This is a genomic window from Pseudoalteromonas sp. PS1M3 (assembly GCF_016865405.1).
In the GTDB taxonomy this organism is placed as follows: Bacteria; Pseudomonadota; Gammaproteobacteria; order Enterobacterales; family Alteromonadaceae; genus Pseudoalteromonas; species Pseudoalteromonas marina.
Genome location: NZ_AP022624.1, coordinates 1960828 through 2018498, shown reverse-complemented (window position 1 = coordinate 2018498; position 57671 = coordinate 1960828). Strand labels below are relative to the sequence as shown.

At 40.2% G+C, this 57671-nt stretch carries 49 protein-coding genes and 3 tRNA genes (2 of these 52 only partly in view); 33 read left to right on the top strand and 19 right to left on the bottom strand.

Annotated elements, in window-relative coordinates; translation table 11 throughout:
* From PS1M3_RS09260 to PS1M3_RS09250, 3 genes are all read right to left on the bottom strand, one after another.
* Positions 1-661 carry the 5' portion of an NYN domain-containing protein gene (locus PS1M3_RS09260; protein ID WP_203983721.1) on the bottom strand. Its footprint begins 14 nt before the window's first position, so only the first 661 of its 675 coding nucleotides appear in the window; it begins with the start codon at positions 659-661; its stop codon lies beyond the left edge, outside the window.
* A gap of 86 nt (positions 662-747) precedes the next feature.
* A complete protein-coding gene (locus PS1M3_RS09255) occupies positions 748-1734 on the bottom strand; it encodes a 2-hydroxyacid dehydrogenase (RefSeq protein ID WP_203983719.1) in 987 nt (328 codons plus the stop codon).
* A 95-nt stretch (positions 1735-1829) separates the two neighbouring features.
* The gene (locus tag PS1M3_RS09250; protein WP_203983717.1) at positions 1830-2381 is read right to left on the bottom strand and encodes a glutathione peroxidase; all 552 of its coding nucleotides are present in this window, start codon (positions 2379-2381) and stop codon (positions 1830-1832) included.
* Between the two features lie 121 nt (positions 2382-2502).
* On the opposite strand from PS1M3_RS09250, the gene PS1M3_RS09245 reads away from it, so the two are divergent.
* Both PS1M3_RS09245 and PS1M3_RS09240 read left to right on the top strand, forming a co-directional pair.
* Positions 2503-3384, top strand: a complete 882-nt coding sequence (locus PS1M3_RS09245; RefSeq protein ID WP_203983715.1) for an NAD(P)-dependent oxidoreductase — start codon at positions 2503-2505, stop codon at positions 3382-3384.
* A 298-nt stretch (positions 3385-3682) separates the two neighbouring features.
* A protein-coding gene (locus tag PS1M3_RS09240) for an IS3 family transposase (protein ID WP_086007399.1) occupies positions 3683-5229 on the top strand; the annotation gives its coding sequence in 2 pieces (ribosomal slippage) (positions 3683-4163 and positions 4163-5229; 1548 coding nt in all).
* A gap of 623 nt (positions 5230-5852) precedes the next feature.
* On the opposite strand, the gene rsmF is transcribed toward PS1M3_RS09240, so the two are convergent.
* On the bottom strand, positions 5853-7292 hold the full coding sequence (gene rsmF, locus PS1M3_RS09235; protein ID WP_203983713.1) for a 16S rRNA (cytosine(1407)-C(5))-methyltransferase RsmF: 1440 nt from the start codon (positions 7290-7292) through the stop codon (positions 5853-5855).
* Positions 7293-7557: 265 nt separating this feature from the next.
* Here rsmF and PS1M3_RS09230 point away from each other — a divergent pair, with 265 nt between their 5' ends.
* From PS1M3_RS09230 to PS1M3_RS09195, 8 genes are all read left to right on the top strand, one after another.
* Positions 7558-8244, top strand: coding sequence for a GntR family transcriptional regulator (locus PS1M3_RS09230; RefSeq protein WP_010556308.1), 687 nt, complete (start codon positions 7558-7560; stop codon positions 8242-8244).
* A gap of 129 nt (positions 8245-8373) precedes the next feature.
* Positions 8374-9252, top strand: coding sequence for a methylisocitrate lyase (gene prpB / locus PS1M3_RS09225; protein WP_006794390.1), 879 nt, complete (start codon positions 8374-8376; stop codon positions 9250-9252).
* A 46-nt stretch (positions 9253-9298) separates the two neighbouring features.
* Positions 9299-10426, top strand: coding sequence for a 2-methylcitrate synthase (prpC, locus tag PS1M3_RS09220; protein WP_138739739.1), 1128 nt, complete (start codon positions 9299-9301; stop codon positions 10424-10426).
* 76 nt (positions 10427-10502) lie between these two features.
* Positions 10503-13109, top strand: coding sequence for a Fe/S-dependent 2-methylisocitrate dehydratase AcnD (gene acnD / locus PS1M3_RS09215; RefSeq protein WP_203983711.1), 2607 nt, complete (start codon positions 10503-10505; stop codon positions 13107-13109).
* 14 nt (positions 13110-13123) lie between these two features.
* Positions 13124-14290, top strand: coding sequence for a 2-methylaconitate cis-trans isomerase PrpF (prpF, locus tag PS1M3_RS09210; RefSeq protein ID WP_203983709.1), 1167 nt, complete (start codon positions 13124-13126; stop codon positions 14288-14290).
* 568 nt (positions 14291-14858) lie between these two features.
* Positions 14859-17903, top strand: a complete 3045-nt coding sequence (locus PS1M3_RS09205; RefSeq protein WP_203983707.1) for a hypothetical protein — start codon at positions 14859-14861, stop codon at positions 17901-17903.
* Between the two features lie 64 nt (positions 17904-17967).
* A complete protein-coding gene (locus PS1M3_RS09200) occupies positions 17968-19059 on the top strand; it encodes a hypothetical protein (protein WP_203983705.1) in 1092 nt (363 codons plus the stop codon).
* A 9-nt stretch (positions 19060-19068) separates the two neighbouring features.
* Complete coding sequence (locus PS1M3_RS09195) at positions 19069-20952, top strand: hypothetical protein (protein WP_203983703.1); 1884 nt, start codon at positions 19069-19071, stop codon at positions 20950-20952.
* Between the two features lie 83 nt (positions 20953-21035).
* Here PS1M3_RS09195 and glp read toward each other — a convergent pair whose 3' ends face one another.
* Positions 21036-22250, bottom strand: coding sequence for a gephyrin-like molybdotransferase Glp (gene glp / locus PS1M3_RS09190; protein ID WP_203983701.1), 1215 nt, complete (start codon positions 22248-22250; stop codon positions 21036-21038).
* Between the two features lie 42 nt (positions 22251-22292).
* On the opposite strand from glp, the gene modA reads away from it, so the two are divergent.
* From modA to PS1M3_RS09175, 3 genes are read left to right on the top strand one after another with little or no spacing between them, the layout of a single operon-like run.
* Positions 22293-23045: a molybdate ABC transporter substrate-binding protein gene (modA, locus tag PS1M3_RS09185; protein WP_203983699.1), complete on the top strand. Its 753-nt coding sequence runs from the start codon at positions 22293-22295 to the stop codon at positions 23043-23045.
* Positions 23032-23709 carry a molybdate ABC transporter permease subunit gene (gene modB, locus PS1M3_RS09180; RefSeq protein WP_006794381.1) on the top strand — a complete coding sequence of 226 codons (678 nt, stop codon included), beginning with the start codon at positions 23032-23034 and terminating at the stop codon, positions 23707-23709. The genes modA and modB overlap by 14 nt, the downstream gene beginning before the upstream one ends.
* A 1-nt stretch (position 23710) precedes the next feature.
* Entirely contained in the window at positions 23711-24739 is a 1029-nt protein-coding gene (locus PS1M3_RS09175; protein ID WP_203983697.1) for an ATP-binding cassette domain-containing protein, read from the top strand.
* Between the two features lie 13 nt (positions 24740-24752).
* On the opposite strand, the gene PS1M3_RS09170 is transcribed toward PS1M3_RS09175, so the two are convergent.
* A complete protein-coding gene (locus tag PS1M3_RS09170; protein ID WP_203983689.1) occupies positions 24753-25508 on the bottom strand; it encodes a molybdopterin-synthase adenylyltransferase MoeB in 756 nt (251 codons plus the stop codon).
* 288 nt (positions 25509-25796) lie between these two features.
* Between PS1M3_RS09170 and PS1M3_RS09165 the strand changes: the two genes are divergently transcribed.
* From PS1M3_RS09165 to PS1M3_RS09110, 12 genes are all read left to right on the top strand, one after another.
* Positions 25797-27266 (top strand): NarK family nitrate/nitrite MFS transporter, encoded by a 1470-nt coding sequence (locus PS1M3_RS09165; RefSeq protein ID WP_008131258.1) that lies wholly within the window; start codon positions 25797-25799, stop codon positions 27264-27266.
* Between the two features lie 9 nt (positions 27267-27275).
* Positions 27276-29015 carry a bifunctional protein-serine/threonine kinase/phosphatase gene (locus tag PS1M3_RS09160; RefSeq protein ID WP_008131259.1) on the top strand — a complete coding sequence of 580 codons (1740 nt, stop codon included), beginning with the start codon at positions 27276-27278 and terminating at the stop codon, positions 29013-29015.
* A gap of 9 nt (positions 29016-29024) precedes the next feature.
* Entirely contained in the window at positions 29025-30218 is a 1194-nt protein-coding gene (locus tag PS1M3_RS09155; RefSeq protein ID WP_203983687.1) for an alginate export family protein, read from the top strand.
* 227 nt (positions 30219-30445) lie between these two features.
* Positions 30446-31972 (top strand): FAD-dependent oxidoreductase, encoded by a 1527-nt coding sequence (locus tag PS1M3_RS09150; RefSeq protein ID WP_083830916.1) that lies wholly within the window; start codon positions 30446-30448, stop codon positions 31970-31972.
* Between the two features lie 21 nt (positions 31973-31993).
* Positions 31994-34684, top strand: coding sequence for a nitrate reductase (locus tag PS1M3_RS09145; protein WP_203983685.1), 2691 nt, complete (start codon positions 31994-31996; stop codon positions 34682-34684).
* 40 nt (positions 34685-34724) lie between these two features.
* Positions 34725-35696 (top strand): GTP 3',8-cyclase MoaA, encoded by a 972-nt coding sequence (gene moaA / locus PS1M3_RS09140; protein ID WP_203983683.1) that lies wholly within the window; start codon positions 34725-34727, stop codon positions 35694-35696.
* Between the two features lies 1 nt (position 35697).
* Entirely contained in the window at positions 35698-36324 is a 627-nt protein-coding gene (locus tag PS1M3_RS09135) for a molybdenum cofactor guanylyltransferase (RefSeq protein ID WP_203983681.1), read from the top strand.
* Positions 36321-36860, top strand: coding sequence for a molybdenum cofactor biosynthesis protein B (gene moaB / locus PS1M3_RS09130; protein WP_004587753.1), 540 nt, complete (start codon positions 36321-36323; stop codon positions 36858-36860). The genes PS1M3_RS09135 and moaB overlap by 4 nt, the downstream gene beginning before the upstream one ends.
* A gap of 1 nt (position 36861) precedes the next feature.
* The gene (gene moaC / locus PS1M3_RS09125; RefSeq protein WP_006794371.1) at positions 36862-37332 is read left to right on the top strand and encodes a cyclic pyranopterin monophosphate synthase MoaC; all 471 of its coding nucleotides are present in this window, start codon (positions 36862-36864) and stop codon (positions 37330-37332) included.
* Entirely contained in the window at positions 37310-37609 is a 300-nt protein-coding gene (locus PS1M3_RS09120) for a MoaD/ThiS family protein (RefSeq protein WP_006794370.1), read from the top strand. Before moaC ends, PS1M3_RS09120 begins: the two co-directional genes overlap by 23 nt.
* Positions 37609-38088, top strand: coding sequence for a molybdopterin synthase catalytic subunit MoaE (gene moaE, locus PS1M3_RS09115; protein ID WP_008131271.1), 480 nt, complete (start codon positions 37609-37611; stop codon positions 38086-38088). Before PS1M3_RS09120 ends, moaE begins: the two co-directional genes overlap by 1 nt.
* Entirely contained in the window at positions 38089-38745 is a 657-nt protein-coding gene (locus PS1M3_RS09110) for an MOSC domain-containing protein (RefSeq protein WP_203983673.1), read from the top strand.
* A 55-nt stretch (positions 38746-38800) separates the two neighbouring features.
* Here PS1M3_RS09110 and PS1M3_RS09105 read toward each other — a convergent pair whose 3' ends face one another.
* From PS1M3_RS09105 to PS1M3_RS09085, 5 genes are all read right to left on the bottom strand, one after another.
* Positions 38801-40060: a nitrate- and nitrite sensing domain-containing protein gene (locus PS1M3_RS09105; protein WP_008131277.1), complete on the bottom strand. Its 1260-nt coding sequence runs from the start codon at positions 40058-40060 to the stop codon at positions 38801-38803.
* A gap of 252 nt (positions 40061-40312) precedes the next feature.
* Positions 40313-41182, bottom strand: coding sequence for a uroporphyrinogen-III C-methyltransferase (gene cobA, locus PS1M3_RS09100; RefSeq protein WP_008131279.1), 870 nt, complete (start codon positions 41180-41182; stop codon positions 40313-40315).
* 10 nt (positions 41183-41192) lie between these two features.
* Positions 41193-41546 (bottom strand): nitrite reductase small subunit NirD, encoded by a 354-nt coding sequence (gene nirD / locus PS1M3_RS09095; RefSeq protein ID WP_008131280.1) that lies wholly within the window; start codon positions 41544-41546, stop codon positions 41193-41195.
* Positions 41533-44106, bottom strand: a complete 2574-nt coding sequence (nirB, locus tag PS1M3_RS09090) for a nitrite reductase large subunit NirB (protein ID WP_008131281.1) — start codon at positions 44104-44106, stop codon at positions 41533-41535. Before nirB ends, nirD begins: the two co-directional genes overlap by 14 nt.
* A gap of 410 nt (positions 44107-44516) precedes the next feature.
* Entirely contained in the window at positions 44517-44753 is a 237-nt protein-coding gene (locus PS1M3_RS09085) for a hypothetical protein (RefSeq protein WP_008131282.1), read from the bottom strand.
* Positions 44754-45010: 257 nt separating this feature from the next.
* Here PS1M3_RS09085 and PS1M3_RS09080 point away from each other — a divergent pair, with 257 nt between their 5' ends.
* Genes PS1M3_RS09080 through PS1M3_RS09065 form a run of 4 tightly spaced genes read left to right on the top strand, consistent with a single transcriptional unit; the run spans position 45011 to position 49496 of the window.
* The gene (locus tag PS1M3_RS09080) at positions 45011-47206 is read left to right on the top strand and encodes an LruC domain-containing protein (protein WP_203983671.1); all 2196 of its coding nucleotides are present in this window, start codon (positions 45011-45013) and stop codon (positions 47204-47206) included.
* Positions 47206-47661, top strand: coding sequence for a hypothetical protein (locus PS1M3_RS09075; RefSeq protein ID WP_008131284.1), 456 nt, complete (start codon positions 47206-47208; stop codon positions 47659-47661). The genes PS1M3_RS09080 and PS1M3_RS09075 overlap by 1 nt, the downstream gene beginning before the upstream one ends.
* 31 nt (positions 47662-47692) lie before the next feature.
* Positions 47693-48640: an endonuclease/exonuclease/phosphatase family protein gene (locus tag PS1M3_RS09070; RefSeq protein WP_203983669.1), complete on the top strand. Its 948-nt coding sequence runs from the start codon at positions 47693-47695 to the stop codon at positions 48638-48640.
* A gap of 31 nt (positions 48641-48671) precedes the next feature.
* Positions 48672-49496: a glycoside hydrolase family 9 protein gene (locus PS1M3_RS09065; RefSeq protein WP_239104444.1), complete on the top strand. Its 825-nt coding sequence runs from the start codon at positions 48672-48674 to the stop codon at positions 49494-49496.
* 287 nt (positions 49497-49783) lie between these two features.
* Here the strand turns inward: PS1M3_RS09065 and PS1M3_RS09060 are convergent.
* From PS1M3_RS09060 to PS1M3_RS09040, 5 genes are all read right to left on the bottom strand, one after another.
* Positions 49784-49860, bottom strand: a tRNA-Val gene (locus PS1M3_RS09060).
* 229 nt (positions 49861-50089) lie between these two features.
* Positions 50090-50166 (bottom strand) — tRNA-Val (locus tag PS1M3_RS09055).
* A gap of 237 nt (positions 50167-50403) precedes the next feature.
* A tRNA-Val gene (locus tag PS1M3_RS09050) sits at positions 50404-50480 on the bottom strand.
* Between the two features lie 113 nt (positions 50481-50593).
* Complete coding sequence (locus PS1M3_RS09045; protein ID WP_203983667.1) at positions 50594-51655, bottom strand: DUF3080 family protein; 1062 nt, start codon at positions 51653-51655, stop codon at positions 50594-50596.
* Positions 51627-52988: an MATE family efflux transporter gene (locus PS1M3_RS09040; protein ID WP_203983666.1), complete on the bottom strand. Its 1362-nt coding sequence runs from the start codon at positions 52986-52988 to the stop codon at positions 51627-51629. The genes PS1M3_RS09045 and PS1M3_RS09040 overlap by 29 nt, the downstream gene beginning before the upstream one ends.
* Positions 52989-53116: 128 nt before the next feature.
* Here PS1M3_RS09040 and PS1M3_RS09035 point away from each other — a divergent pair, with 128 nt between their 5' ends.
* On the top strand, positions 53117-53743 hold the full coding sequence (locus PS1M3_RS09035) for a riboflavin synthase subunit alpha (protein WP_203983664.1): 627 nt from the start codon (positions 53117-53119) through the stop codon (positions 53741-53743).
* Here the strand turns inward: PS1M3_RS09035 and PS1M3_RS09030 are convergent.
* Positions 53740-53943 carry a CPXCG motif-containing cysteine-rich protein gene (locus PS1M3_RS09030; protein WP_203983663.1) on the bottom strand — a complete coding sequence of 68 codons (204 nt, stop codon included), beginning with the start codon at positions 53941-53943 and terminating at the stop codon, positions 53740-53742. The genes PS1M3_RS09035 and PS1M3_RS09030 overlap by 4 nt on opposite strands.
* A gap of 137 nt (positions 53944-54080) precedes the next feature.
* Positions 54081-54941, bottom strand: coding sequence for a fructosamine kinase family protein (locus PS1M3_RS09025; RefSeq protein ID WP_203983661.1), 861 nt, complete (start codon positions 54939-54941; stop codon positions 54081-54083).
* 124 nt (positions 54942-55065) lie between these two features.
* Here PS1M3_RS09025 and PS1M3_RS09020 point away from each other — a divergent pair, with 124 nt between their 5' ends.
* Entirely contained in the window at positions 55066-55758 is a 693-nt protein-coding gene (locus PS1M3_RS09020; RefSeq protein ID WP_008128428.1) for a hypothetical protein, read from the top strand.
* Between the two features lie 68 nt (positions 55759-55826).
* Here the strand turns inward: PS1M3_RS09020 and PS1M3_RS09015 are convergent, their stop codons facing one another.
* Positions 55827-56189, bottom strand: coding sequence for a DUF3718 domain-containing protein (locus PS1M3_RS09015; protein WP_203983659.1), 363 nt, complete (start codon positions 56187-56189; stop codon positions 55827-55829).
* Positions 56190-56441: 252 nt separating this feature from the next.
* On the opposite strand from PS1M3_RS09015, the gene PS1M3_RS09010 reads away from it, so the two are divergent.
* Together PS1M3_RS09010 and PS1M3_RS09005 are read left to right on the top strand one after the other, a co-directional pair.
* Entirely contained in the window at positions 56442-57227 is a 786-nt protein-coding gene (locus tag PS1M3_RS09010; protein ID WP_008128423.1) for a hypothetical protein, read from the top strand.
* A gap of 100 nt (positions 57228-57327) precedes the next feature.
* Positions 57328-57671: the start of an amidohydrolase gene (locus PS1M3_RS09005; protein ID WP_203983657.1), read on the top strand. The gene runs 1039 nt beyond the window's last position; 344 of the gene's 1383 nt are visible here — the first part of the coding sequence; it begins with the start codon at positions 57328-57330; its stop codon lies beyond the right edge, outside the window.

The following is a 57671-nucleotide window of genomic DNA, read 5'->3' as shown; positions in this document are numbered from 1 at the left end:
CTAAAAAGCCTCCGTCGGGGGCTTTTTGCATTTTAAAATGCTGATCGTGATATTTAAAATATTGATATAGCTTACTTACGCCTAGCTGCTTTTTTGTAATGTTGAATATTCGATGAAGATAGGTACCAACATCCACTGTTTCAGAGAGTCCAGTTTTTGCATGTTGTGTGTTCTCAACGGCTTCTTTCACCAGTGCTAAATGGTAGGTATCAACAGAGGCAATACTTTTACTTTTTACTTTAGGTATTGTATTTTTTTTACCTAAAATATAAAAGTCATCAAAATAGTGTTTAGCACTGGCTGTATTATTACCAAACCCGATTACCTTTTTACCATTGCGTCTTAAAAAGTGTACTAAAGCCGCAAAGTCAGAATCAGAAGAGGCTATTGCAAAAGTGTCAATCGGGGAGACATACAAAGACTCCATAACCCCAACAGTTAAGGCAATATCGGCCGCATTACTTTTAGCTTTTACGAGTTTTTCTTGATATACCATTTCGATTGCATGGCGCGAACAAATATTTACCCAAGGTTTTAGTTGTACTGCTCCAAAGTTGCCGTACGCTTTTTTAACCTCAATATGTTCAAATTTAGCCATTATTTGATCTATAAATTTATGGCTTATATTTTCTGCATCTATGAATAACGCTGTTTTTTCCATTTAAACACCTGCTAAAAAAGCCATTAAATATAACTAATTGATACCACTGCAATGCATATTTTGGCAAGTGTAAATGGCTATAAATGTTAATTTTTAAAAATGGAGTTAGTAAGCGGTTTACTCTGTTCAACCTCAAGGGCATTTGTAATGGTGGTGTTTGCTATTTCGGTAAGCGCTTCTTGAGTAAAAAAGCCTTGATGCCCGGTGATCAGGACATTTTTAAAACCAACTAAACGAGAAAATATATCGTCTTGGTTTATTTCGTCGCTGTGGTTTTTAAAAAACAGTTCGGATTCTTGCTCATATACATCTAGTCCTAAGTAACCTAGTTTTTGTGTTTTAAGTGCTTGTATGCAGGCTTTGCTGTCGAGTAATGCACCACGTGAGGTGTTGATAAGCATAACGCCGGGCTTCATTTTAGCGAAAGCATGTTCATCGATTAAATGATGGGTTTGCTCGTTTAGTGGGCAATGCAGTGAAATAATATCGCTTTGGGTAAGTAACGTGTTTAAGTCGGTAATGGAGTAGTTACCCGGTATTGCATTTGGGTCGCACACTAAAACGTTTGCGCCAAATCCATTGAGTATATTACACAGTGCTAAGCCAATTTTTCCGCACCCAATAATGCCCACTGTTTTGTTATGCAAGTTAAAGCCAAGTAACCCGTTTAGATCAAAGTTATCTTCGCGCACGCGGTTGTAGGCTTTATGTGTTTTTCGGCTCAGTGTAAGCATAAGCGCAATACAATGCTCAGCTACGGCTTCTGGGCTGTATGCGGGTACGCGCAAAACATGAATGTTATGTGCTTTTGCCGCATCTAAATCAACATTATTAAAACCGGCACAGCGCAGTAATATAGTATTTACACCTTGGGCTGCTAATAGCTTTATAACTTGAGCATTAACTGTATCGTTTACAAATACACACACTGCATTGTAATTGCTTGCTAACACCGCAGTTTGCTCGTTAAGCGATTGCTCAAAATAGGTCATTGCTAAGCTATTATGAGGTGTAATGCTGTGTTCAAAAAAAGGTTTTTCGTACTTTTGCGCGCTAAAAAAAGCAATGTTCATGGTATGGCTCCAACAATTTGGTGCGTTTAAAATAGTAAACCTGTTTAAATTAAACTACGTTACTGCCATGTGCTCAAGTAGCGATTACTTTTTATTTACAGCGCTGTGCGTCTATTTAAAGCAGACATAATGGGTGTTGCTTTTATGTCACTTGGTTCAACGGCTTTTTGTAGGTGTGTTTCGATAACCTGTTTAAGTGTTTCAGGTTTAGTACGCGGTGCATAGCGTGCGACTAATTGACCCTGTGAGTTAATTAAAAACTTTGTGAAATTCCATTTCACTGCACGGTTTTGTGAAATACCGCGGGTATGGCATTTTAAATAGCTAAATAAAGGGTGAGCGTCTGGGCCATTTACCATAACTTTACCAAATACTTTAAACGAAACACCAAACTGCATTTGGTAAAAATCTCTGATAGCTAAATTATCAAGTGGCTCGTTTTGCCCAAACTGGTTACATGGGAATGCAAGTACCGTTAAGCCACGATCCTTGTACTCTTGGTATAGCTTTTCTAGAGCATTTAATTGCATTGAAAAACTACATTTACTGGCTGTATTGACAATGAGTACGGTTTTGCCTTTTAACTCGCTTAAAGAAAAATTCTCACTGTTATAAAGTGGTGCATTAAACTGATAAATACTATCCATTGGTTACCTACTTAATTTCCAATTGGTGGAAATTTTACAAAGACTTTCATTCGCTTTTTTGTTGGCCGGTTGACATAATCGGGACCTAGTTTCTAAGTTAGCAGTTAAATAGGTCATTTTTATGTCAATGAAAGTCGCATTTATAGGTTTAGGCGTAATGGGTTACCCAATGGCAGGGCATTTAGCCAATAAAGGGCATAGCGTATGTGTATTTAATCGTACGCAATCAAAGGCGCAAAGTTGGGCTGAACAATACAAAGGAAGCATTGCAGATACCCCACGCGAAGCTGCTCAAGGCGCTGATATTGTGTTTATGTGTGTGGGTAACGACGACGATTTACGTTCTGTAGTTTATGGTGACAATGGCGTTTTGGCGGGTATGTTACCGCACACCATATTAGTTGATCACACAACAACCTCTGCAGAAGTTGCCCGCGAAGTAGCTGCAAAAGCGGCGCTGCAAAATATTGACTTTATCGATGCGCCAGTGTCCGGCGGACAAGCCGGTGCAGAAAATGGCGTTTTAACAGTAATGGCTGGTGGCAATGAAGCCGTATTTGCAAAAGTACAGCCTGTAATGGCGGCGTTTAGCCGTTTTAGCCAATTGTTAGGTGGCGTAGGCTCGGGCCAGCTTTGTAAAATGGTTAATCAAATTTGTATTGCCGGTGTTGTGCAGGGTTTAGCCGAAGGCTTACATTTTGCTAAGCAAGCAGGGCTTGATGGTGAAAAAGTAATTGAAACCATTTCTAAAGGTGCTGCAGGGTCGTGGCAAATGGAAAACCGTTACAAAACAATGTGGGCAGGTGAATACGATTTTGGTTTTGCGGTAGATTGGATGCGCAAAGATTTAGGCATTGCGCTTGATGAAGCTAAAAACAATGGTGCAACGTTGCCAATGACTGCAACGGTCGACCAATACTACGCAGATGTACAAGCACTTGGTGGCGGCCGATACGATACTTCAAGCCTACTTGCACGAATAGAGGCGCTGCATAAAAAATAACTATGTATGTGTTTTAAATTAAATAGGTTTCGCGTTTAACTTGTAGACGCGAAGCTTGCCTGCGTGATGTGCAAAGCCCATAAGGTGACTTATTCACAAAGAGGGAAAGATTAATTTTAAGCTGTTTTTGGCTTATGTTTGCTCATTTACTCCTCTTTGTGAAAAATTTACTAAACGTGATTGCACAAAGAGAACAAAATGAGGAGTAAATGATAAGACATTAAAACACTAATAATGGTTTCCTACCCCCCTGTGTCAGGATAGTTGTCGCCTCTAACATTTAGCAGAGGCAAATAAAATGAAACGTCAATTTACACAAGAGTTTAAAGTTCAAGCTGTTGAAAAAGCATTATCTCAATGTGATGATGTTCGCTTAGAAGATATTGCAGATGACTTAGGTGTCGGTTATTCAACGTTACAACGTTGGATAGCACTGGCAAAAAAGCATCAACTTGAAATACACCAGACGGGTAGCCAAATGACAGCAGAAAAACGACCACAAGACTGGAGTTTAGAAGAAAGACTCAACGCAGTAATTGAGTGTGGAAGTTTAGATGAAGCCGCCATAAATGAATACTGCCGTAATATAGGGCTTTATCCGCATCATATTCAGCAATGGAAGAAAGACTTAGTAACACCACCTTCAAATAAAACAGTAAAGTCAGACAGTAAACAGCTTAAGCAAGAAATAAAGCAACTGCAAAAAGAACTGAATCGCAAAGATAAGGCCTTAGCTGAAACTGCCGCTCTACTTGTACTCAAAAAAAAAGCGGATGCACTTTGGGGTTTCAACGAGGACGATTAACAACAGCGACTGAGCGACATGAATTAATAACGCTTATCACAAACGCACAGGCTTCAGGGGCAAGGAAAGAAAAGGCATGTGAGTTACTTGGACTGACACTAAGAACCGTTCAGCGGTGGATTGAAGCAGACGATATGACTGACAAACGGACGAGTACGAAAAAACAGCCGCCTAACCGTCTCACAGAGTTAGAGCGGCAGCGCATTATTAATACGGCTAATTCAGCCGAATATGGGCATTTACCGGCCAGTAAAATAGTCCCTAAGCTGCTTGATAAGGGCATATGGATAGCGTCTGAAAGTTCGTTTTATCGTGTCATGAAGGCACATAACTTATTAACGCATAGAGAAAAAGTAAAGCCAGCTAAGCCGATAAAAAAGCCAAGAGTATTGAAAGCAGTGCGTGCAAATGAAGTCTACACTTGGGATATCACCTATTTACCAACGAGCGTAAAAGGGCAATTTTTATACTTATATTTAGTGATGGACATTTTTAGTCGAAAGGTTGTTGGCTGGCAAGTTTACGACTCACAGTTAAGTGAATTAGCCGCAGATTTAATGAAGGATATTTGCAGTCGGGAGCAAATAAAGCGCGAGCAAGTTACGTTACACTCAGATAATGGCAGCCCAATGAAAGGCGCGACATTACTGGCAACATTACAGGAGTTAGGGATTGTGCCATCATTTAGTCGACCGTCAGTAAGTAATGACAATCCATACTCTGAGTCGTTATTTAAAACGTTAAAGTATCGCCCAGAATACCCAGAAAAGCCATTTGAAGATATAAGCGCAGCAAGAGAATGGGTAAGTGGGTTCGTTGATTGGTACAATAATGAGCACCTACACAGTGGTATAAAATTTGTGACGCCAAACCAACGTCATTCAGGTTTAGATAAAGAAATATTAGCTAAGCGTCAGCAGGTAAACGACGCAGCTAAATTGAATAACCCAAGCCGTTGGTCAGGGAAGTCACGAGACTGGTCAATGATAAATGAAGTAAATTTAAACCCTGAGAAAAAAGAAGAAATGCGGGCGGCATAAAATTTAACTTGAGGCGACAACTAACTTGAAAAACTCCGCTACCTTTATCACTAGATCACTTCTCTAAAGCGCATCGTCTCTCAGCCTCTTTGTGAAAAATTTACTAAACGTGATTGCACAAAGAGAAGTAAATGAGGAATAAATGAGAAGACATTAAAACACTTAATATGGTTTCCTACCTTTATTACTAGATCACTTATCTAAAGCGCAGCGTCTCTTAACCTCTTTGTGAAAAACTTACTAAACGTGATTGCACAAAGAGAAGTAAATGAGGAGTAAATGAGAAGTCATAAAAACACTAATAATGTTTTCCTACCTTAATCATTAGATCAGTTCTCTAAATCGGAGCATCTCTTATCCTCTTTGTGAATTTCTATTTCATTTCACTGGCGAATTACATTAGACAAAAAAATGCCCAGAGTGATTTAGGGAAACTCTGGGCTATAACGGGCTCTTTTGAGCCTTGCGCTAACAAAAACTTTCTAATTCATAGGGAGAAGTTGAAAGTGTTTTAAGTATAGTCAAAGCTCTTAAAATTACATATTTTTAGTGCATTTTTTATACTGCAGTTAATACAAACACTTAACTGTGTTGTACACATTTTATACGTGATTTAAGTATGTTTACTCCCAGTTTATTAACTGGGTATTTTGCACTAAATCGCGCGGTAGTGAGTTTTTGATCTTATTTTTTTGCCATTTACCTAGCCCAATGGGGCAGCCGCATAAAGTTAATACCACTTCGCCTAGCTCTTTTGTGGACTCGGCTAATCGAACATCTTTACCATTAAAGTAGTCGTTTGCTTGTTCGCTATTTAGCGCATACGTGTTGGTTTTACACGCACTGCCTAAAACTGTAGCAAACTCGTGGGTTAGCCTTACGCCGTTTTTATGAATAATGCCTATTTGAATACCTAAGCGGGCGTATTTAATTTTGTTTTGAATTGCATCAAACCCCTGCGGGAATAACCACAGTTCTTTGTCGCGCTGCATTAATGTGCCGGGTAAATTTGTTAAACCAAAATGTTTTTTAAGCTCGCTCTTAAATGCAGTTGTTGGTTTTTTATCAAACTCAACAAACGGAAATGCGCCTTTTTTAACTGTTTGGTTTGGGTTGTTACAACTTGCGTGCTTTTTAAACTTGGCAATAAAAAAGCCTTCGCTGTCGTAGGTTTGCGGCCAAACGTGCAAATAGCCCTCGGTCGTTGTTGCTTTATCGGCGCCCGGAAATAAATCGCTAAGCGACTCGGGCGTTATAAACTCGCCAAATTCTGCAAGCAAATATTCGCATACTTGCTGGTTTTCGAGCGGGGTGAGCGTACAGGTTGAATAAACAAGCGTGCCGCCGGGTTTTAACGCGTAAAATGCGCTTTTTATTAAGTCTTTTTGTACTTGGGCTATTTGAATGTTTGATTCGATTGACCAATTTTTTAATGCGTCTGCATCTTTACGCACGGTGCCTTCGCCAGAGCAGGGCGCGTCTAGCAATATGCTATCGAAACATTCATACATGTAGTTACCAAATATAACGCCATCAAAGTGAGAAAGCGCACAGTTACCCACACCCATACGTTTTAAAGTGGCACTCAATACTTTTAAACGCGACGACGAAAGCTCGTTTGCTACCAACACGCCTTGGTTGTTCATTAGTGCTGCTAGCTGCGATGTTTTAGACCCCGGCGCCGACGCCATATCAAGCACGGTGTTGCTTGTTTGTATGCTTTGCTTAAGCGCAATAGGCGGCAGCATTGAGCTTGCCTCTTGTACGTACATGGCGCCGCTTAAATGTAGGTCGGTATTACCCAGGGCTAGGTTTTGTTCTTCATTGGTTGGGCGTTCTAGCCAAAAGCCTTCGCTACACCAAGGGATTGGCGTAAGTTGCCAATTTTTTTGCTCCGCTTTTTTAATAAAGTCTTCAACGGTTATTTTTAATGTATTAACGCGGATAGATTTTCTGAGTGGGCGACGACACGCATTTATAAAGTCATCTAACTTTAAATGATTTGGCAGGTAGGTTTTTACGTCGTCTATAAAGTGCTCAGGAATAAAAGTATTGGCGTTCACGCGCTAGCTCGTACATTAAAAATAAAGCGCGATTTTAGCACTTAAATAACTAAATTTCAGTGATAAAAACGAGCCACCTAATTAAGTTTCGCTGTCGACATTTTGTGGTTTTTAGGTATTCATAAACAATCTTGTTCATACTTTAGACTAATAGTGTCGACAATAAGGCTGTTTTTTAGCCTTTATGTTAGGTTTTAGGGTTGACATATTTTTTTAATGCGCCCATTATGGCGATACAAATTGTCGACAATCTAAAAAATAACTTATGACAGACTCATTTTCAAACGAAGCGCCCGTTACCACAGCATCTGATCAGGTATTTGTAAATATGCGCCGTGAGATTGTTGAGGGCACTATTGCCCAAGGTAGTAAAATTTCGGAGCCTGAGCTTGCAAAGCGTTACGGCGTAAGCCGCGCAACATTGCGTGAGGCGCTAAACCGCCTTGAAAGCTGTTATTTAGTTGAGCGCAAAGCCAATGTAGGTTGCCGTGTTGTAGCGCTAACAGCTGAGCGTTTAATTGAGGTTTACCAAGTGCGTAGCTCGCTTGAAGGCTTAGCGTGCCGCTTAGCTGCCGACAATATGGAGCCAGATGAAATTAAAGGCTTAAAGCAATTACTTAATCAACATTTACAAACGCAGCGCGTTAAAGAAGGCGAGTCGTATTACCAAGAAGCAGGCGATTTAGATTTTCATTATCGCATTATTAAAGGCAGTAAAAACGCGCATTTGATTCATTTGCTTTGTAACGACCTGTATCAATTAATACGCATGTACCGCGTGCAAATGGGTATGGTGGGGCCGCGTGTATCAAAAGCGTTTGACGAACACCTAGCCATTATTAACGCGATTGAAAACCACGACGGCGAACTGGCCGAAATGCTAATGAAGCGCCATATAAGTGCGTCGCAAGCGAATATTCAAACCAAATTTGATTTATACCAATCTGAATAACTGTTTACTCATACAGATTGGTATGAGCCGCTAAAAGCTAAAAGTTAAGCAAAATAGTTAAAGCGTCATATACAAAGATTAAAAATATAAGTTACTCCATGTAGCCACCGTTCAAAGAGAGGAAATGACATGTCAGCAGGATATAAATTTAAACAAGCTATTGCTAATAATCGCCCTTTACAAGTAGTGGGCACTATTAATGCCTACACAGCAATGATGGCTGAAAAAATGGGCCACCAAGCTATTTACCTTTCGGGTGCGGGTGTTGCTAATGCCTCTTTCGGTATGCCTGATTTAGGTATGACTAGCCTAGACAACGTGCTTGAAGATATTCGCCGTATTACCGGTGCAAGCGATTTACCTTTACTTGTTGATGCCGACACCGGTTGGGGCGGGGCGTTTAATATTGCACGCACTGTTAAAGAAATGACCAAAGCAGGCGCGGCGGGTTTTCATATAGAAGACCAAGTGGCTCAAAAGCGTTGTGGCCATCGCCCAAATAAAGAAATTGTTAGCCAAGGCGAAATGGTTGACCGTATTAAAGCCGCGGTAGATGCAAAAACCGATAGCGATTTTTACATTATGGCGCGCACCGATGCGTTTCAAAAAGAAGGCTTAAATGCGGCCATTGACCGCGCAGCAGCCTGTGTTGAAGCTGGCGCCGATGCTATTTTTGCTGAAGCCGTGCACGACCTTGCCGATTACCAAGCGTTTGCGAATGCGTTAAATGTGCCTATTTTGGCTAACATTACTGAGTTTGGCCAAACGCCAATTTATACCAAAGAGCAATTAAGTGATGTGGGCGTTGAAATGGTGCTTTACCCGCTCAGTGCGTTTAGAGCTATGAATAAAGCGGCACTTAACGTTTACTCGGCTATTTTAAATGAAGGCTCGCAACAAAGCGAAATTGAAAACATGCAAACCCGAGCTGAGCTTTATGACTTTTTAGATTACCACACATACGAAAACACACTCGATAACCTTTTTTCATCAAAATCTGACAAATAATAATTATTAAATTAGACAACACACAAATTTAAGATAGGAGAAGATCATGGTAGATAAAGCATTAGGCGGCGCAGGCTTACGCGGACAAGTAGCAGGCCAAACGGCATTATGTACAGTTGGCCAAAGTGGCTCGGGCTTAACGTATTGTGGTTACGACATCAGCGAGCTGGCTGAAAAAGCGCAGTTTGAAGAAGTGTCGTTTTTACTTTCACGCGGTGAGTTACCTACATCTAACGAGTTGGTTGAGTACAAAGCAAAATTAAAAAGCTTACGTGGCTTGCCAGATGCACTTAAAACGGTGCTTGAAAATATTCCTAAAGACGCGCACCCAATGGACGTAATGCGTACGGGTTGCTCTATGTTGGGTAACCTTGAAATGGAACTTGATTTTAGCCAAGCAAACGATGCGATTGACCGCATGGTTGCAGTGTTCCCAAGTATTATTTGTTACTGGTACCGCTTTTCACACGATGGTGTTCGCATTGAAACACAAACAGACGACGATTCAGTAGGCGCACACTTTTTAACGTTATTACACGACAAAGCACCAAGCGAGTTGTTTGCGCAAGTAATGAATGTGTCGCTTATTTTATACGCAGAGCACGAATTTAATGCCTCTACATTTACAGGGCGCGTATGTGCTTCTACCTTGTCTGATATTCATTCGTGTGTAACGGGTGCGATTGGTACGTTACGCGGGCCATTACATGGTGGTGCAAACGAAGCTGCAATGGATATGATTGAAGGCTTTACTAGCGCAGAGCATGCTGAGCAAGAAGTAATGGGTATGCTTGAGCGTAAAGATAAAATTATGGGCTTTGGCCATGCTATTTATCGTGAATCGGACCCGCGTAATGTAATTATTAAAAAGTGGTCTGAAAAATTAGCAGCAGAGGTGGGCGATGATGTACTTTACCCGGTTTCTGTTCGTTGTGAAGAAGTAATGTGGCGCGAGAAAAAGTTATTTTGTAATGCTGATTTTTTCCATGCATCGGCTTATCACTTTATGGATATTCCCACTAAGTTGTTTACGCCAATATTTGTGATGAGCCGCGTTACTGGTTGGACAGCTCACGTAAAAGAACAACGTGCTAATAACCGTATTATTCGCCCAAGTGCAGATTACACAGGGCCAGACGCACGCAGCTATACGCCAATTGAATCAAGAGGCTAATTAGTTAGCATTTAAGGTGAGCCTAGCTCACCTTTTTGCCTTTTTATTTCCCGTCACTTATTAGCGAACTTTTATTATGACCATAATTAATAACACTCAGTACCGCAAACCGCTTGCGGGCTCAAATGTAGATTACTACGATACCCAAGCCGCTGTTGATGCCATTAAACCAGGCGCTTATGCGACTCTCCCTTACAGCTCTCGTGTATTTGCAGAAAACTTAGTACGTCGCTGCGACCCTGCCATGCTTACCGATGCACTCAGCCAAATAATTGAGCGTAAACAAGATTTAGATTTTCCGTGGTATCCGGCGCGTGTGGTGTGCCACGATATTTTAGGCCAAACGGCCCTTGTTGATTTAGCAGGCTTGCGCGATGCAATTGCCGCTAAAGGTGGCGATCCGTCTAAAGTTAATCCTGTGGTACCAACGCAGTTAATTGTTGACCATTCGTTAGCGGTTGAACATGCAGGCTTTGATCCTGAGGCGTTTGAAAAAAACCGTGCCATTGAAGACCGCCGAAACGATGACCGTTTTCATTTTATAAACTGGACTAAAACCGCGTTTAAAAATATTGATGTGATCCCGCCTGGTAACGGCATTATGCATCAAATTAACCTTGAAAAAATGTCGCCTGTTATTCAAAACCGCGATGGCATTGCATTCCCAGATACGCTTGTAGGGACCGACAGCCATACCCCGCATGTTGATGCATTAGGTGTTATTGCAGTGGGTGTAGGCGGGCTTGAAGCTGAAAGCGTTATGCTTGGCCGCGCGTCGTACATTCGTTTACCCGATATTGTAGGCGTAGAGCTTACGGGTACTCGCCAGCCTGGTATTACCGCTACCGATATTGTGTTGGCGATTACTGAGTTTTTACGCGAGCAGCGTGTTGTATCGACCTATTTAGAGTTTTACGGCGAAGGCGCCGATGCGCTAACCCTGGGCGATAGAGCAACTATTTCTAACATGACGCCAGAATTTGGTGCGACTGCGGCGATGTTTTATATCGACGATAAAACAATAGACTATTTACGTTTAACAGGGCGCGATGAAGAGCAAATAGCCCTTGTAGAAAACTACGCTAAAACGGCTGGCCTTTGGAGCGATAGCTTAAAAACCGCAAAATACGAGCGTGTTTTGACTTTTGATTTATCGAGCGTTGGCCGCAATATTGCGGGGCCTTCTAATCCACATCGTCGTGTTTCAACCAGCGATTTAGCGAAAGAAGGTATTTCGGGCGTTGTTGAAAACGAAGAAGGCTTAATGCCAGACGGTGCGTGTATTATTGCGGCAATTACCAGCTGTACTAATACTAGCAACCCGCGCAATGTAATAGCTGCAGGTTTGTTAGCGCGTAATGCGAATGCAAAAGGGTTAATGCGCAAACCTTGGGTTAAAACGTCGTTAGCGCCGGGCTCTAAAGCCGTGCAATCGTACCTTGAAGACGCAAACCTATTGCCAGAGCTTGAGCAGCTTGGTTTTGGTATTGTTGGCTTTGCGTGTACTACCTGTAACGGTATGAGTGGGGCGCTTGACCCTGTGATTCAAAAAGAAGTGATAGATCGCGATTTATACACAACGGCTGTGCTTTCGGGTAATCGTAACTTTGACGGGCGTATTCACCCTTATGCTAAACAAGCCTTTTTGGCATCACCGCCTTTGGTTGTAGCTTATGCTATTGCGGGTACGATTCGTTTTGATATTGAAAAAGATATTTTAGGACAAGATCAACAAGGTAATGATGTAACGCTTAAAGATTTATGGCCAACCGATGAAGAAATAGATGCGGTAATTCAGCAAAGCGTTAAACCTGAGCAATTTAAAAAAGTGTACGAGCCTATGTTTGACTTAACCGTAGATTACGGTGAAGACAACGACCCACTTTACGATTGGCGAGCGCAAAGTACGTATATCCGCCGCCCGCCTTATTGGGAAGGAGCACTTGCTGGTGAGCGTACCATGAGTGGTATGCGTGCTTTGGCGTTATTGGGTGACAACATTACAACGGATCATTTATCACCTTCTAACGCAATTATGGCAAGCAGTGCTGCGGGCGAGTACCTCACTAAAATGAATGTGCCAGAAGAAGACTTTAATTCTTATGCAACGCATCGCGGCGATCATTTAACGGCGCAGCGTGCCACGTTTGCAAACCCTAAATTACTTAACGAAATGGTACTTGATGAAAACGGTGACGTTAAGCAAGGGTCTTACGCACGTTTAGAGCCCGAGGGTGAAAACACGCGCATGTGGGAAGCAATCGAAACCTACATGCAACGTAAACAACCACTTATTATTGTGGCCGGTGCTGATTACGGGCAAGGATCGTCGCGCGATTGGGCGGCAAAAGGGGTAAGGCTTGCAGGTGTTGAAGTTATAGCTGCTGAAGGCTTTGAGCGTATTCACCGCACAAATTTAATTGGCATGGGCGTTTTACCGCTTGAGTTTGCACCAGGCACGACACGTAAAACACTAAACCTTGATGGTAGTGAAAGTTACGATGTAAAAGGCGCACCAGCACCGGGCGCCACATTAGAGCTTGTGATCACCCGTAAAAATGGTGAAGTGCTAACTGCAGCGATGAAATGCCGATTAGATACGCAAGAAGAGCTTTCTATTTACGCTGCTGGTGGTGTATTACAGCGTTTTGCTCAAGACTTTTTAGAAGCGACAAACGCGTAATAAGGATTTAAAAAATGTTTAAACCACAAATAAAAGTGCCCGCGACCTACATGCGTGGCGGCACGAGTAAAGGTGTGTTTTTTAATTTAACCGATTTGCCAAAGCCTGCCCAAGTGGCAGGTGAGGCGCGCGATAATTTATTGCTTCGTGTTATTGGTAGCCCCGATCCTTATGGTAAACAAACCGACGGCATGGGCGGTGCAACATCAAGCACCAGCAAAACGGTTATTTTAAGTAAAAGTGAGCAAGCCGATCACGATGTTGATTACTTGTTTGGGCAAGTAGCTATTGATAAAGCGTTTGTTGATTGGAGCGGTAACTGCGGTAATTTAACCTCTGCCGTGGGGGCTTTTGCTATTAGTAATGGCTTAGTTGATAAAAACCGCGTGCCCGATAATGGCATAGCTATTGTGCGTGTTTGGCAGGCTAATATAAAAAAAAGCATTTTAGTGCATGTGCCTATGACTAATGGCGAAGTGCAAGAAACCGGTGACTTTGAGCTTGACGGTGTGACGTTCCCTGCAGCAGAAGTAAAGCTTGAGTTTGTAGACCCTGCTGATGGGGATGGGGCTTTATTTCCAACGGGTAATGTTGTTGACGATTTAGAGGTGCCAGATGTTGGTACGCTAAAGGCGACGATGATTAATGCGGGTATTCCAACTATTTTTATTAATGCTGAAGATATTGGTTATACCGGCACTGAGCTGCAAGACGACATTAATAACGATGATGCTGCGCTTGAAAAGCTTGAAACAATACGTGCTTATGGCGCTGTTAAAATGGGCTTAATTAATAATATAAATGAAGCACAAGCACGCCAGCATACACCTAAAGTTGCGTTTGTTGCTAAGCCTGTGGCGTATAATGCATCAAGCGGTAAACACATAGATGCTGGCAGTATTAATTTATTAGTACGTGCTATGTCGATGGGGAAATTACATCATGCCATGATGGGAACAGCCGCGGTTGCAATTGGTACCGCAGCAGCAATTGACGGTACGTTAGTAAATATGGCTGCTGGTGGTGGCGCATTGAGTGAAGTGAATTTTGGTCACCCCTCGGGCACGTTAAAAGTAGGCGCTGAAGCTAAAAAGATTAATGGAGACTGGCAAGTTACCAAAGCGAGTATGAGCCGAAGCGCCAGAGTATTGATGGAAGGGGTTGTAAGAGTTCCCTTTTAAAAATTTTGTACTGCATTATTAACTTTGTGAAATTAAAAGACCCTTTTAGTCAGTTAGGGTTAACGTAACAATATTAATAATGCAGTAACAATTAAGCAGGATTTTAAAATAAATAAAAAACAAGGGATTGGCTTTCCTGGTTCTAAAGGTTTACTTTCAATTAAGAGCTCAGTTCTTTTGGGTTGCTTTATCTCCGTTCTGCATTTATTTTTAATGTTCTGTCGCAAATACTTGAAGAAAAAATTTAACAAACTAAATTTAATGTAATAATCAATCAATAAACACGATATATTATAAACCAGCATGTTGGTTTTTTGTGGCTGTAACCTAGGTTATTGAATTTAATTAAGGCCTATAAAAATTAAAACATGGCGTTAAACTAAAATTACATCATTTTATATGTATAAATATGTAGCAACAACTCATAGCTTAATGGTACTTTTAAAGTTCTAGTAACAAAGGTTAGATTATTGTGCTTGTTTACATTTTTTGTAAACGACTAATAAAATTTCCCAAGTTTAACCAAACTTTTTCAGATACTTATTTCATGGCTATCAAGGAGAAATAAATGGCGAAGCGTATGATCAAATTTACACCAATAGCGGCATCAGTTGCACTCACACTCGGCTTAACGGCGTGTGGTTCTGATAATGACAGAAATGTTTATGTTCCACCTGTTGAGTCTTTTGATTCATCAGATAGCGTCCAGTTTAACGTTGAAGTAACAGGTAAAGCAGTTAAAGGTGCAATGATGAACGCGGTGGTTAGCGTTTCAACATTGGATTCAACAGGCCAGACGGTAGCAGTACCATTTCGTTTAGCGGCATCTGCGGAAGCTGAAACTTTCTCTGCTGAAGGTTTATCTCAAGAAGCTGCTGATGAAGCAGTAGCGGCAAGTATTTTAGCAGCAAACCCAGACGCTGTTTTAACAGATGAAAGCGGTCGTTACAGTGTATTCCTAGAAGACGACTTTACAGGTCCAGTATACATTACTGTTAAAACATCAGCTGAAGGCGACGACAGCTACCTACGTTGTGATGCATACCTAGGTTGTGGTACTTACGACGAAGCACCAGCAGAAGACGACGTTAACGATGGCGATACAGCAATTGAGTTTGGCGAATGGTACAAAACAGACCTAGAGCTTTCTGTTGTTAAATTTGTGCCAGCGGTTGAAGCTGATGCATCTGGCGCAAGTGGCGTTTTAGGCGACGCAAACGTAGCGCGTTCACTTAGAGCAAACGCGACTTTCTTAACAACGCTTGTTTCACAACTATTAATTGATGCCGGCGAAGGTGTTGATGCTGCAGGTATTGCAAATTCAAGTGTTGACGTGCTAGTTCAAGTTTTAGGCCCAGATACAGCGCTTTTACTTGCTTCTTTACTAGGTGATGTTTCAAACGGCGGTGCAGTCGATTTAGCTGACGTTGATGGCGAAGAAATGCTAGACGATGGTATTTTATCGTTAACTCAAGTTGCTTCATCTATCCAAGGTCTTGCTGATATTAACGGCAATATGACGAAGTTAATCTCAGGTATTAAAGCTGGCAGTGTAGCTGGTAGTGAAGATGCTGATATTGCTGCATTAGCTACTGCATTACAACAAGCTGCTACAAATACAGCTAATATTTTCTTTGCAATTGCTACTGGTGAAGAAAGTGATATTGAAGCTGCTCTTGCGGCTGCGTTTGCTGTAAACAACCCAGATGCGACTGACGCTGAAAAAGCTGCATTTGCCGCACAATCAACTGGCATAGCTAAAAAAGCAAAAGCTGCTAAAGATAAAGCTGTTAAAAATGGCGCAGCAAGTGATGCTGGTTTAGCTAATGCTGCTGAAAAATCTAAAAAAGCACTTGAGAAAATTGGTTGTACTGACGATTGTACAGTAGGCGATGGTTTCTACATGCAACTTGCAGCTAAAGTAACTGCTGCGGTAACTGTTGCAGAAGCTGAGCTAGTGTCAATTCAGGCATCAGTTACTGCTGCGCAAGCTGATTTAGTTGCAGTACAAGCACTAGGTGGTGACACTGTAGTTGACGCAGACACAGCAGTAGCGTTAGCAAATGCGGTTGAGTTACTTGTAAATGAAGCTGCAGTTGCTGATTTAGCCGGTGAATCGAATGCATTGTTTGTACAGTCTCAAGGTTTAGTATCTGTAGCTACATTACTTGTGGCAAATAGTTCTGATTACCAACAGATTTTAGATGATGCAGACGCGTTAGTAACAGGTTCTTCAGCTGAAATTGAAAAAGTTGCAGCGTTTAACACAGAACTTGCATTACTTGTTACTGAAGCTGAAGCAGCGCTTGCTGAGTTTGATGCAGCAGTTGCAGCAGCAGCTGCCCTTGCTACAGAAACTAACGAACTAGCGCTAGCAGCTGAAACGGCTGCAATGACTGCTGAAACAGCATCAACAACCGCGCTTACAGATGCTGAAAATGCAATGGTAAACAACGCTGATAATGCAGCTGAGGCGCTAGCTAAGGCAGATGCTGCGATTGTTGCGGCTTCTGACTTTGCTGCAAGTGTTGACGCATTCGAAGTTGCTATTGCACAAGCATTAGCTGCTGCAGAAGCTTACTTAGCTTTAGATGCTGACAGTGCCGATGCACAAGATTTAATTGATGCTGCAGAGGCAATGGCTGTTACAGCTGCTGCTAAAGCTGAACTTGCATCAGAGCAGTTTGCTACAGCGTATGCTCTACAATTAACGGCGCAAGAAGCGGTTGCTAAGTTTGAAGTTCTTGTATCTGTTAAAGCAACATCAGAGTCACTAAGCACAATGACTGTACTTACAAGCACTGGTGGAGAAGCGGTTCTTGATGCAGCTGATGTTTTAGCAGACGTTATTGATGAGCTAGCTGGTATGGGTAACTCAGGTGAAGGTACGTCTACTCGTCAACCTAACTGGACTTATGCTTACAGCTTAGACGACCTAACGCTTATGCTTAACAATGCAACCACAGGTGAAATGATCAGCGCTGCTGCATCTTACCAAGGCGAGCAGTTAGTTGTTGCTTGGGGTGCTACGTTAGTTGGCGGTGATGATGCTACGGTTGAGTTAATGACTGCAGACACGCAAGCAAACGCACTTACAGATTGTGTTGATTTTGCAGCCGGTACTATTGACGAGACTCAAATTGATTCTTGTTTAATATTTACTTTTGACGGCGAAGTTGATGCTGACACAGTAGATGATGCTGAAATCGTTAATACTGAAACTTGGAACCACGTGACAATTATGGACGGTGATTCTGGGTTTACTGGTATGTTAAACGTAATGGCTAATGACGCGACTGACAAGGGTACTGTTACTCTTGAAGGTATGTCTGGCGACCTAGACTTTAAAGTTATGGGTACGGTTGACGCAAGCGGTGATGAAGATCAAAGCATGCTAGATGTAATGGTTAAAGGTGACGCAGCAATGGGTTACACATTATCTCTTATGGGTGCTGAGTCTACAGGTTACACTGGCGACGTTAAAGCTATGTACAACGGCATGATGATGTCGTTTGGTACTGCTACTAAAGTTACTAATGGGCTTTCAATCTCTTACATTGATGGTGTAACAATGGATTACACTGATGTTGATTTAATTGACTCAAGCAAGTAATTTTTAAACTATTAAAGGGAAAAGCTGCGTGCTTTTCCCTTTTTTTATTGAAAGCGATTAAATTATGAAAAAAAAAATTCTTTTGCTAGGATTTTCATCAGCTCTACTTTCTCCACTTGCATCCGCTAATAATCAGTTTCAAGTTTTTACTCATTTTGACGCAGAAATCTATACCGAAGCGCAACCAGTTCAGGCATTTGTTGATGACTTTGATGCGCCGCTAACCTCGGGTGACAGTGCATTTACGTACAATATTTTTGAAGTTGGTGTTGGGTACGGTAATTTTAAAGTTGGTTTACAAAGTCGCTTTGACTACGTACTAAATTTTGATCCAGATACGGCAAAATACACACACATTGAAAAAAATGATTTGGCTTTTGAAGATAGATACTACACCTATTATTTAGACGCTAAACAAGCAACCTCTAATGGTATATTTGCGTCTTACGATTTTAAATTTTTAGATAAAAACGCATTAACTATTACACCAAAAATTTCTATTTTTGCTAGTACGCACTTTCAAGACGGGATTGTTGACGGGCGCATTTACAGTGATGAAGTAGAAGGCGATATTTCTGTAGATTATAACTATTCAAAAGATATTTTATTTAAAAAATTTACGCCATCTGAAAACCCAGAAGGGTTAGGTTATAGCCTAGATATATTTGCTAATTGGCAAGTAAATGCCGAGTTGCATGTAGGCTTTAGCGTTAAAGACTTGCTGTATAAAACTGATTATGAAGACAGTGGGTTTGTTAACGGGCAAACAACCGAGATCCCATTTAGCCAAAACGATAATGGCGATATAATTACGCAGCCAACTGTATCGTTAAAAACATCGTCGTTTGGAAATACGCAATCTCATGACTTTGATATGAAAATGCGCATGCAAGCGTTTGCTGATTATAGAATAAATGATCGATTTTCGACTCAATTAACTCTTAAACGTTATGATCAAGATACATTTAGCCAGTTAAAAGGGCGAGTTCATTTTTGGGATCATTGGAAAGTACAGGCTGGCTATGAAACTAAAAGCAAGGCTTATTTAGTGGGTATTGAAAGCGAGTATTTTGGTCTTAATCTGCAAACCGATAGTTTAGATTTGGATAAAGCGTATTATGCAAATATAAATTGGTACATGAACATTAAGTTTTAAGGAATGAAGATGTTAAAACAAATTATACCTTTAGGGGTTGCAGTAGCATTAGCGGGTTGTGGTGGATCATCTTCTAGTTCTGATAACAACGAAAGTGTGGCTGTAACTCAAATTACAACTAATTCAACAGCCCGTTTTTATGTCGCCAACTGGCAGTCGCCGAAGGGTACACTCAATATTTTAAATAACGAAGGTGTTATTCAAGAGTCGATTGAAGTAGATAACATTAATACGTTTAGCATAAGTGTAACGCCGCTTACATACAGCCGCTTTGAATTTATACCTGATGATACGTTGTTATCTTGTCCACGATTTACAGGGTGTGGCAGAACAGTACGAGATGACCCTAATGATTTAAACGGCAACCGTTTAGTTGATTTTCAAGAACTAACGTCTGTTACATTAAATTATAAGGCCGATGCGTTTATTGCTCCTGGTGTTAACGCGGTGTATTTTTCTCCTTTAAGTACAGCGATTACTGATGCAGGCTTAAGTGCAGTGCAAGCAAGTTTATCTGCCACGCCGTTTTATCATTTAACGCACAGTAACCTTACAGCCAGTGTTGAAGCTGAAATGGTAACTAATGCCTTTACTTATGCTGCTATTATTGCGGGTGTAGCCGACAGTACCTTTAACGTTGATACTGCATTTAATGCCTTTTCTAGTAATGATAGCGAACAACAAGCATGGCAAGACTACAGCCAATTAGCTGCTCAATATATTCCTGATAACCTGTTTAGTGAACAGGGAAATGGCTTACTTCCTAATGTAGCAGGCCAAGTAAACCAAACCATTGCGAGTGTTACTACTTATCAGCAGTGGGAGCTACGTGTGAGTGAAGCACAGAGCATAGATTCAAGAGAGCTGCTTGTTGATGTTAGAAATATTATTGGTGTTGCAAGGCTTCAAGAAAAAAGCTACTCAAATGAACTCGACGCTAAATTTGCTGAACTAGAGGGTGCGTTTGACGAAGATACTCAAGCAACGCTTACAGCACTGACTAATGCGCTTAACGAGGTTATAACTAATTATTCACCGCTGGCTGATGATTCAGTGCCTGCTGGGCAATATTCGCTGAGAGATTTAGACATTGATTACAGTAAATCGCCTTATACTTGGGCTATAACGGGTACCTACGATAACTTACCGATTAGCATAGACTTATCTATTCCTACATTTAGAGTAAGTGGCGTGTTAGGTAATAAAATTGAGGGTGTAATGAGTGCTACGGTAACCAATGGCTCAACTTTACTGAGTGTTGATGTTAGCGAGTTGCTGATTCAGTTTGATGGTATTGACGTTGTAAACGAAACAAATCCTGATGCTGATACAGGTATTGCACAACTTACTACTAATGTTGTTATTAATAAAGCTAATGGTGAATTAGCTGGCGATTTATCGTTAAACCTAAACCGTTTTGTGGACTCATTTGGCGAGGTATCCACTACGTTATCGTCTTTCGATTTTCAAGGTGACTTTGAAGGCGAGGTTCAAAGTACTGCGTTTCATATAACTGCAATTGAATCGTCACCTTTTATTGGTGAAGAAAATGATGATTTAGCCTTTACCTTCGAATTAGATTTTCCACTAAGTGCCGCTAACGATTTTAAATTTGCTTATGTGGGTGCTGTAGATAATTTAACAGAGCTAACATCGACGGATATATATGTGAGTGTTCAAGGACAGGCGTTGGATCTTCGTATTCGCGATGTTAATGGTAATATTAGCCTAGTTGCAAAAGGTGAAAACGGTCGCTGGTTAGATGTAAAACAAGCGGGTCGTAATTACAGTGGCGGCTTATACTTTGGTGATACAAAAATTGCTGAGGTTACAGCCGTTCGTGGGATCCCAGGTGTTTTATTTCCAAATGGTGATTTTGAATCGGTGTTTTAAACCACCGTTAGTTTTATAAACTAATATTAAAAAGCCCAACAAGGTGAACACCTAGTTGGGCTTTTTGTATTTTGTAACTGCCGTTATAAGAGTTCTATTTCAACAGTTTCGCCTTGTGCAATGTTTCCACTTTGCGCAGGGACTACAATTAAACAGTTAGCTTTACTAAGAGATGACAATACGCCTGAGCCTTGTTTTTCAACAGGTGTGACAACAAGGTTATTGTTTTCATCGTTACTGGCAATACCACGTTGAAAGTCTGTTCGGCCTGGGCGCTTTTTAATTTGTTGAGTTGTGACTGCTTTTAAACGAAGGGTGGGTTTAGGTTCATTGCCAGATAGTTTGGTCAATGCTGGTTTTACAAGTCGCTCAAGCGTAACGGCTGCAGAAACTGGATTGCCAGGTAAACCAAAAAAGTAGCTGTTAGGCAATTTACCAAAGGCAAATGGTTTGCCTGGTTTCATGGCTATTTTCCAAAAGTGTATATCGCCAATGTCGTTTAGTACTTCTTTTGTGAAGTCGGCTTCACCAACCGATACACCACCAGAGCTAATAACGGCATCGGCTTGCTCGTCCGCTTTTAAAAAGGTTTTTTGAATAAGTGTTTTGTCATCGGGAATAATACCAAAATCAATCACCTCTATATTTGGATTATTAAGCTCGCTAATAATCACAGCGCGATTACTTTCATAAATAGTGCCTGCAGGAAGTGCATTACCCGGCTCTATTAGTTCGTCTCCAGTTGAGAACACGGCTACTTTGAGTGTTTGGTAAACGTTTACTTCGTTAATACCAATAGAGGCTAATAATCCAACGTCTACGCCTTTAAGCTTTCTGCCTGCTTTTAATACCACACTGTTTTTTGCAATATCTTCACCTGCAAAACGGACATTGTTATTGTGCTCAATAGTGCCTGTAAAAGTAATTTCATCATTATTTACTGTGGCGTTTTCTTGCATAACAACGGCGTTAGCACCTGGTGGAAGTGCTGCACCGGTCATAATTCTTACGCATTGACCGGGCGTTAGCGTTTTGTCGAAGGTTTGACCCGCAAATACACTGCCTATTTGCGTGTAGGTGGTTAGGCCGTCACTAATACACAATGCATAGCCGTCCATCGCAGAGTTGTCATGTGCGGGCACATTAATTGTTGATTGAACATCAGTAGCCAAAATTCGGCCAACACTACTCATTACAGGTATTGTTTCGGCATGCTTATTAAAGCTAATTGCATCTAACATATTACTGATTGCGGTTTCTATTGGTAATAAACCGGGTGCATTGCAAACATCGTTCATATATATTGCTTACTTAATTCATTTTTTAAAACAATACTTACAATGTCAAAGCTTTACAATACATGGCTGGGTTATTTTTTGTTTGGTATTTGCGTGTTTTCAAGCTCGTTAAACGCAAAAGAAACAATACATGTTGCGGTGGCAAGTAATTTTAAAACCGTGTTACAAACTTTACTGCAAGACTCCCCAATACCGGGTATACAAGTAAAAATATCAGCGGCTTCTAGCGGTGTTTTATATTCTCAAATTGTACATGGAGCGCCGTTTGATGTGTTTTTATCGGCTGACGATGTGCGCCCGCAAGCTTTAATAAAAGAAGGATTTGCTAGTCAAAGTAGCTTAATTACCTATGCACTTGGTGAACTTGCTGTGTGGCAGCCCAATGCTAATAAAGTAAATAATAAAGTGGCAATCGCTAATCCGCGTTTTTCACCTTATGGGCAGGCGTCTGAGTTTTACGCGAATGCCAATTTTAAAAAGCCAATAAATTATGTGTATGGTAATAATATTACGCAAGCTTTTCAGTTTGTTCAAAGTGGGAATGCATCTGTAGGGGTCGTGGCTGTCTCTACATTAAAAATGGCGTTTAATAATAGCCAGGACCCACAGTATTTATCGTACAAGTTAATACCGCCTAGCGAGTATCCCGAAATTATTCAACAGGGGGTTATTATTAAATCGAGTAAAAAACTGGCAAGCGCTCAAAAGCTTATGGACTTTTTAATGACCAGCAGCACTCAATTTAAGCTTGTTGAATTAGGATATAGAACAAAGGATAGCAATGCTTCAAAGTGATTTAACAGCACTGTGGCTGACGGTAAAGTTAGCTTTTATAACGGCTGTGTTGCTGCTTGTTTTTTGTATTCCTGTTGCATACAAACTAGCGGGGTACAAAGGTAAATTTAAACCGTTTTTAGAAGCGCTTATTGCAATGCCGTTAGTATTGCCACCGACCTTACTTGGTTTTTATCTACTGGTTTTATTTTCGCCCACACATGCTTTTGGGCAATTTTGGTTTTGGCTAACAGGCACCCAACTTGCGTTTAGTTTTCAGGGTGTTGTTATTGGTTCGCTTTTTTATTCTTTGCCGTTTGTAATGCAACCCTTAGTGGCAGGGTTTAAGCAGATTAACCACACCTATAACGAGGCTGCAATTGCCTTGGGTTTGAGCCACTTTAAGCGTTTTTTTTACTTAATATTGCCGTTGTTAAAACCTAGTATTGGTAGTGCATTTGCACTGGGGTTTGCGCATACACTCGGGGAGTTTGGCTTAGTGCTGATGATTGGTGGCAATATACAAGGAGAAACACAGGTTGTTTCTATTGCTTTGTACGACCATGTAGAGTCGTTAAACTATGCAGCGGCGCATCAGCTTTCGCTTATTTTACTGGCTATTTCATTTGCGTGTTTAGTGCTGTTATTTAAATTTAATAAAAGCATAGTGGGGGTTAAGCAATAATATGATTAAGTTAGCCCTTTATAAATCGCTAAACAGCTTTGATTTAGACATAAACCTTCACCTTGAATCTTTTACTATTGCGGGAATTTTTGGTCCATCGGGCTCGGGTAAGTCCACCTTGCTACGTTGTATTAGTGGCCTTGAAGGTGAGCAGAGTGTTTATATAAATAATAAATCGGTACATCATTTACCAACTGAGCAACGCGGTGTTACGTTGCAAGTTCAGTCCTGCCCATTATTTCCGCATTTGGATGTAGCAGGTAATTTAGCGTTTACACAAAAGCATTGTTTTAATAGGCAAACTGACTTAACTGAACAAAAAGTTATTGATGCACTTGAGTTACACCCCTTACTTAAACGCAACGTTCAAAGCTTGTCTGGCGGGGAGCGCCAACGGGTGGTGTTTGCACGGACGTTGTTGGCAGGTCAAAAATTAATTATTTTAGATGAGCCATTTAGCGCTCTTGATTGGCCGCTGCGCTTTAAAACACTCTCAACATTAAGTGAATTGGCGGAAACGTTTACTATTAAATTTATTATAGTGAGCCACTCGTTAAAAGAACTATTGTTTTGTTGCGATACCCTGGTGCAGCTTAATAACGGTAAAGTAATTAACCATGGCCCGAGTGCGCAGGTGGCTAAAGCTATTTACGCTAATAATAAACAAGCACCGCTGAGCTTAATTAACTTTCAAATCATTACATTTGATGAAAAATACGGTGTGTATTTGCTTAAACTCCACAAAAGCGAGCAGCAGCTATTTGCATTACCCAGCGCTGTAGAGCAAGGAAATAAACTTATATTAGAGTGTGAGCAAATATCGGTAAGTGCAGAAACGCCATTAAACACAAATAACAGCAATGTTTTAATATGTACGCTACACAGTGCAGAACTTATAGATAAAACATGGCAACTTACGCTAGATGTAGACGGGCAAAGCTTGTATTGCTTACTTTCACCAAGAGTATGGGATCAAAAAAACTATAAAGTAGGCGATACACTTTATACGACTATTCATAATCTAGAGTAATGTAAAGTGGGTTTTAGCTGCACGTAGCACAATGACTGTTTTTTGTGATTTTAAAGCGACTAAACTCCATACTTAAACCATCAACCAGCAGTAAATGTTCGCTCAACCCGCTTGGTAATCCAGCAAGCATTTTTAACGCTTCAGTGGCCTGAATACTGCCAATTAATCCTACAATGGGCGATAGCACGCCTGATTCTGAGCAGCTTTGTGTTTGATCAGACATAAACTGCGATAAACACTCATAACAGTGGCTATTTTCTTGCATTGTAAAACAGGCAACTTGGCCTTCCATTCTAATTGCAGCGCCCGATACTAGTGGGGTTTTTGTTTTATAACAGGCTGTGTTTAATACATTACGTGTAGTTAAGTTATCAGAGCAATCAATGACTATATCAATATTTTTTAATAGCTCGTCAAGCTTTGACTTTTCATCTAAAAATACATCGATTGTATGTATATCTATTTCATCATTTAAGCTAGTTAACTGCGCTTTGGCGGCGTGAGTTTTTAAGTACCCTACATCTGTTTGTTTATAAAGCACCTGCCTTTGCAAGTTAGTAGCATCAACCACGTCGTTATCTACAAGCGTTAACGTACCCACACCGGAGGCAACTAAGTACTGAGCAACGGGGCAGCCCAAACCACCTAAACCGACTATAAGCGCATGAGATTGCCATATTTTTTCTTGTCCCTCTATATCTAATTTAGGAAGCATTATGTGGCGCGAGTAACGTAGTTGTTGTTGGTAAGTCAGGGCTGGTTTAGTCATTAGCGGCTTCTCATTATTTTTATACACAATAGCAATTTTTAGAATATGTGGGCAAGAACGCGGTTAAAAGTAATTGCACTGTTAGTGCTCACTTTGATTACCTTAACAGTGCAAATGAAAATTATAACGAATTAGAAAAAACATAAGTTAATGATTTTTAAATAAATAAATTATTGGCTCACTAATTGCTCAGCATGGTTAACGTGAAATTAACAAATATAGCAGTGTAATTAATAACAAAGTAGTAACTGCTATAAATAACTACAAACGTAACTAAGGAAAAATAACATGCAACCGAGTACTGGGTTTAATCTCATATCGTTTAGCGGAAAAATGAAAATATTGCATTTAAGCTGGATGGTGTTTTTTATCTCATTTTTTGTCTGGTTTAACCATGCGCCATTATTAGGCGCTATAGCGGGTTCGCTAGGTATTACTATGGCACAAGTAAAAACGCTGCTTATTTTAAATGTGGCACTAACCATTCCTGCTCGCGTGGTTGTGGGCATGTTAACTGATAAATTTGGGCCTCGCATCGTTTATGCATCATTACTGATTTTATGTAGCATCCCATGTTTTATGTTTGCGATGGCCACCACGTTTGAGCAAGCCGCTATCGCGCGTTTTGCACTTGGCTTTATTGGTGCGGGTTTTGTTGTGGGCATTCGCATGGTGAGCGAGTGGTTCCCGGCAAACGAGTTGGGTACAGCAGAAGGTATTTACGGTGGCTGGGGTAACTTTGGCTCGGCAGCTGCTGCAATGCTATTGCCTGTATTAGCGCTTATGTTTGGCGGTGACGATGGCTGGCGTTATGCGATAGGCCTAACCGGTGTATTAAGTGTCATTTTTGGTGTTATTTGGTACATCAGCGTAACTGACACGCCAAAAGGTGGCACTTACTTTAAACCAAAAAAAGTAGGAGCAATGGAAGTAACCAGCAAAGGCGACTTTGTACTACTTCTTATAATGAAGCTACCTATGTACGGTGCTTTAGCACTACTTACTTGGAAGCTTTCTCCTACTGGTGCAAATTTACTTTCTGAAAATTTTGTTATTGGTACATATGTATTTTTGGTGCTGCTTTATCTTTACGAAGTTTATAAAACGTACGACATAAACGGCCATATTTTTAAGCAACCTGTTCCTGAATCACACCGTTACGAATTTAAACAAGTTGCAGTTTTAAATATTCTTTATTTTACAACGTTTGGCTCAGAGCTTGCCGTTGTATCTATGTTGCCATTATTTTTTAGTGAGGTGTTTGGCCTTGATATGGTATACGCAGGCTTACTTGCATCAGCGTATGCGTTCATGAATTTAGCTTCTCGCCCGGGTGGTGGTTGGATCTCAGATAGAATGGGTCGTCGTAAAACACTTATTGTACTTACCACAGGCTTAGCTGTAGGTTATTTTGTTATGGGCTTAGTTGACGCTAGTTGGCCGCTTTGGCTTGCAGTTGCTGCTGCCATGGCGTGTTCGTTTTTTGTGCAAGCGGGGGAAGGCGCTGTATTTGCCGCTGTGCCACTTATTAAACGCCGTTTAACGGGTCAAATTGCAGGTATGACGGGCGCCTACGGCAATGTAGGAGCTGTCGTGTATTTAACGGCGCTCTCATTAGTTGATTACCAAACATTCTTTATGATTATTGCGGCAAGTGCATTATTAGGCTTAGGTGCATTACTTTTCATGAAAGAACCCGATGGCCACATCACAGAAGTAAACGAAGATGGCACCGTTGAACTTATTTCTGTGACTTAAGGCATACATATGTTTGATGAAACCCAAAAAGCCAGCGCACTTACAAACGAACTTAACGTTGAGTTTGGTGGGCACAGTAGCAAAGGTATAAAAACCGAAAACCAAGATGCGTTTGCTGCTCTTAATACTCAAGCGCAAGAAAAAGAGTCAAAAGGGGTTATTGCCTGCTTGGCCGATGGGTGTTCATCAGCAAGAAATGCTAAACAAGCGTCGCAGTTATCGGTAACGCACTTTATAAATGAGTATTTAAATACACCACCAAGTTGGGCCGTTAAAAAGTCGGTATCTAAGGTATTGGCCAGTTTAAATCAGTGGCTTTATTCGCAATCGGTTAACTACAATCACCTTGGCCAGCGCCAAGCAGATTGGATGACCACGTTTACAGCGCTTATTTTAAAATCGGCCACGGGTTATATTTTTCATTTAGGTGATACCCGAATTACGCGGTTACGTGCAAAAAGTATGGAGGCGATAACACGCGACCATAAAGTAAACGATACTCTAACGCGAGCTTTAGGCGCGCAGCTTCATCAAGAAATTGATGTATACGAAGTTGAACTTAAAGCTGATGATATTTATATACTTACCTGCGATGGTGTACACGATGTGTTGCCATACAGTGATATACAAAAGCTAATTGATGAGCATACTAATTTAGAGCACGCAGCAAAAGCAGTCACAGAGCTTGCCATAGCAAGAGGCAGTGACGACAACGTAAGCTGCTTACTTGTAAAAGTTAATAGTATTGCAAAACAAAATTTAGACGAGTTATATCACTCTTTAACTAGGCGAAAAATTCCGCCACCGTTAAAAGTTGGCCAAAAAATTGATGACTTTACTGTTATCCGTGAATTACACGCTAGTAGCCGCTCGCATATTTATTTAGTGCAACAAACACCCGATACGCCGCCGGTTGTATTAAAAGCGCCTTCGGTAAATTTTGAAGACGATGTGCACTACCTACAAGGCTTTATAAGAGAAGGCTGGGTAGGGCAGCGTATTAATCATCCCAATGTAATGAAGGTTTTAAATACGCAATCGCAAAGCCGATTTTTATATCATATTTGCGAATACATGGACGGGCAAACATTGAGTGATTGGAAGCATGATGTGCCGCATCCAGAAATTACCCAAGTGCGTAGTATTATTGAACAAATAGTACAAGCACTCAGAGCATTTCAGCGTTTGGATATGGTGCATCGCGATTTAAAACTCGATAACGTGATGATAGACGCTCACGGCAAAGTAACATTAATCGATTACGGCACGGTAAGTGTTGCGGCTATGGATGAGTCGGTAAAGCAAATTGCAGATGATTGCCCGCAAGGTACGGTAGATTACACCGCACCAGAGACGCTTATCACTATGCACGCCGATTTTAAGAGTGATTTATTTTCGCTAGGCGTTGTTGCGTACGAATTATTATGTTCAAAATTGCCGTATCAGCCACTCGCGCATAATCATGTACCAAAAGATTACAGTCACTGGCAATACACTAGTATTCGTAAACACAGAGCAGATATCCCGTTTTGGTTAGATCAGGCTTTAATGAAAGCATTGGCTCCCAAACCTGAATTCAGATACCACGCATTTTCTGAATTTATAAGCGATATCAATAAACCTAATCCACATTTAAAAAGTACCGCCCCGAAAGACTCAATAATGAAACGCGATCCGGTTTTAGTCTGGAAAAGTATTTCGTTGTGTTTATTTATAGCCTTGGTGTGTGTACTCATAATTAAAAACTAAGAGATAAACATGTTAAATCATAAAAAAAACTTACCTATTATTTTTATACTGGGTAGTTTAACTGCGCCTTCAATTAGTGTTGCAGCGCAAACCGATCTTAACTTTAGACTGCGTTTTGAAAGCGCAGAGCAAGATAACGCGTTAAAAGATGCAAGTAGCTTAACGCTGCGCACACGCCTTACTCATAAAACAGATGAAGTGAATGGTTTTTCTGCACTTATTGAAGTTGAAGACAGCCGAAGCTTGTTAGGTGTTGACGATTACAACAATACACTGGGTAAAAATACTAATTACTCAGTAATAGCCGACCCAGAAACTACAGAAGTAGATCAAGGTTTTATAAAATACGCGAAAGATTCGTTATCAATTAAAGTGGGTAGGCAAGTAATAGCGCTTGATGGACAGCGGTTTGTGGGCCACGTTGGCTTTAGACAAGACAGGCAAACTTTTGATGCGGCAACAGTCAATTACACGTTTAATGATATTAATTTGCACTATAGCTACATAAGCAAGCGCAACCGTATATTTGCCGAAAGCAAAGATATTGATTCATCCGATCACCTTATCAATGCAAGTTTTAAAACAAGCTTGGGTAAAGTGGTTTTATACAGTTACTTATTAAGTAACGACGCAGTAGATGATGACAGCTTAGATACCTATGGTGTTTCTTTTAATGGTAATAAAACGCTCAGCAATACTAAGGTTTACTATAAAGCAGAGTATGCCACGCAATCTGCATCAACGAGCATGAGTGATTTTGATGCTGATTATTATGCATTTGAAGGCGGCGTTGATTTAGCCGGTTTAGGTATTAAAAACGTGACACTAAAAGCCGGTATTGAGTCACTGGGCTCTGATAATGGCGATTATGGCTTTGCTACGCCACTTGCCACAATGCATAAATTTAATGGTTGGGCTGATACGTTTTTAGCAACGCCTGCACAAGGGCTTGATGACACTTATGTAAGCTTAAATGGTAAAGCCTTTGACGGTAAATGGTTAGTGGCTTATCACAGCTTTGATGCAAACGATAATGCAAACGGTGTTGATGATTTAGGCTCAGAGCTTAATGTGCAATACGTTAAGCCTATTAATAAAACCTATGCCGTAGGCGCTAAATATGCCGATTATTCAGCAGGCGATAGCGCTGCAGGCAAAGTTGATACCCAAAAACTATGGGTGTGGGTGAGCGCTAAATTTTAAGTATTTAACCAGAACTCTGGTTATTTAATTTGAAGCGTTACAAGTTGGTGCAATAGCGCCAGCTTGTGGTGCTTCCACTTCTTTTTTACTGCACCAATTTGGTTAAGTCACTGTAATATATTGATTATATATCTGGCTTGCATATTGCTATAACAACTACATAACAAATTATACGTTTGAAGTACTCATTTATGCATTGAGTACTTTGAACAAAACAGGTGATTTTAATGCCAAGCAAGCAGCGTGTTGTCGTCGTAGGAAACGGGATGGTTGGGCATCATTTTGTACAGCAGCTAGTATCGCAGCAAGGTGATAACAAAAATGTTGATATTACCGTGCTCAGTGGTGAAGACCGCCTCGCTTATGACCGCGTTCAGCTCTCGTCATTTTTTAACGGCAAAACCGAAGACGATTTAGCACTTACCTGCAGTAAAACCTATCAAGATTGGCAAGTGTGTTTCCATACTCATTCTAAAGTGGTTGATATAAACCGAGATGCAAAAACGGTTACTACTGCAAAAGGCGAGTTATTTGAATACGACAAGCTAATACTGGCAACGGGTTCGTTTGCATTTGTGCCACCCATTCCAGGTAAAGATCGTGAGCATTGCCTCGTTTACAGAACCATTAACGATTTACACGCTATAAAAAAATCAGCACAAGATAGTAAAGTAGGCGTTGTTATTGGTGGTGGTTTACTAGGGCTTGAAGCAGCCAACGCATTAAAGCAGCTTGGCTTGCAAACCCATGTAATAGAATTTGCACCACAACTTATGGGCGTACAAATAGATGGGGCTGGTGGGCGATTACTTAAAAATAAAATTACTGAACTTGGCGTTAAAGTGCATACCTCAGTGGCGACAGAGCAAATTATAGAAGGTGAAAACAGCCGTTATAAAATGTGCTTTAAGGGTGGTCAAACCCTAGAAACCGACATGATAGTATTTTCGGCCGGTATTCGCCCATACGATAACCTAGCTCGCGAGTTTAATTTAGAAATAGGTGAGCGCGGCGGCATCGTAATAAACAACCATTGCCAAACGACTGATAAAAATATATACGCTATAGGTGAATGCGCGCTTTGGAATAACTTTATTTTTGGTCTTGTAGCACCGGGCTACGCGATGGCAAAAGTAGCGGCGGGGCATGTTTTAAAACATCTCTCTTCAAGTACAGCTTCAAACACACCTTTAAGCAACTATTCAAACAAAACTGATGAATTTAGCGGCGCCGATATGAGCACTAAGCTTAAATTAATGGGTGTTGAAGTGGGCTCAATTGGTGATGCCCATGCACGCAGTGAAGGCGCAATTAGCTATTACTTTGAAGATCAGCCAAACGGTATTTACAAAAAAGTAGTCACTAATGAGCAAGGCAATAAACTCATAGGTGCTGTACTGGTTGGCGATACCAGTGATTACGATAATTTATTGCAGTATCACTTAAATAGTATAGACCTTAGTGTGCCCGCAGAGTCTTTAATAATGCCGCTTGCAGGTGACGCGGGCGAGCTAAGCGCTGATGATTTACCAAGTGATGCCATTATTTGTGCGTGCCATAAAGTGACAAAACACACTATCGAACAAGCGGTTATACAAGGTTGTAGCGATTTAAATAAAGTGCAGCAAGCTACTAAAGCAAGTACGGGGTGTGGAGGCTGTGAAAAACTAGTGCAAAGCGTTATTAGCAGTGCACTTAATAATAAAATAGCCACGCTAACCCCAGTAGATGAACCTGTATCACAGAGCGCTTAACACTCACAATAAGAGAGCAGTATGGAAACTTTAAACACTTGTTCAAACACGCCTTTGCTTAAACAAACTACCTGCGCTTATTGTGGTGTAGGCTGTGGGGTTGATATTTCATTATTAAATAATACCCCAACAAAACTTGAAGGCACGCGCGAGCACCCCGCTAATTTTGGCCGTTTATGTGTTAAAGGCACGCATTTGCTTGACACAACCGGCAGTGATAACCGCTTAACATTGCCCCTTATTGATAACGAACCCGCTAGCTGGGATATGGCAACTGATTACGTTGCAAATAAATTTAACGCCATTATTAAAGAACATGGGCCGGAATCGGTTGCGTTTTATGTATCGGGGCAGTTACTCACTGAGGATTACTACGTTGCCAATAAATTAATGAAAGGCTACATAGGCTCAGGCAATATAGATACAAACTCAAGGCTGTGTATGTCATCGGCGGTTGCCGGTTATAAACGTGCGTTTGGTGAGGACGTAGTACCATGTACCTACGACGATTTAGAGCAAACTGAGCTACTTATTTTAATTGGCTCAAATGCAGCTTGGACTCATCCGGTGCTTTACCAGCGTATGGAGCGCGCAAAAAAGCTTAATCTAAACATGAAAGTTGTGGTTATCGACCCGCGAAAAACCGATACAGCCGAACTTGCCGATACCTTTTTAAATATAAAACCAGGCAGCGACGCAGCACTTTATAACGGCTTACTTAATTATTTAAGTGAACATAACTATTTAGATACGCAATTTATAAACGAGCATACAAACGGCTTTGAAACAGCGCTTGCAGAGGCTAAAAAGTGGAGTATTAAAGCGGTCAGTGACTTTTGTGATATCGATGCGCAGCTAGTCAGTGACTTTTACGCCTTATTTGCACAAAGCCCAACCGCCATTAGTTTTTATTCAATGGGTATTAACCAATCAAGCTCAGGGGTTGATAAGTGTAATGCCATTATAAATGCGCATTTAGCGTCGGGCAAATTGTTAAAACCTGGATGTGGCCCGTTTTCAATAACTGGGCAACCTAATGCAATGGGTGGGCGTGAAGTAGGTGGCTTGGCAAATCAATTAGCAGCACATTTAGACATTGAAAACGAAGCGCATCAACAGTTAGTGCAGCGTTTTTGGCAATCACCAACAATAGCTAAAAAAGTAGGTTGCAATGCTATTGATATGTTTGATGAAATCGCCAAAGGAAAAATAAAAGCTATTTGGGTAATGGCAACCAATCCAATGGTAAGCCTACCTAATAACGCAGCAATACAACATGCACTTGAGCAATGTGAGCTGGTGGTTGTGTCTGACTGTATAGCCAAAAGTGATACGCTAAAATTTGCTAATGTGGCGTTTCCCTCAACCGGATGGGGCGAAAAAAACGGCACAGTAACTAACTCAGAGCGCAGAATATCGAGGCAGCGCCCGCTAGTTGAGCCATTTTCGGGGGCTAAAAACGATTGGCAAATAATGTGCTTAGTTGCCAAAAAAATGGGCTTTGAAGGATTTGATTTTACAGACCCCAGTGGCATTTTTGAAGAATGGGCACAACTTACTGATTTCGAAAATAACGGTGATAGGCTATTAAACTTATCAGCTTTAGTAGGGCTTTCGCAGCAGCAGTACGATAACTTAAAACCAGTTATGTGGCCGGTACTAAAAAATGAACCATATAAAAACGGGCAGGTTTTTGTTAATAAACAATTTAGCACCGCAGATAAAAAAGCCCGCTTTATACCTATAACGCCTAGGCTTCCTGTGCAGCAAACATCAAGCGATTACCCGTTTGTAATGAACTCAGGGCGAATACGCGACCAATGGCATACAATGAGCCGCACTGGGAAAAGTACAGCGCTTTCTACTCATATAACCCGCCCATACATTGAAATAAACCCCATTGATGCCAGCAGACTAAATATAAAAGCAAACGATTTAATAACTGCCAATGCTAAAACTGGGCAGGTTACAGCTCATGCAAAAATAACGGATGCCGTGCGTAAAGGTGAGTGTTTTATGCCTATTCACTGGAACAAGCAATTTGCCTCATCCGCAACGGTAAGTGAGCTCTATCAATCGGTTGTTGACCCTATATCGGGCCAGCCTGAGTGTAAGCATGGTGCTGTTAATTTAGTTAAAGCGCAGTTTGCTCAGTACATGCAAGTTTTTAGCAAAACAGAGCTTAAAATAACCAGTGATTTTTGGCTTAAAGTTAACGCAAGTAATTGTGTTAACTACCAGTTAGCGCTCAATGAGCCGCAAATTGATTTGCTTTATTATTGCCAAACACTGACAGGGTTACAAGGGCAGTGGTCGGCAATGGGCAGTGCAAAAGCAATGCATGTTCAATGTATTCAAAACGAGCAGTTAGTGTTTGTTGCGGTTATTTCGTTAGCTCAAAAAGACATATCACTTGAGTGGATAAATCATTTATTTGCAGAGCATTTAATAACCTTTAGCCAATTACAGTCATTGCTGTATGCCACGCCCGATGAAGAGTTCACCCAAGGCGCGCAAGTATGTAGTTGCTTTAAAGTACGTGAGCAGCCCATTATAAATGCCATTAAAAGTGGTGAAAATACAGTGGAACAATTGGGGACTAAATTAAAATGCGGCACTAACTGTGGTTCGTGTAAAACGCAGTTAAGCCAATTAATAAAGCAACATGGTACAAAAAACGCTAACAGTATTGATGTTGCGGTTGTCATTTAAAGTGCTATTTAAAAAAATAATATAAATACCAAGGAAGCATATGCTTAATGATCAATTTGGTCGGCAGTTTAACTATTTGCGCCTCTCAATTACTGATGTGTGTAATTTTAGTTGCACCTATTGTTTACCAAACGGGTATCAGTGCGATACCCCGCGTAACTTTTTAAATAAAAGCGAAATAAACACCTTAGTAAATGCGTTTGCGCAACTTGGCACAAAAAAAGTGCGTATTACAGGTGGCGAACCATGCTTACGAAACGACGTAACCGATATTATAAAGCAATGTAAAAACACGCCAGGCATAGAAAAAGTAGCCATAACCACGAATGGTTTTAACTTATTTAATAAAATTGATGAGTTTTACAGCGCTGGCCTAGATGCGCTAAACATTAGTATTGATAGCTTAAACCCGAGCATGTTTAAATTAATTACAGGACACGACAAGCTAACCCATATTTTAAAAGGGATAGACCGAGCAATTGAGCTGGGAATAAATGATATAAAAATAAATGCAGTGCTTGCTAAGCAGTTTAATAAAAACCAATTAAATGATTTTTTAGACTGGGTAAAACATAAAAAAGTAACGGTACGCTTTATCGAATTAATGGAAACAGGTAATGGTGCCACCTTTTTTGAACAAAACCATTTAAGCGGGCAAAGTGTTAAAACGCAGCTTTTAGCACAAGGTTGGTTACAGGTAGTGAGAGGTAAATTAAACGGCCCTGCAGAAGAGTTTTGTCATCCTGATTTTGAGGGTCGCATTGGCTTAATTATGCCCTACAGTAAAGATTTTTGTAAAAGCTGTAACCGATTAAGAGTATCGTCACTAGGCAAACTACATTTGTGCTTGTTTGCCGAGCAAGGGATAGACTTACGCCCGCATTTAAATGCGCAAGATATGCCAGCCACTGTAAACGCGATTCAAGCAGCAATGGGCAATAAAACCATTAGCCATGAGCTTGATAAGCGCTTAACGGGCGCCACAACCCATTTAGCTATGTTGGGCGGCTAAAATGAGTATTAGGGCTGTGTTCACGGGCGTTGTACTCGCTGGAGGGCAATCATCCAGAATGGGCAGCGATAAAGCCAACCTCATTTTAAAAAATAAAACATTACTGCAAAATGTATGTGAGTTATTAGCAGCAGCAGGAGCAAGTGATGTACTTATAAGCCGTAATGTACAAAGTGCTACTGCGCAATACATAGCAGATATATACCCAGGTTCTGGTCCGCTTGGCGGGATTTATTCAACTTTAATGGCGACAGAGCAAGATATACTTGTAACCGCTGTTGATATGCCATTACTTACTTGCACGTTATTATCGCAAATTGCATCTGCAGCAAGTGATAACCCCCACTTTCAAACAAATCAGCCACAAATACATGCGTGGCACTTTGAAAATGAACCGTTACCCCTGTATATTCGTAACACCCAAAGCGTTAAACGTCATTTAAAACAATTACTCATAAACGTAAATAGTCATAAATCAATTAAACAGTTTACCCGTAGTATTGGTGTGCAAACGTTAAAATGTAATAAAGCGCATGCACTTGTTAATACCAATACACCGGCGCAATTTAAAGCTGTTAACGAACAATTTGACCAACACAAACCTAATTTATTGAGAAGAACCCTATGAGCCACACAACTGAGTCACAAATCGCATTAAACATTGCCGTAATGACAGTAAGCGATACACGCGATGAAATTACGGATACGTCAGGCCATTATTTAATTAAAGCCCTTACTGAAGCAGGCCATCACTTAGCGGATAAAGACATCGTTAAAGATGATGTTTATCAAATGCGAGCAGTTGCATCGCAGTGGATTGCCGATGACACCATTCACGCCATTTTAGTAACCGGTGGTACGGGCTTTACCGAGCGCGACTCAACACCAGAGGCATTTGCACCGCTGTTTGATAAAAGCGTAGATGGATTTGGTGAGCTATTTAGACATATTTCGTACGGTGAAATTGGTAACTCAACTATTCAATCACGTGCGTTGGCGGGCCTTGCCAATAACACCGTTATTTTTTGTATGCCTGGCTCTACGGGCGCATGTAAAACAGCCTGGACAGGTATTATAAAAGATCAGTTAGACTCAATGCATAAGCCATGTAACTTTGCCCCGCATATTACTATTGGTAAAAAATGCGAATCGCGAGAGCAATAATATGCTGAGCCACGTAGATGAAAACGGCCAAGCAAACATGGTTGATGTATCGTTAAAAGAGGTCACTCTGCGCGATGCATCCGCCGAGGCCTACATTAAAATGAGCAAACAGGCTTTTGAGCAAGTGTTGCTTAATCAAAATAAAAAAGGTGACGTGCTAGGCGTTGCCCGAATTGCGGGTATTCAGGGTGCTAAAAAATGCGCCGATTTAATTCCGCTTTGTCATCCGCTGGCACTGAGTAAAGTAGCCGTTGATTTTGAGCTTGATGAAGCACATAGCCAAATTAAAGTCACCAGCTACTGTAAATTAGCAGGTAAAACGGGCGTTGAAATGGAAGCACTCACCGCTGTATCTGTGGCGACCCTAACATTATTTGATATGTGTAAAGCCGCCGACCCGCTTATGGAAATACACGGTATGCGTGTAACGCAAAAAGCAGGGGGCAAGCATGGCAGCTGGCAGCGAGACTAATTTAAATAATACGAATGCAGCTGCAGGGCATGTTATCGTACTGTTTTTTGGCCAACTAAAAGAGCGGCTAAAGTGCGACAAGTTAACCGTTGATATAGCGCATACCCTTAGCATTAAAGCGTTTAAACACATGCTGGTTGAGCAAAATCCACATTGGCAAGCATGGCTTGAAGAGCGTGATGTATTGTGTGCGCTTAATCAAACTATGTCATCAAGCGATGAGCTTGTAAAAGCAGGGGATGAACTTGCTTTTTTCCCACCAGTGACAGGTGGCTAATGAGTATAAGCATTAACGTACAAACGCAGGATTTTTCAGTAGGCAAGCAACATGACGCACTTTGCAGTAATAACAAAAGTGATGGTGCCGTAGTGACGTTTACAGGGCTGGTGCGAGAATTTAGCAGCGGCGATAACGTAATCGCCCTTGAGCTTGAACACTACCCAGGGATGACTGAGCAACTACTGCAATCGATAGCCGAACAAGCACAAACACGCTGGCAACTTGCTCGTATAAGTATTATTCATCGAGTCGGTTATTTAGCCCTTGGTGAGCAGATTGTATTTGTTGGGGTAACCTCCCGCCACCGCCAAGCCGCGTTTGAAGGCGCACAATTTATAATGGATTACTTAAAAAACCACGCTACGTTCTGGAAAAAAGAGCATTTTAAAGACTCATCAAATTGGGTCGAGTTTAAACAGAGCGACAAGCAAGCACTAAATAAATGGCAAAGTATCGAACAGGATGCAATTAAGTAAATGCATATAATCTCTACCAATATTTCTAAAATAAAAACGGTCGTGCATAACGGCAAAGAGGTCAAAACCGGTATATTTAAAACGCCAACCAATGAGCCGGTTATTATTGAAAAACTAAATATAATAGGTGATGAACAAGCCGATTTAGTTAATCACGGCGGTATTGATAAGGCGGTTTATGCGTTTTCGCACAATCATTATGATTACTGGAAACGCACCCTTAAAAATGATGATTTAGCAGTCGGTGCCTTTGGCGAAAACTTCACAATTTCAGAGCTTGATGAGAAAAATATTCATATAGGCGATCGTATTCGTGTAGGTACAGCACTACTTGAAGTAAGCCAGCCGCGAGTGCCGTGCTTTAAGCTTGCCATTGCACTTAATAATAAACAAAGCCTAAAACTGTTTACCCAGTATTACCACACGGGTGTTTATTTTAGAGTGCTTGAGCAAGGTGTTGCTAAAAGTGGCGATGCCGTGACTATTGAACATAAAGCCAAACACAACATTTCGGTTAAAACGTTGTTTCAGGCGTTTTTTGATAAACAATACCCAGATTATGAAAGCGTATTATTAGCAGCACTTGAACTCCCCGAGCTTGCACTTGAGTGGCAAACTAAAATTAAAAAGAAGCTTTCATTAGAACTTCACCAATAATTTATTTTAAAATTAAAAGGTGACTATGCGTGTTTGGCTCATTAGCCTTTTATTTTTACTCACACTCACTCAATTCAATTATTTTTTTAGCCACTGCATACAGTGAACTATGCGATTCCATTGCCTGTTTTTGAAGCTGTTTATGAGCGTGCTCTTCACTTATTTTTAACTGTTCTATTAAAATATATTTAGCTTGATGAATGACTTTTTGTTCGCTTATTAGCTGTTTGGCATCTAATAAAGCTTGGTTTATTTGTTTTATATGTTGTGCTTGCTCAAGTATTAAATCGTACATTGTTTTATTACTACTCAGCTTACTTACCGCCGAATTTGAAGGCTCACCTATTTTAAGAGCGAGTTGTCCATCTGAAACAGGAATATACTCTTGTTCTAGTGAGCTTAATATTTGCTTGTTTGAGTTAAGCTTTCGTTGAGCGCCAGCAATCCGCATCGCTGCGCTATCAATTAAATGGTCGCTAATATTTTGCTCAATTTTATGCATTATATCGATGCGAGTAGTCGTTACCTCATACCACACTTCACTTAACTGAGATAAAGGTTGTGCATTTTGGTCGTCTAGTTTTTGTAGCAGGCTTCTTAGTTGATCAACTTGTTTATTAACCGGGTGCTCTATAAGTGATGAGTAACATTTTAATAAATGATTGTCGGCGTATTCACTAAAGAAGGAAAAACGGTTTTCTTGTTCTTGCATAAAATGAGCAAGTTGCTGTTTTTGTTCGCATGAAAACTTACTTTCGGCAAAGGCTTGAGCGCCACAGGCACGCTCTTGTCCTGCATACTCTTTGCCTTGCATAAAGTTAAAATAAGCCACTAAAAGGCGAATAACTTGCGGATCGTTTGCACCATCGGCTGCTTCTAAAATTATATTTAACAAGCCGGCAATTAGGTTTGTAAATGACTGGGTAGCATGAACGGGTGTAATGTTTTGATTCGCTATTTGATAACGAAGCGAGGGTAATGCGTCGAGTGATTGCAAGCTATGAGAAATTAAATTATACAGCCTCGAATGACCATTCAAGGAGGTGTCGGTAATAAAAGTTGTTTTTAAAGAGTCATAAAAATAACGTTGGGTCGTTTGCGTTACCGTTATTTGCTCTTTAAGCTCGCAATTAAATTGTAGGCTTTTAGATGCTAAAAATATATTGCTCATAGCACGTTCTTTTTGCAATTGATGAACAAAGTCGCCTAATTTTGTTAACGACGCACAGCTATTTTGTAATTGTTTTAGCGCGTCTATTTCTTGATATTTAGCCGCAAGTAAAAATTGTTTTGTGAGAGGGTTTGCTGTTTGCATGGAGTTATTTCCGCACTTTTTTGTTTATGAAGTGCAACCTCTATTCCATATATGTAAAGATTTTATTATTCAAATTAAAATCAATTTAAAACAGCTGCTTGTGTATTACTTTAAACTAATAAAGTAAAAACAGATTTATTTTAGCAACACGAAAAGCCCCTTTTTGGTGCATTAAAAAAGAGTTTTGCCACACGATGTACCGGTATTAAAAAACGCGCTTATTCCTGGGGAAGAATAAGCACGGATAGTGCGTTAAGCGTTAACATGTTGCACTAAAAGCGCTGGGTCAATATTCATTGTATGATTAACTACTTCACCAATGATAATGAGCGTTGGCCCCATTAACGTAGCTACTGATTCATTATTCGATATATCGTTAATAGACCCTGTTATTATTTTTTGGTTAGTTGTTGTTGCATTTTCTATTAAGGCAATAGAAGTGTTGTCGGGCCAACCTACTGATTTTAAGCCTTCACATAATTCGTTAAGCCTACTCAGCCCCATGTAAACAACAAGTGTTGGGTTGTTTTTACCTTGCATAAATGTGTAATTTTGCCAATTAGGTAACTTTTTAGGATCGGCAAATTGAGCGGTTAAAAAAGTTACACTGCGAGCTACATCACGAGCAGTTAAGGGAATACCTGTATATGCCGATGCAGCGCAAGCGGTTGTCACACCAGGAACAATTGCAAAACTAATATTATTTTGTGTTAGCGCGTCAGCTTCTTCATTTATACGAGCAAAAATGCTCGGGTCGCCGCCTTTTAAGCGCACTACATTTAACCCTTGTTGAGCATACTTAACTAAAAGATCACAAATATTCGCTTGCGACATAGAGTGTTTACCAGCGCGTTTGCCTACGAATACTCGCTGTGCTTTTTTAGGTAGTGTGTTTAGTAAATCTTCACTTACTAGCCAGTCATACAAAATAATATCGGCAGATTGAATTAATCGCTGAGCCTTAACCGTAATGAGTTCGGCATCGCCTGGGCCCGCACCAATAATATAAACATGGCCATTTTTAGCTTTTTTGTCGGTAAACTTAACCACACTGGTTAGCTTGTTAATTACTTTGTTTAACCAGATGTTTTCAACATCCGAAAAATAAGAGAGCACACTCATAATTATTCCTCTAAGCTACAGCTGCTATTGCTTTAGGCTCAGCGTTTATAAATACGTTGCCGTCTTCAATTTTAATATCAAACACGGGGACTTGAATTGACTCATCTTCAAGACATTGGCCTGTTTCTAAACAAAAATGCTGTTTATATAAAGGTGAAGCCACAACAAATTTATTACTGAAAGAGCCTATAATTCCGCGCGATAACACATTCGCTTTACCGATAGGATCATAGTTACCGACTGCGAATAAAGGGCATTCATTTTGTGGTAGGTAAAAAATAGCCACTTGTTGGTTTTTAACTAGTGCGCATACGCCGCTGTTAGCAACAAGGCAATCGGTTGCTCCAATATTATGCCAAGACATCAGCTTGCTCCTCTTGTATTTCTGTTACTGCAATTCGGTTTTGAGTTATCTGTTGTTCGCGTTTTTCAGCGTCTGTGGCTGGGCGAATTTGATTACGTTCTTGCACAAACAAAATGTTGTCATCGGTTTGTGGGCTATTAACAAATTGGCGAAAGCGTTTTGTTGCTTCTGGATTGTCTACTGTTTTTTTCCACTCACATGCGTATGTATTCGCTACCAAATCCATTTGTTCTTCAAGCTCTTGGCAAATACCTAAACTGTCGTCAATCACTACACTTTTGAGATAATCAAGGCCGCCCTCTAAGTTCTCCATCCATACTGAAGTACGCTGTAACTTGTCGGCGGTTTTTATGTAAAACATCAATACACGGTCAATGTATTTTATAAGCGTGGTTGTATCTAAGTCGGTAGCAAATAAGTCTGCATGGCGAGGGCGCATGCCACCGTTACCACACACGTATAAGTTCCATCCATTTTCAGTTGCTATGATACCAATGTCTTTACTTTGTGCTTCAGCACATTCGCGGGTACAGCCTGACACTGCCATTTTTATTTTATGAGGAGAGCGCAATCCTTTATAACGGTTTTCGATATCGATGGCATGACCTACACTGTCTTGTACGCCATAACGACACCATGTACTTCCTACGCAAGACTTAACCGTTCTCAGAGATTTACCATAAGCGTGACCTGTCTCAAAGCCAGCATCAATCAGTCTTTCCCAAATAACAGGCAGCTCTTCTAAACGTGCACCAAATAAATCGATGCGTTGTCCGCCAGTCACTTTACAATAAAGATTAAAGTCTTTAGCTACTTGACCGATGACAATGAGTTTGTCGGGTGTAATTTCACCACCAGCAATACGCGGTACAACAGAGTAAGAGCCGTCTTTTTGCATATTGGCAAGGAAGGTGTCGTTTGTATCTTGAAGACCTACATGTGTTGGCTCTAGGATAAAATCGTTCCATGTTGAGGCTAAAATAGAGGCCACTGCGGGTTTACATATTTCACAGCCATGGCCGCTGCCATGTTTAGCTATTAAATCATCAAAAGTTTTGATGCTTTCTACTTTAACCACATGGAGTAATTCTTGACGCGAATACGCGAAGTGCTCACAGAGGTGATTATTTACTTCAACGCCTCGACTTGCCAGTTCGTCGTCAACTACCGATTTAAGTAACGCTGCACAACCACCGCAACCGCTGGCAGCTTTGGTGCATGATTTAACTGAGGCTAAATCGCATGAGCCACCATCAATAGCTCCAACAATGTCGCCTTTACTCACGTTATGACACGAACAAATAGTGGCTGTATCGGGTAGGGCGCTGCCCGCAAGAGAAGGGGCGCCGGCGCTATCTGGTAAAATTAAACATTCAGGGTGCTCTGGTAAGTCCATGTCGTTTAACATGTATTGAAGTAGCGTATCGTAATCACTGGTATCGCCAACAAGGACAGCGCCTAAAAGCTTATCGCCAGTTTCATTTAATATAATTTTTTTGTAGCAATCTCTAATTGGATCTTGATAAATGAGCTCTTTGCAGTTGGGCGTTTTTGCATGCGCATCACCAATAGATCCTACTTCTACACCTAATAGTTTTAATTTAGTGCTCATATCTGCACCTAAAAACTCAAGCTCGCCGCCACTTAGCTGGCTTGCTGCAACGCGAGCCATGTTGTAACCCGGCGCCACTAAGCCAAATAACTTTTTGTCCCATAGGGCACATTCGCCAATAGCCAAAATATCAGGGTCTGATGTTTGGCACTGGTTATTGATAACTATACCGCCACGCTCCCCAAGCTCTAGATCAGCCACTTTACCTAGCTGATCATAAGGACGAATACCGGCAGAGAATAGAATTAAGTCGGTTTCTAAATAAGTGTCGTCTGAAAAGTTTAATCTAAAGCGGCTAGTTTCACCTTTAACTATTTCGCTGGTCGCTTTTGATGTATGAACAGTCACACCCAGTTTTTCTATTTTATTTTTTAATAGCGTGCCGCCTTGCTCGTCTAGCTGGACAGCCATAAGCTGCGGCGCAAATTCAACAACATGTGTATCAAGTCCTAATTGTTTAATGGCGTTCGCGGCTTCAAGTCCTAATAAACCACCACCAATAACTACACCACTTTTACTGGCTGCGGCACTGGCTTTTATTTGCTCTAAATCCTCTAGGGTGCGATAAACTAAACAATGTGGTTGATCGTTTCCCTTAATTGGCGGGACAAACGGGAACGAGCCCGTAGCAAGTACAAGCTTATCGTACGGGTATTGATCGCCTGTTTGAGTATTAACAACTTTGTTTACTCTATCTATGCCTTCAACCCATTGGTTAGTGAATACATTAATATTGAGTTGTTGATAATTTTCTAAAGTTGTTAGCGCTAAATCGTTTGCTGTTTTACCATCAAATACGCTTGATAAATAAACACGGTCGTAAGCTAAATTTGCTTCACCACACAAAACGGTGATGTTTGCGTTAGCATCGCTTTGGCGCATTTTTTCTACAAAATGATGTCCGACCATACCATTGCCAATTATTAGTATTTTTTGCGCGGTTTGCATTAGGCATTCCTTCAGTGACGGTTTAAATTTTACACACAAAAAAGCCCGTCACAATTGTAATTAAATACAATTGTGTACGGGCCTCTTTGCCTCTGGTTGCTTTTTCAACCAATATGTATGCCGTTAATTAACGTGCTTAGTGTTCAATAAAGCAATAACCTAGCCATAACTTTAAGCTGTTGATTAATAGTTATATTAATGTGCTTTTAGGATTTAGAGATTTAAAAACGAACACTTTAGGTGCAAGGTTAGTACTAATTAGTGCAGTAAAAAATATATTTAATGTTTTGAAAATGAGTGAGAGTTATCCCCATTGTTTTGTTAAATTGTGGGAGCTACTCATATGGGTGTGTTGCGTGCAACATCCATTTAACCAGTGATAAGCGCTAACGTGTTTTTTAGCTATGTAGTTAACTATTAATGAAAGCGAGCAGGGTAATCATAGTTATATAGAAGCCAACGCCTAGCGCAATAACCGGCACTACTTTATTGGATTTCCTTTGTTTAAAACTAGCATAATCTTTAAATTCCATTTTATAGCTTCCAAACGTTGTCACTTTTAACAGCATACAACCTGTTGCATAAAACAAGAAACCGAAGGCTGTTTCAATTAAAAGCCATAAAAATATATCTGTAACAATGCTCATTTTTCCCCCTTAATCAAAAGCTCAGCTAATTAGCGTAAACCAATAATAGTAAAGCATAGTTATTGGTAAAAAATAATACTTAAATTGTAAGTAAACATGCGAGTGTATTCTCTCACATTTTGCAAAATGCAAACTTGTCAATTGCAAACTGCATTAGGATTATACTGAATTTATTTTATTTATAATAAATTCATAAAGTTAAGTTTTGGAATAGACCCTGCAACAGTTTAATTACTTAACTTTTTAAGGGCTAAATTATGAAACTAAATAAACTTGCAACAGCATGCTTAGTTATATTTCCATGCGCTGTGCTCAGTCAACCATTCGAGTCCTGCCCTAGCCAGGCATTTTTAATGCAAGATGCTAACGCGCAACTATACGGAATAGATTTAGTTTCAGCTAAACCTACCGTTTTAGCATCGCAGCTAACGTTCGCTAACGAATTAAATACTAACAGCGTTAATGCAGTCGGTTTTAATTATAAAGATCAATACATGTACGGTTACAGTAAGCAAACGCCTGGTAGCGTAGTGCAGCTTGGCAGCAACTACGAAATGAAGCGGCTAAACGTACAAGGTTTACCTGCCACTAATTTTTATGTAGGTGATATACAAGTTGTAGGTGAGGGCAATGACCAACGAGCTACCTATTATGTTTATCATCCTAACTTTGGCCTATATGGTATTAATTTAGATGGTGACTTAGATGCATCTATTACGGCAAGTTTGTTAACCAATACAAATACTTGGAAATTGTCTATTTATGACTTTGCCTTTCACCCAACTAGTAACCTTTTATACGCGGTTGAGCCAAATGGCAATTTATACGAAATAGATATTGCAGCAAATACCCATACGTTAATTACTCAAGTTGATGTAGGCGATGATACTGGCGCATTTGGCGCGGCTTATTTTGATGTGAAGGGCCAGTTTTATTTTAGTAACAATAAAAGCGGTAAAATCCATAAAGTTGATTTAAGTGTTAGCCCAGTCGTTGGCTACACCCCGGTGGCAAATGTGTTTACATCGGGGCCTAAATCAAGTCAAAACGACGGTGCGCGCTGTGCCATTGCCGAAGTAAAAGTAACTGATAGCTCAATTGATTTTGGTGACGCGCCAGCGCCTTACAACACAAGCCTTGAGCAAAGTGGCGCAAGGCATTTATTTGACCCGAATAGTACCGGCTCAGATTTAATTTATTTGGGAAGCTCGGTGGATGGTGAAAACATTAATACCAATTCCGATTTACTATTGTCTCCTATTGACGATTCAGACGATGGCGTAAGTTTTGTAACGGCGATTTCGGCAGGGCAAGACTCGCAAATTATTGTTAACGCGTCTACTTCTGGCTTTTTATATGCGTGGTTTGATTGGGACCAAAATGGCCGTTTTACTGAAGACGAAAGAATGGTAACTAAACGTGCCATAAATGAGGGCGATAACAGCATTTTAATAACGGTGCCAAGTAACACCAAAGCGGGCCAAACATGGGCTCGATTCAGAGTCACCGATGGCACAGAGGCGTCGCTGATCACGGCAACAGGGGGTGTACTGGGCGGCGAAGTAGAAGATTACGAAATTACCACTTATGCAAGCGCTGTTTACCCTGGCGAAAATGATTGGGTAACCCTTGCTTACGAGGATAGATGGCCGTTTGCAGGTGATTACGACTTTAATGATCTAGTGCTCAATTACAGAACCACACAGCTTATGGAAGGGAGTAATGTGGTTGGCTATAAAATTGATGGTCAACTAATTGGTATTGGAGCCACATACCATAATGGCTTTGCTGTGAGATTAAAAGAAACTGTCAATAATACCACTCACACTATTTTACGAGACGAAGTCGATGAAGATGCAATTAGCTTTATTATTGACGGGCAACCGCAAACAGCGAGTCCTTTGGAGGCAGGTAGAAACGAAGCTATCCTCATTTTCATGCAAGATACCTGGGCCCACGTTTCAAAAGAGTCGGGCTGTAGTTACTTTAGAACAGAAGATAATTGCGATGAAAACGTTAAAGTTACCTTTAGCATGAGTATTCCTTTAAAAGAACCAAAAGCGAAAAGTGCATCTCCCGGTACGCTGCTTGATCCGTTTATTTTTGCAACTGATGGCTTTTACCACGGCGATTTTTTAGTCGGTAAAAACGCCCGAGGCTGGGAAGTACACATTAAAAACCAAGCACCAACTGAAGCGTTTGATACATCACTCTACAGCGTTACAAACGCAGATGATGCCAGCGTACAAAGCAATGGCTTGTATTTTCTTAACGAAAACGGTTTACCGTGGGCAATGGAGGTCGGTATGCAATGGCTGCATCCCCTTGAAGGGGTAGACATAACCGACGCTTACGGAAGTTTTGCAGAGTTTGCTCAATCATCGGGTAAACAAAAGCCAACGTGGTTTAACGATTACAGTATTAGTAATGTTGTTGTAAGAGGGGAACAATAATGAAAAATACACTATTAATTTTATCACTATCAATAGGGTTAACAGCATGTGGCGGCGGTGGTTCAGAAGAGACAAAAGCACCAGCAGTCGCGACGGTATCTTCTACCTCTACACCAGCAAATAATCCAACTGGGATTAACGCAATTACTGTTGATAACGAATTTAATTTATCTACTAAATATTCACTTGATGTTGATGTTGACCTGGGGATGGGCGATGTAAGAGCTTACTTAAATGTGTGCCAAACAAAGATGGCATCTCAACGAGCAGATTATAACAACTGTATTTACAGAGGGCCTCTTAGTAATACCGCTCTCGATACGCAATTAGTGTTAAGCAATCAAGATATTGAACTGATTGCTGAAATTTGGTTTTACGATGAGTCGACCGAGCCGCTTTTATTCACTTGGCAGTACGAACCTGCTCAAGCACAACAACAGTTTGTTATCCGATAATAATTATTAAAATGGTTAGGTTTAAAAAGTAATGTCAAATATCCCAGAAAGTAATAATCCGCACTATTTAGTTTTGCGGATTATTTTTATATGTGCAGCAGCCGTATTTATCTTACTCGCGTTTAATCCCTTCACTAGCTTTTATGCCGATGTGTTTTCATCTTTACGAATACAGATGTTAATTGCGGCGTTGATGTGTGGGTGCGCACTTATGTTGTTAAAACTGTACAAATTAGCTGCAGTGGTGATCCTACTTTGCGCGCTGGGGCTAGGCCCTATTTTGGTGTCTTTTCCCGTAACATCGCCTGTTAATTCAGAGGCTTTATCAATCAAGCAAATTAATGTTAATTATAGTAATAAATACCTTTCAACACATTTACTAAGTTTGCGTGATGAAAGTTGGGATGTGCTTATTTTACAAGAGTTTAGTGATAAAAATCGCCACCTGTTAACTCAATTTATAACCACTACCGACATGTTTGGCTATGAGGAGGTTGAGGGAATACCCTATGGTATGGTTGTTTTATCGCGAATACCTATGGTTTATAAGCAACAAGTTAAATTAGATGGCGACAAGCTAGGGTATTTAAAACTTAAGTTTATGGTGGGTAATACGCTTTTGACCACTTTTATTGCGCACCCGCCTTCACCACGCTCTAAACGTCATTGGCAAAATAGAAATACGCTATTAGCGGCCTTAAAGCTTTCAACACAAAATGAAAAGGGCGCATGGCTCGTCGCCGGGGATTTAAATGTAGTACCTTGGTCTTCATATTTTGAGTGGCAGCAAGCTCAAACCTGCTTTGGGCAACATCGATACTCAAGCTTTATGCCTTTTAAAAAAGGGCACTCTATTTTGACTGGCTTACCTATAGATCACTGTGTAATGAGCGAACACGTTTTATTACAAAGCCTAGTGGTCACGGACTTTAAAGGCAGTGATCACAAAATGTTAAGCTATAAAATAAGTCTAAAATAAAAGGCGCTCAAATTTTGCAGCTACGCTTTCCATGGCTAGCCGGGTAATTGAACCTTACTACCCCAATAAGAGTAAGCAATATTCAAATGCAGCCATAAAAGCATGGCGTTGGGCGCTTTTAAACCAAACACAATATTATGAGCAACCAAGTGATATTAAAAGTGGTGAATATGGAGATCATTATTTAAAGGATGAATTTGCTTGGGCCGCTGCAGAGTTATTTATAACCACTAAAAATAAAAACTTTTACACTATTTATAAAGAGATAAATATTGATTACGTGGCTCCAGCGTGGCGAAATGTATCGTACCTTTCTTTGAGTAGTTTGCTGTTTAAAGCAAAGGACTTATTGTCTAAACAAGAATACGAAGCCCTTAAAATAAAGCAAAATGACTTAGCTGACATATATTTAAACCAACATAAAAGCAGTCCATACAATGTTGCTATGCAAAAATCAGACTTTGTATGGGGGAGTAACTCAGCCGCGTTAAATAAAGCGATGGTTTTGCTACAAGCCGCTCAGATAAATAAAAATAACGATTATAAAAATGCAGCTCATGGACTTGTCGATTATGTATTAGGGCGAAACCCTACGGGGTACTCTTTTGTTACTGGGTTTGGCACTAAAACACCTTTGTATCCACATCATCGAATTTCACACAGTGATAATGTTGTTGCACCTGTACCAGGAATGCTTGTAGGTGGCCCTCATTCAGGACAACAAGATAATTGTAACTACTTATTCAATGAGCCAGCAAAATCATACGTTGACGATTGGTGTAGCTTTTCAACTAACGAGGTTGCGATTAATTGGAATGCGCCACTTGTGTATGTACTTGGTGCGCTCTCTGACTAGCAACTTTATAAGTTTTAATTTGCACAACTCAGTTGATTCTATTTATTGACCCAAGGAAAGCGCTATAAAAGTAGGGAGAAGGTTTTCTTGAGTTTATATTTTTTGAATTGGTACGACTGCGTGGATTTGAGTTACAGACCCTTGGGCCGGGTTATTAAGAGTGGGTAGTGCTTTTTTTTGAGTTTATATTTATTGGATTGGTACGACTGAGTGGATTTGAGTTACTGACCCTTGGACCGGGTTATTAAGAGTGGGTAGTGCTTTTTTTGAGTTTATATTTTTTGAATTGGTACGACTGAGTGGATTCGAACCACCGACCCCTACCATGTCAAGGTAGTGCTCTAACCAACTGAGCTACAGTCGTACAATTTGAGGTTCTTAAATATAACTTATTCAATAAATCAGAATAAATTTGGTACGACTGAGTGAATTTGAGTTACTGACCCTTGGACCGGGTGGTCAAGAGTAGGTAGTGCTTTTTCTTGAGTTTATATTTATTGAATTGGTACGACTGAGTGGATTTGAGTTACTGACCCTTGGACCGGGTTATTAAGAGTGGGTAGTGCTTTTTTTTGAGTTTATATTTTTTGAATTGGTACGACTGAGTGGATTCGAACCACCGACCCCTACCATGTCAAGGTAGTGCTCTAACCAACTGAGCTACAGTCGTACAATTTGAGGTTCTTAAATATAACTTATTCAATAAATCAGAATAAATTTGGTACGACTGAGTGAATTTGAGTTACTGACCCTTGGACCGGGTGGTCAAGAGTAGGTAGTGCTCTTTCCTTCAATTATACATTTCATTAATATTGGTACGACTGAGTGGATTTGAGTCACTGACCCTTGGACCGGGTGGTCAAGAGTAGGTAGTGCTCTTTCCTTCAATTATACATCTGATTAATATTGGTACGACTGAGTGGATTCGAACCACCGACCCCTACCATGTCAAGGTAGTGCTCTAACCAACTGAGCTACAGTCGTATTACTATATTTAAGTAAGTGTTAATTGCTTAACAACGGCCGCTAATATATAGCGTGGCGGTTGGTGAATCAAGCACGTTTCGTGTTTTTAGGTTTATTTGCCGTTTTTTTATTCATATTGGGCTGATTTCACACGTTTTATAAAACTCTTGCCACCAAATAACATGCTGTTTAGCTGAGCTTTTCAATTGATTTAATAAATTGGTATTTGAGTTTGCTTTAATCAGCTGATTAATTTCATTAGTTGTTACACGTTCTTGGTACCACAGTTGATTTAATAAAGGCTGAAGCACTTCAAGAAAACCAATGAGTTGTGCTTGGTAAGGCTGAATTTGTGAAAGATAGAACTTTTGAAATATATTATTCATTATTTTAGCTTTATCTTTGTTTTTACCCACTGGGCATAGGGTGCTTAAATTGATGTTATGCACCAACCCCGTGGCGATTTTATTTAGCCTTATTTGTTGCCTGACAGATTTAATTAATGATTGAATAAACCTATATTTATTAAGCGTTTCGAGTGCTTGGTATATTGCATCTGTGTTTATTTCGTCAAATTGAGCCTGAGCTAATTGCGCTTTAATAGCAGTAAGTTTACGCATAGCCTCAATTGTGTCGCTAAAGCCTGCGGGTTCTTTACTTAATTCTGAAGCGGTTAGTGACCACGTGCGGTTGAGCTCTGGTTCCTCAATAAGGGCTGCATTAAAGTAATGTAGTAAATCAGCTTGTTTTTGATTTTTTGCTTCATGTATTTTTTTATACGTTACTGAGGATTCATCGAGGGAGGCTAAGCAGCTGTTGGCGTGTTGAATAAAGTCTATTTGATATTTCAAACGCCCTGCAGCGGTTGCTGTTTTACCCAGTTGGTTGTTGTGCTCACTTATTACCACATTTAAATTGCAGCTGCTGATCCCGGCAAGCTCAACTATACCCAGTGTTATTTTAGTGTTGTTGAGTTCGGTTAACGGCTTTAATTTGAGTGAGTTAAGCGCTGGGAGGTCTTCTGATTTGTTGTCGGTTATATTTTCAAGGCGTTTTATATAGGTGTTGTTTGTATTACTGGGGGCCTCTGTGCAAGCGGTTAGCATAGTAGCGGGTAGTATTAGTAACATGCATACTAATACTAACTGCTTTATGTTATTTAAATTAAGCTTGTTGGCTAATAAATGGTTCATGTTTAAAGCGCTTACTAACGGTTATCATTAACAAAATGGCTGCAACAGTGAGCCCGACAATTATACCAATCCAAAATCCGTGCGGCCCCATAGCCGGCACAATTATATCTGTTCTTGCCAATACGTAGCCTAAGCTAAAGCCGATTAACCAATACGAAATAAACGTGATGTAAGAAATAGGGGCTGTGTGTTTTAATCCTCTTAAAATGCCATTTGCTGCAACTTGCAGGGCATCGGGTAGTTGATAAATACAGGCTAAAATCATAATTGAGGTCGCAAGGGCAATAACCGCAGGGCTGTCTGTGTATAGCTGGCTTATCACATCACGACCTATAAATGTTATAAACGCTAAGAACAGTGCGATTAATATAGCCAGTAGATAACTTGTCGATACGGCTATTTTTAACTGTTCAAACTTGTTCTGACCATACAAGTTACCAATTCGAATGCTAATGGCAATAGAGAGGCTTAGCGGCATCATAAACAGTAACGCGGTAACACTTGCTGCAATTTGATGCCCTGATACAGCAACCGCTCCTAAATGGGCAATAAAGAGTGGAATACATGCAAAAAGTGTTACTTCAAAAAAGGTAGCCAAAGAGATAGGAATACCTAATTTTGTAATAGTGGCGATAGTCGTTATATTTGGTTTTTCAAACGGTGTGAGCAGCCCTTTGGCATCTATCTTTTTACTCATTTGGCAATAAGTGACCTGTGCTAATGCCATCACTGTTAAAACAATAGCTGTTGCTATACCACAGCCAGCTCCGCCATAGGCGGGAAGGCCAAATAAACCATTTATGAAAATGTAGTTAGCAGGAATATTAACGGCTAATCCGAGTAAGCTAATATAAAAGGCCGGTTTTGTCATGCCCATGCCTTCGGTCATGTTTCGGTAGGTTGTAAAAAATAAAAATCCAAACACCCCCCATTTAACAAATTGAATATAGTCGAAAGCGAGGCTCGCAATAGCCGGGCTTGTATCTAGCTGTAATATAATAATGTTGGCCAAGTAGGCAATACTAAAGCCTGTAATGCACAGTAAAACGGTTAAATATAAAGCTTGTTGAAAATAGTGGCTTATGCCTTTTTTGTCATTCGCGCCGGCAAATTGTGCAATTATGCCAGTTAGTGCTAACAAAATACCTTGCAACGCTAAAAGTAGTGGGTTCCAAATACCAGTAGCAATAGAAAGCGCAGCTAGGTCGGTAGGGCTGACCTGACCTGCCATTATAGTGTCGACCACCGACATTAATATAAGGGTAACTTGTGCTAAAAAAACAGGCAGCGCGAGAGAAAGTAAACGCTTAGCTTCCCAATTACAAAAGGTCATAAAAACAGCTATTTAATGAGTAAGGCTGTAATTGTAATCTATTGTCTTTGAAATAAAAATCTAAGGAGTGAATGATTTTATAATTCGATACGTTAAACTATCACTTTGTCATAACTTAACGAGATTTTATGTTTACAGGTATAGTACAAACTCAAGCTACTGTGGTGTCTAAAAACCATAATGAGGGTGTGTTACGTTTAGTGGTGTCGGTGAGCGATGACTACGTAAAACACCTAGATTTAGGAGCCAGTATTGCGATTAATGGGTGTTGTTTAACAGTAGTAAAAGTTGAGCTAAGTAACCAAGATGTAGTCGCGCAAGTTCACTTTGACGTGATTGACGAAACACTTCAATTAACTAATCTAGGGCTTCTTGATCTGGGCAGTTTAGTAAATTACGAGCGCTCTGTTACTTTTGGCACAGAACTGGGTGGGCATATTGTATCGGGACACATTCACTGTGCGGCTAAAATAAATCAAATAATTAATACTCAAAGTAACTGCAAAATTCAGGTAAGCTTACCGGTAAAGTGGCAAAAGTATGTATTGTACAAAGGCTTTGTCGCCATTAATGGTGCTAGTTTAACAGTAGGCGAGATTGACGAGCAGGGTTTTTGGTTGCATTTGATCCCAGAAACTTTAGCAATTACAAACTTAGGTAAAGCGCAAGTAGGCGATGAGCTAAATATAGAGGTCGATCAGCAAACTTACACTATTGTTAACACCGTAGAAAACTACCTGCGTCATCAAAATTAAAAAACTTGTTCGTCGTCACTGTCTACGTGTAGCTCTAATTTATTGTGTGCATGGTCTATGTGCATATTTAAATGGATTGGGTTGCAACAGGCAGTGCAGTCTTCAATATAGTCCTGATCGCCCATGCTGGCATCTAAATCCAAATGAATGTGGTGTCCGCAAAACGGGCAGCTAATACGTTGTGATAAAAAGTCTTTCATAATCACTCCAAATACAAATAACTTAAGCAGAGCTTGGAATGTTTTTTATTCTAACCACGGCTTAATGACGTAAAACTGAACTCCTTAGAACCCTTTAAATATAGTCTGTTTAGCGTGTTATGACAGTTTATTTACACTTATTGCATAAGCTTATCTATATGTTGTTTAGCTTCAGTAAGATAGTGCCCAGCAAAAATATTTGCATGATTTAAAATAGGGTATAGTTGGTAAATATGTTTACGTTTTTGATAGCTTTGTAGAAGAGGATATTGCTTATTATAGGCAACATAAAATTCATCGGGTAGTGGCGCAAATAGCTCGCTCATTGCTATATCCACTTCCCGATCACCATAATAACAAGCGGGATTGAATACGGTCGGTACTTCTTTTAAAAAGCCCAAGTTGCCTCGCCAAAAATCACCATGTAACAAAGATGGGCTCACAACATGACTATGTAATTGTGCTTTAACTTCATTAATTATGTGCTCGGGATTGGCAAATTTAATGCCTTTTTCGGCTAATAGTTGTAATTGCCACCCTATGCGTTCTTCACCAAAGAATACATCCCACTTTTTGTGCCAACGATTTGGTTGAACGGTGGTAGCTAAGTGATTATCTATATCAAAGCCAAACATTGCCTGGTCATGCTTTTGGTGCATTTGCGCTAGTTGAGTGCCCATTTTTTGCCATTGGCAATAGGGCTGCTCATCAAGATCTAACCACGTAAGTACGATAAATGAAAATTCAATGTTAGCACCTGATGTAATGCAGCTTGGAACACTAAAATAACTATTATTAGCAAGCATCTGTAAGCCCCTAGATTCACTTTCTAATCGCTCAAGCTCGCTTTTGAGCGCAATTTTAACAAAGTAGCTTTGTGTGCCATTACCTATATGAAAATATTTATCGGTTGTTGTGCCTTGCAGTTGCCGCTTTTGTGTGTGTTTAAAGTCAGTATTTGTAGCTTGGCTAATGTGCTCGTTAATTGCTTTCCACATAATAGTTGCTCGTATTTTATACAGACACTTAAACTATGGCAAAAAGGGATTAATTTAACAAACTAAACGTTGTAAAATTAGTGAATGTGTCGCACAAAGTGACGCTAACTGTAATGGAGTAAAAATGAACAAAAGTTTTATAACCAATTTACTAGCAAGTATTTGTGTAGCTGCAGGATTGATGTTTGATCAGCCAGTAGTTTTGTCGGTGGGGTTATTTGCACTTTCTGGGGCAGTGACCAATTTATTGGCTATTCATATGCTATTTGAAAAGGTGCCGTTTTTATATGGGTCTGGTGTTATTGCGCTTAAGTTTGAGAGCTTTAAAGTTGCTATACGAAACCTAATACTCACTGAGTTTTTCTCCGAGCAAAAAATTAATAATTTACTCAACAAGGCGCAGCCTAATATCGACTTTGAACCGATCATTAGTAATGTTGATTTAAATCCAGCTTTCGATAATTTACTCGAGGTTATAGAGCAATCGCAATTTGGTAGCATGCTGGGTATGTTTGGAGGCACTGCTGCAATAGAGCCAATGCGCGAAAAATTTATTGATAAAATGCAACTTTCGTTAGCACAAATTTCTCAAACAGAGAACTTTAAAGCGTTAGTAACGCAAACGCTTTCACAAGGAAATAGTGCTCAAGGGTTGCACAGCACAGTACTTAAACTTGTTGATGAACGCCTTGATGAATTAACCCCTAAAATGGTGAAAGAAATAATTCAAACAATGATACGCGAGCACTTAGGTTGGTTAGTTGTTTGGGGCGGAGTATTTGGCGGTTTATTTGGTTTAATTGCGGGTGTTCTTTAAGCAATAAAGTTAATAATAAAACTAAGCAGGTTATAGTTATGCCTGCTTAGCTATAACGTTTAAGCATGTTATTGCGGAGACGAAATAACAATGATTTCAGTTGACGACACCTTTGCTAAATCTTTAATTGAAGTGCGAGTACTGCTTTCAATATTTAAGTAATTAGCACTTTTATCTAAATTATAACGCGCTACAAAATCACCCATAGGTAAGTTATTACACGTTAGTTTATTGCTAATAATGCTTTTTTTAACGTTCAATGACTGCTGTGTTTTGCGTAGTAAATATGCTTTATTAGACGCAACAGCCATACAAATTTGTGTGCTTGGCGTTGAGTCGGCTGCTACAAATTGTTTTGCTGATACAGGTGCTGCTAATGCTGCACTACCAATTACAAGTGTTGTACATAATGCTGTTTTAAATGTATTCATTTTACTTTTCCTCGTTGTTTGCGGTTGCAAGCTAATTATTAAACTAATTAATTAAAAAAGCTGTTAACCAAACGCAACAAGCTGTAAGCAAGTATGTTTAATGTACACACTTACTTATAGGCTCATGAAAAAGCATATTTTTAAGTGTGTTTTTTGACACACTTTCATAAAAATAATTTATTGATACTGACATATTTTTTTAGGCTGGTATTATCGCCCAATAAATTGATGTGTAGATTTTTAGGATAAACAGTGAGTAAAGCGTTAGCCAGTTATTATCAACAAGCCTATGCCTGCGAACAACAACATTTTAATCAGTGTTTTTATTGTGGCTGCGAAGCAACTGAACGCGATCATTGTCCGCCTCTTCATATGCTGCAAAGTATTATTGATTTAGGCGAGGATGCCGACTTCATTTCAATTCCTGCTTGTTATGAATGTTATGCGCTATTACATAACGAACGATTAATGACGATTGACGAGCGCTTTACCAAAATTAAAAAAAAGCTGTCTAATAAATATGCCAAAGCACTGCGTGTCTATAATATGTGGGAAGAAAACGAATTAAGTGACATGAGTGATGAGTTTGCTCACAGTATTCAGGCCGGTATGAAATTAGGAAAAGAAGCCGCGGAGCGATTGGCATTTACAGGTTTTAGTTACGCCACCGAAGAGGCACGTGTCACAGTACGCGAAAAAACAAAAGAGTTTGATGTAGAAGGTAACGTTTTTACCGATTTTAAAGACGCACTGAATTACTGCATTACCTCTTTAAATGTGCAAAAAAGTGACTTTTATAAAATTTTAGTTGAAGACTACAACGGCGATTTTAACAAAGCCCTTAGTCAGTACCGTCATCGCCACGACAAGGTAACAGCGGCTAAAGATGGTAATACTCTTATTAAAGATTTTTCTAAATTACATAAGCAAAATTCAGATTTTGTAACTCGCACGGTCAAACATTTTATCAGCAAAGATCCGTCCCTCACCACAGAGGGCGCACTAGAAAAGCTATATAACAATTATATAAAAAAATAATCACGTAAATTCATCTTAATTTACCGCGTTTTCACCTGTTTTTTTAGCTTTATGCCCAAGCTTTCGCTAAAGTATTAAAAAAACAGGAGAACCCAACAACATGAATAAATTTGCTCCCTCTTTATTAGCAGTTGGCTTAGCCGCTGCACTTGTAGGTTGCCAAGAAAATGGCCCGCAAGATGATAAAATAACTATTAACAAAAACCCATACCCAAGTACTTACACGCCAATCTCTAAAACAAGCACACTCATCACAAACGCGACTGTTCTTACAGGTACCGGCGAACGCTTAGATGACGCTGATGTACTATTGGTCGATGGTAAAGTACAGCAAGTAGGTAAAGACTTAACTGTAAAAGCAGACACAACTATTGATGCACAAGGTAAATGGGTAACACCAGGTATTATTGATGTTCATTCACATTTGGGTGCCTATCCAAATCC

Bases quoted from the DNA above. Each gene is read 5' to 3' on its own strand.
- PS1M3_RS09255 (WP_203983719.1), bottom strand. From the start codon at position 1,734: ATGAACATTGCTTTTTTTAGCGCGCAAAAGTACGAAAAACCTTTTTTT.
- PS1M3_RS09250 (WP_203983717.1), bottom strand. From the start codon at position 2,381: ATGGATAGTATTTATCAGTTTAATGCACCACTTTATAACAGTGAGAAT.
- PS1M3_RS09245 (WP_203983715.1), top strand. From the start codon at position 2,503: ATGTCAATGAAAGTCGCATTTATAGGTTTAGGCGTAATGGGTTACCCA.
- PS1M3_RS09230 (WP_010556308.1), top strand. From the start codon at position 7,558: ATGACAGACTCATTTTCAAACGAAGCGCCCGTTACCACAGCATCTGAT.
- prpB (WP_006794390.1), top strand. From the start codon at position 8,374: ATGTCAGCAGGATATAAATTTAAACAAGCTATTGCTAATAATCGCCCT.
- prpC (WP_138739739.1), top strand. From the start codon at position 9,299: ATGGTAGATAAAGCATTAGGCGGCGCAGGCTTACGCGGACAAGTAGCA.
- acnD (WP_203983711.1), top strand. From the start codon at position 10,503: ATGACCATAATTAATAACACTCAGTACCGCAAACCGCTTGCGGGCTCA.
- prpF (WP_203983709.1), top strand. From the start codon at position 13,124: ATGTTTAAACCACAAATAAAAGTGCCCGCGACCTACATGCGTGGCGGC.
- PS1M3_RS09205 (WP_203983707.1), top strand. From the start codon at position 14,859: ATGGCGAAGCGTATGATCAAATTTACACCAATAGCGGCATCAGTTGCA.
- PS1M3_RS09200 (WP_203983705.1), top strand. From the start codon at position 17,968: ATGAAAAAAAAAATTCTTTTGCTAGGATTTTCATCAGCTCTACTTTCT.
- PS1M3_RS09195 (WP_203983703.1), top strand. From the start codon at position 19,069: ATGTTAAAACAAATTATACCTTTAGGGGTTGCAGTAGCATTAGCGGGT.
- glp (WP_203983701.1), bottom strand. From the start codon at position 22,250: ATGAACGATGTTTGCAATGCACCCGGTTTATTACCAATAGAAACCGCA.
- modA (WP_203983699.1), top strand. From the start codon at position 22,293: ATGTCAAAGCTTTACAATACATGGCTGGGTTATTTTTTGTTTGGTATT.
- modB (WP_006794381.1), top strand. From the start codon at position 23,032: ATGCTTCAAAGTGATTTAACAGCACTGTGGCTGACGGTAAAGTTAGCT.
- PS1M3_RS09175 (WP_203983697.1), top strand. From the start codon at position 23,711: ATGATTAAGTTAGCCCTTTATAAATCGCTAAACAGCTTTGATTTAGAC.
- PS1M3_RS09170 (WP_203983689.1), bottom strand. From the start codon at position 25,508: ATGACTAAACCAGCCCTGACTTACCAACAACAACTACGTTACTCGCGC.
- PS1M3_RS09165 (WP_008131258.1), top strand. From the start codon at position 25,797: ATGCAACCGAGTACTGGGTTTAATCTCATATCGTTTAGCGGAAAAATG.
- PS1M3_RS09160 (WP_008131259.1), top strand. From the start codon at position 27,276: ATGTTTGATGAAACCCAAAAAGCCAGCGCACTTACAAACGAACTTAAC.
- PS1M3_RS09155 (WP_203983687.1), top strand. From the start codon at position 29,025: ATGTTAAATCATAAAAAAAACTTACCTATTATTTTTATACTGGGTAGT.
- PS1M3_RS09150 (WP_083830916.1), top strand. From the start codon at position 30,446: ATGCCAAGCAAGCAGCGTGTTGTCGTCGTAGGAAACGGGATGGTTGGG.
- PS1M3_RS09145 (WP_203983685.1), top strand. From the start codon at position 31,994: ATGGAAACTTTAAACACTTGTTCAAACACGCCTTTGCTTAAACAAACT.
- moaA (WP_203983683.1), top strand. From the start codon at position 34,725: ATGCTTAATGATCAATTTGGTCGGCAGTTTAACTATTTGCGCCTCTCA.
- PS1M3_RS09135 (WP_203983681.1), top strand. From the start codon at position 35,698: ATGAGTATTAGGGCTGTGTTCACGGGCGTTGTACTCGCTGGAGGGCAA.
- moaB (WP_004587753.1), top strand. From the start codon at position 36,321: ATGAGCCACACAACTGAGTCACAAATCGCATTAAACATTGCCGTAATG.
- moaC (WP_006794371.1), top strand. From the start codon at position 36,862: ATGCTGAGCCACGTAGATGAAAACGGCCAAGCAAACATGGTTGATGTA.
- PS1M3_RS09120 (WP_006794370.1), top strand. From the start codon at position 37,310: ATGGCAGCTGGCAGCGAGACTAATTTAAATAATACGAATGCAGCTGCA.
- moaE (WP_008131271.1), top strand. From the start codon at position 37,609: ATGAGTATAAGCATTAACGTACAAACGCAGGATTTTTCAGTAGGCAAG.
- PS1M3_RS09110 (WP_203983673.1), top strand. From the start codon at position 38,089: ATGCATATAATCTCTACCAATATTTCTAAAATAAAAACGGTCGTGCAT.
- PS1M3_RS09105 (WP_008131277.1), bottom strand. From the start codon at position 40,060: ATGCAAACAGCAAACCCTCTCACAAAACAATTTTTACTTGCGGCTAAA.
- cobA (WP_008131279.1), bottom strand. From the start codon at position 41,182: ATGAGTGTGCTCTCTTATTTTTCGGATGTTGAAAACATCTGGTTAAAC.
- nirD (WP_008131280.1), bottom strand. From the start codon at position 41,546: ATGTCTTGGCATAATATTGGAGCAACCGATTGCCTTGTTGCTAACAGC.
- nirB (WP_008131281.1), bottom strand. From the start codon at position 44,106: ATGCAAACCGCGCAAAAAATACTAATAATTGGCAATGGTATGGTCGGA.
- PS1M3_RS09085 (WP_008131282.1), bottom strand. From the start codon at position 44,753: ATGAGCATTGTTACAGATATATTTTTATGGCTTTTAATTGAAACAGCC.
- PS1M3_RS09080 (WP_203983671.1), top strand. From the start codon at position 45,011: ATGAAACTAAATAAACTTGCAACAGCATGCTTAGTTATATTTCCATGC.
- PS1M3_RS09075 (WP_008131284.1), top strand. From the start codon at position 47,206: ATGAAAAATACACTATTAATTTTATCACTATCAATAGGGTTAACAGCA.
- PS1M3_RS09070 (WP_203983669.1), top strand. From the start codon at position 47,693: ATGTCAAATATCCCAGAAAGTAATAATCCGCACTATTTAGTTTTGCGG.
- PS1M3_RS09065 (WP_239104444.1), top strand. From the start codon at position 48,672: ATGGCTAGCCGGGTAATTGAACCTTACTACCCCAATAAGAGTAAGCAA.
- PS1M3_RS09045 (WP_203983667.1), bottom strand. From the start codon at position 51,655: ATGAACCATTTATTAGCCAACAAGCTTAATTTAAATAACATAAAGCAG.
- PS1M3_RS09040 (WP_203983666.1), bottom strand. From the start codon at position 52,988: ATGACCTTTTGTAATTGGGAAGCTAAGCGTTTACTTTCTCTCGCGCTG.
- PS1M3_RS09035 (WP_203983664.1), top strand. From the start codon at position 53,117: ATGTTTACAGGTATAGTACAAACTCAAGCTACTGTGGTGTCTAAAAAC.
- PS1M3_RS09030 (WP_203983663.1), bottom strand. From the start codon at position 53,943: ATGAAAGACTTTTTATCACAACGTATTAGCTGCCCGTTTTGCGGACAC.
- PS1M3_RS09025 (WP_203983661.1), bottom strand. From the start codon at position 54,941: ATGTGGAAAGCAATTAACGAGCACATTAGCCAAGCTACAAATACTGAC.
- PS1M3_RS09020 (WP_008128428.1), top strand. From the start codon at position 55,066: ATGAACAAAAGTTTTATAACCAATTTACTAGCAAGTATTTGTGTAGCT.
- PS1M3_RS09015 (WP_203983659.1), bottom strand. From the start codon at position 56,189: ATGAATACATTTAAAACAGCATTATGTACAACACTTGTAATTGGTAGT.